The organism is Dactylosporangium sp. NPDC000521 (assembly GCF_042898305.1).
Taxonomy (GTDB): Bacteria; Actinomycetota; Actinomycetes; order Mycobacteriales; family Micromonosporaceae; genus Dactylosporangium.
Genome location: NZ_JBIAYW010000018.1, coordinates 131,029 through 187,635, shown reverse-complemented (window position 1 = coordinate 187,635; position 56,607 = coordinate 131,029). Strand labels below are relative to the sequence as shown.

Here is a 56,607-nt window from a genome sequence, read left to right as displayed (position 1 = left end):
CCGAGGGGCGCGCCGCGATCCAGGACGCGGCGGCGCGGTTCGCGCCGCCTGCGGAGGCGGCGGAGATCGGTGAGCCGGTGCCCTTGCTGGCGGGTGCCCTGGAACCAGTGACGGTGATGGCGTCTACCCAGAGGAGGAGTTCGTGCTGCACAGCGTCTCTCGTCGGAATGTCTTCAAGGCCGGGTTAGCCGCGGGCGCCGGCGCGGTGACAGGACTGACTCAATCGGCACCTGCGGGTGCGGCGCGACGAAGCGTGATCGCGTTCGTCGGGGTCACCGTGATCGACACCGCCGGTGGGCCGTCAAGGCCAGACCAAACCGTGGTCGTCGAACGGGATCGGATCACCGGGCTGGGTGGACGGCGCGATGTCCGCGTCCCGCACGGTGCGACGGTCGTCGACGGCACGGGAAGGTTCCTGATCCCGGGTCTGTGTGACATGCACGTCCACAGTGACGTACATGAGGCGATCATCCCACCGCTGTACATCGCGAACGGGATCACAACGGTGCGGGAGATGTCGGGAGCCGACCATCTCCACCGGTGGCGGGATCGGGTCGAGGCCGGGAGCCTGCTCGGCCCACGCTCGATCATTGCGAGCCCTTTGATCGACGGCGCTCCGGGTCTCTGGGCGGACCTGAACGCGGTCTCGTACATCGAGGTGACCAACGAAGCGGAGGCGCGAGCGGCGGTCCGCCGGGTCGTGCGGGACGGTGCGGACTTCGTCAAGGTCTACTCACGACTGTCTCCCGAGGCATACTTCGCCGTCGTTGACGAGGCTCGACGCCAACACATCCCGTTCGCCGGACACTGCCCCGACAACGTGCCGATCACCGAGGCCAGTCGCGCCGGGCAGCGAAGCCTCGAGCACATGTGGGGGACCTGGTACTCGACCTCCAGCCGGGAAGCGGCGATACGCCGGGCGATCGCCGCTATCCGGATCGGGCCTGGTGACTACAACAGCTGGTTCAACCAGGTACATCCGTTGAACTGGCTGGCCGCGCACAGCTACCATCCCGGCAAGGCGGCCGCGGTCTTCGCCGGATTCGTTGCCAACCAGTCCAGGCAGGTCCCGACCCTCATCGCGATGCGGGCGATCGCCATGCCCGACGAGGTGTCGCGAACCGATGAGCGGCTGAAATTTCTGCCCGCCTCCACGGCCGAGGAATGGTGGTGGGCGTTGGACGAGTTGTTCGCGGCCGGCCGCGGTCCGACCGAGGTTGCCCAGCACCGGGAGCTCTTCGACCGCCAGCTCCGGCTGGTTGACGAGATGCGCCGGGCCGGGGTGCCGATGCTGGCGGGCACCGACAGCGCGACGCCGGGGTGCTTTCCCGGGTTCGCCTTGCATGATGAGCTGGAGCTGCTCGTGCGGGCGGGTCTGACTCCCATGCAGGCGCTCCAGGCGGCGACCCTCGAGCCGGCCCGGTTCCTCGGCCGGCAGGACCACGAGGGGACGATCCGCCGCGGCAACCTGGCCAACCTGGTGCTGCTGGACGCCGACCCGCTCGACGACATCCGCAACACCCAGCGGATCCGGGCGGTGGTGGTGCGGGGCCGATTTGTCTCCGCCGAGGAGCGGGAGCGCATGCTCGCCGAGGTCGAGGCCGCAGCGAGGGAGGTCCCCGCCGATGCCCGCGCCACGGTGGGCTGTCCCTGCACGGGCCGATCAAGCTGATCACTGCCCCGCGGTACCTGCGTATCGCGGGGCCGTGGGGAGTCCTGGCCCGAACATGGTGGGGTTAGGCCCACCTCGTGGACGCGGTCTGGGCCCATCGACCGGGTGAGGAGGGTTCCATACCGTCGGAGGTGACCTTTGTCGTCCGAGCTCAGGAACACCTGATGACCCGTCTACCGCCACCACCACCGTCGCCGTCTGCGGCGCCGACCACGAACGCGCTTGAGGTGCGGGCGTTGAGCCGCACCTACGGCGAGGGCGCCGGTGCGGTGGCCACGCCGACGGGCGGCCCGCGGCGCGATGCGCCGAGTCGCCCGGCCGAGCTGGCGCGGGCCGCGTGAGGCCGGCAACCGGCCGTTCGGTGCGCCTGCTCGCGCCGATCGCGAGCGTCCGGCCGGGGCCGGTCGACACGCACGCGGTGGTCGACAGACTCCGGCTGACGCTCGTGTCGGCCGGGTACGCGCTGGCCGCTGCCCCGGCACTGGCCCTGGCGATCGTGCTCGTCCTGTCCGTGCCGCTCGGGCTGATCAGCGTCGGCTTCCCCCTCGCCCTGGCCGCCGTGCCGGCAGCCGCCGCACTCGCCGGTGTGCACCGGCGGGTCAGCGGTGCCCTGCTCGACGCCGAGATCCCGACAACCTACGCCGACACGTCCGGCCGCGGCCTGCTCGGCCGGCCCGTGCGCTGGCTACGCGACGGCGCCCGCTGGCGCGATGTCGCCTTCGTGTGGTTCTCCGGTACCGCCGGGTTCGCCATGTCGCTCCTGCCGCCGGTGCTGCTGGCCGCCCCCGTCCCGCATCTCGTCGGGCTGGTCGTCGACCCCAGCCGGCTGGGGGCCCTGCTGCTCGGCGCCACCGGGCTCGGCCTGCTCGTGTGGTGGATCGTCACCCCGCCGCTGGTACACGCCCGAGCGGTCACCGAGCGGGCGATCCTCGGCGGGTCGCGCCTGACCGAGCTCGAGCGCCGGGTCGAGCAGGTCACCGAGTCGCGCAGCGAGACGCTCGACCTGTCGGCCGCCGAGATCCGCCGCATCGAACGCGACCTCCACGACGGCGCGCAAGCCCGCATGGCGGCGGTCGGGATGACCATCGGCCTCGCCGGCAAGCTCGTCAGGAGCAACCCCGACGCCGCCATGGCCCTGCTGGACGAAGCCCGCCAGACCACCCTCGACGCGCTCGGCGACCTGCGCTCGGTCATACGCGGCATCCACCCACCCGTGCTCGCCGACCGCGGCCTCGCCGGCGCGATCGAGGCGCTCGCCCTGCCGATCCCGCTCCCGGTCACCGTGTCGGTGACCGTCACCGAGCGGCTCCCCGACCCCGTCGAGTCGGCTGCCTACTTCGCCGTCGCCGAATGCCTCGCCAACACCGTCAAGCACTCCAGAGCCACCCGGGCCTACGTGCGCGGAGCCTACGACGGCACCCGCCTGCGGCTCGCCGTCGGCGACGACGGCCGCGGCGGCGCCGACCCGACCGGCTCCGGACTGACCGGCATCGCCCGGCGACTGGCCGCCTTCGACGGCACGCTCACCGTCGACAGCCCACCCGGCGGCCCCACCGTCGTGACTCTGGAGATCCCATGCCCGGCATAGCCGAATCCGGGATCACGCTCCGGGCGATCGTGGCCGAGGACCAGGCACTGCTGCGGGTCGGCCTGACCCGCATCCTCGAGGCCAGCGGCATCGTCGTCGTCGAAGCCGTCGAGGATGCGGCCGCCCTGGCGACCGCGCTCACCCGCGACGACCTCGACGTGGCGATCGTGGACGTACGCCTTCCTCCCACGCACGCCACCGAAGGCCTCGCCGCGGCGATCGCTGCCCGCGCCGCCCGCCCCGGGCTCCCCGTGCTCGTGCTCAGCCAATGGGTCGAACCGCTCTACGCCCGCGACCTGTTCGCCTCCGGAGTGGGCGCCGTCGGCTACCTGCTCAAGGACCGCGTCGCCGACATCGACGCATTCATCGCCGCCGTCCGCCAGGTCGCCGGCGGCGGCACCGTCCTCGATCCCGAAGTCGTCGCCGGGCTCGTCAGCCGCCGCGTCCGTCCGCTCGACCGGCTCACGCCACGCGAACGTGACGTGCTCACGCTGATGGCCGAGGGCCGCTCCAACGCCGCCATCGCCGACCGCCTCACAATCACCGAGAAGGCCGTCGGCAAGCACATCAACAACATCTTCACCAAACTCGACCTTGCACCCGCCCCGGTCGACAACCGCCGCGTCCTCGCCGTCCTCGCCTGGCTCAACGCCGGCTGACCCGCACTGCTCACCGACGGCCCGGCGAGCGGGAAGCACTCCTACGAGCAGTGACCGGATGACGGCCGGGGTGAGGGCCGGGGGTCCCGCCGGGACGGGACCACCGGCCCTGCCACGGGACCCGGGCGTGGGCGAGAGTCGACGTGAGCCCACTGACAGGGAGGCCGCCATGACCCCGCTGCTGCGCGCCGAGATCGACCAGGTCGCCGAGGCCTCGATCGCGGCGCTGCGCGCTCCGTCGATCCTCAACACGCAGCCGTGGCGGTGGCGGCTCGCCGGCAACCAGGCCGAGCTGTGGGCCGACCGGTCCCGCCGCCTGGACGGCATCGACCCCGACGGCCGGCTCCTGCTGCTCAGCTGCGGCACCGCGCTGCACCACGCGACCGTGGCGCTGCTCGCCGCCGGCTTCGACGCCGGCGTCGTCCGGCTGCCCGACCCGGACCGGCCGGACCTGGTCGCCAGGATCCGTCAGGGACGGCGGCGCGGCGCCGACGACCTCCTGTACCGGGCGATCTACCAGCGCCGCACGGACCGCCGGCCGTTCGGCGACACCCGCCCCGGCGAGGCCGTGCTCGACGAGCTGCGCGCCGCGGCCGAGCGGCACGGCACCCACCTGCACGTGGTGCGCGCCGACCAGGTGACGGCCTTCGCCGCCGCGGTCGCGCACGCGGGGGAGGTGGAGCACGACGACGCGCGCGTCCGTGAGGACCTGCTCGCCTGGACGACCCGCGCCCGGGAGGACCGCGACGGCGTCTCGCCCCGCGGCACCGTGCCGGACATCCACCGGACCATCGCACCCCGGGACTTCAACCTGGCCCGCCCGGCGGCACTCGAACCGGGCACCGGGTCGGACCGCGGCACCGCGTACATCATCCTCACCGTCGAGGAGGAGGAGCCCTCCAACTGGGTCGCCGCGGGCGAGGCACTCTCCGACGTCTGGCTCACCCTCACCGCGCGCGGGCTGGCCGCCTCGCCGATCAGCGAGGTCGTCGAGGTGCCGGCGGTCCGGGTGGCGCTGCGGCGGCTGCTCGGCGGGGTGGGCCACCCGGCGATCGCGATGCGGGTCGGCGTGCCCGTCGACGACCTGGAACCGGTCCCGCCGTCCGCCCGCCGCTCGGGCACCGACACCATCGACCTGCCCGGCCGACCGTGATCTTCTCGCGCGTCCCGCCTACACGGTCGCGGCGGCTCGCGTAGCCTCGGCCTCATATGCCGGGACGGATTGTTGATGTCGCAAACACCCTGAACACGCATATTGGAGAAAGGACGTCCGGTGACCACTGTCGCGGACCGAACCACAGCCCTCAGCCAGCCTACTGACGACGAGATCGCCCAGCTGGACGCGTGGTGGCGAGCGAACAACTACCTCACCATCGGCCAGATCTACCTGCAGGGCAACCCGCTGCTGCGGCGCCCCCTCGCCCCCGAGGACATCAAACCCCGCCTGCTCGGCCACTGGGGCACCAGCCCCGGCCTGTCGCTGATCTACGCGCACGTGTCGCGGCTCATCCGCCTCACCGGCCAGGAGGCGATCTACCTCGCCGGCCCCGGCCACGGCGGCCCCGCGCTCGTCGCCGCCGGCTACCTCGAAGGCACCTACAGCGAGATCTACCCGAAGGTGTCGCAGGACGAGGAGGGCGTGCTGCGGCTGTTCCGGCAGTTCTCCAGCCCCGGCGGCATCCCCAGCCACGTCTCCGTCACCACGCCCGGCTCCATCCACGAGGGCGGCGAGCTCGGCTACGTCCTCGTCCACGCGTTCGGCTCCGTCATGGACAACCCCGACCTGCTGACGGTCGCGGTCGTCGGCGACGGCGAGGCGGAGACCGGCCCCCTCGAAGGGTCGTGGAAGGGCGTCTCGTTCATCAACCCGGCCCGCGACGGCGCCGTCCTGCCGATCCTGCACCTCAACGACGCGAAGATCGCCGGCCCGACCGTGCTCGGCCGCAAGGACCCCGCCGAGGTGCGCTCGCTGCTGGAGGGCCACGGCTACGAGGTCCTCGAGGTCAGCGGCTCCGACCTGCCCGGCATGCACCACCGCTTCGCCGCCACGCTCGCCGAGGCGTGGGGCAGGATCCGCGCCATCCAGACCGCCGCCCGCAGCACCGACTGGGACGGCAGCCGCCCCCGCTGGCCGATGATCATCCTCCGGTCGCCGAAGGGCTGGACCGGGCCCGAGGAGGTCGACGGCATCAAGGTCACCGGCACGTGGCGGTCACACCAGGTGCCGCTGGCCGGGGTCAAGGACAACCCGGAGCACCTGGCGATCCTGGAGCGCTGGCTGCGTTCGTACCGGCCGGAGGAGCTCTTCGACGAGGCCGGGGCACCCGTGGAGCTGGTCCGCGGCCTCGCCCCCGACGGCGACCTGCGGATGAGCGCCAGCCCGCACGCCAACGGCGGCCTGCTCACCCGCGACCTCGACATCCCCGATTTCCGCAAGTACGCCGTCGACGTCGACGAGCCCGGCGGCTCGCGCGCGGAGTCGACCCGGCGCCTCGGCGAGCTGCTGCGCGACGTGTACCGCGGCAACCCCGACCGGTTCCGCCTCTTCTGCCCCGACGAGACCAACAGCAACCGGCTCGGCGCCGTCTTCGAGGTCTCCGACCGCGCCTTCATGGAGCGGGTCACCGACGCCGACGTCGCCATCGGCCGCGACGGACGGGTCATGGAGGTGCTCTCCGAGCACAACTGCCACGGCTGGCTGGAGGGCTACACCCTCACCGGGCGGCACGGCATGTTCGCCACGTACGAGGCGTTCGCGATGGTCTCGGCGTCGCAGACCGTGCAGCACGGCAAGTGGCTGCAGGAGGCGAAGCGGCTCCCCTGGCGGGCCAAGGTGCCCTCGCTGAACGTGCTGCTCACCTCGACCGCGTGGCGCAACGACCACAACGGCTTCTCGCACCAGGGCCCCGGGCTCATCCAGGTCGTGCTCACCCAGCGGGGTGACGTCGCCCGCGTGTACCTGCCGCCGGACGCCAACACGCTGCTGTCCGTCGCGGACCACTGCCTGCGCTCCCGCTCGTACATCAACCTCATCGTCATCGACAAGCAGCCGCAGCTGCAGTGGCTGAGCATGGACGAGGCCATCGAGCACGCCGCGGCGGGCGCGGGCAGCTGGGAATGGGCCGGCACCGACGACGGCACGACCGACCCCGACATCGTGCTGGCCTGCGCGGGTGACGTCGTCACGATGGAGACCGTCGCCGCCGCGCAGATCCTCCGGGAGCGGCTGCCGAAGCTCAAGGTCCGGGTCGTCAACGTCGTGGACCTCATGACGCTGCCCCGCCCGAAGGACCACCCGCACGGGATGAGCCCGACCCGGTTCACGGAACTGTTCACCGACACCGTAGACGTCGTCTTCGCCTTCCACGGCTACCCCGGCGCCATCCACCAGCTGGTCCACGGCCGCCCCGACGCCGACCGGTTCCGGGTGCGCGGCTTCATCGAGGAGGGCACCACCACGACCCCGTTCGACATGACCGTCCGCAACCGCGCCTCCCGCTACCACCTCGTCATCGACGCCATCAACAACGCGAAGCGGCTGCCGAGCGGCGCCGCCGAGCTGAAGGCCTGGTGCGAGCAGAAGCTCGCCGAGCACGAGACCTACGTCGTGGAGCACCTCGAGGACATGCCCGAGGTCCGCGACTGGACCCTCGGCGACTGGGCGGCCAAGGGATGAGCGCGGCGACCGAAGCGCTGGCACGGGCGGCGGACACCGCCCGGCTGGCGCCCTCTGTGCACAACACCCAGCCGTGGCGGTGGGTCGTGCAGGGCTCGTCGTTGTCGCTGTACGCGGTGCCCGGCCGCCAGTTGCGCGAGCAGGACCCGGCGGGGCGTCTCATGCTGGTCAGCTGCGGCGCGGCGCTGCACCACGCGCGGATCGCCCTGGAGGCCTCGGGCTGGACGTACGACGTCACGCGAACCGCCGGCGGCGCGCTCACGGAGGTCGACGCCACGGCGCCGCTCGCGGTCGTGCACGCCGCGCCGGGCGGGCCCGCCGATCCCGGCGCGATGCGGCGCCTGCAGCTGCTGCAGGTCCGGCGCACCGACCGGCGGGTGGTCAGCGACGAGCCGGTGCCCGCGGCCGTGCGCGAGGCGCTCGTCGCCGCGGCCGGCAAGGAGGGCTCCCGCCTGCACCTGCTCACCCGCGACCAGGTCCTCCAGCTCGCCGTCGTCGTCGAGCACGCCGGCGACGCGGAGCGGCACGACGAGCGGATGCGCGCCGAGACGGCCGAGTGGGTCGGCGGCGACCGCCCGGCGGGCACCGGCCTGCCCGACACCGTGATCCCCGCCGAGCTGCCGCTCACCACGGTCGCCGAACGCGACTTCGGGGTCAGCGGCAACCTGCCGGCCGGGTCCGGCCACGACGAGGCCGCCGCCTATGCCGTCCTGTACGGCGACGGCGACGAACCCTCGGACTGGCTCCGCGCCGGTGAGGCCCTCGGCGAGCTCTGGCTCGCCGCGACCGAGCACGGCGCCGCGGTCCTGCCGCTGAGCAGCCCCGTCGAGCTCGACTTCACCCGCCAGGCGCTGCGGCGCATGCTGGGCGAGGTCGGGTACCCGTACCTGGTCCTGCGGCTGGGCACCACCGACCCCGACCACGCCGGCCCGGAGCACACGCCGCGCCTGCCCGTCGAGCAGGTCATCGAGATCATCGACTGACGTCATCGGCCCGCCGTCCGCTCGTCTCAGCGGACGGCGGGCCGGCCCGGGCTCGCCGCCCGCCTGTCTCCGCCGCCGGCCTTCTCGTCTCAGCGGCTGGCCTTCTCGTCTCAGCGACGACGACCTTTCGGCACCCACCGGACCCGTCCATGCGCGGGTCTGCGAGCGTGTGTGCCGGTAGGGAGGTGTCGTGGAGGCTGAGGAGTCGTTCCGCGCGTACGTGTCGGGCCGTCTGGCGGCCCTGTCCCGCATGGCGTACCTGCTGTGCGGTGACCGGCACGCCGCGGAGGACCTCGTGCAGGTGACGCTGGTCCGGGTCGCCCGGCACTGGGAGCGGGTGGCGGCCGGCGGGGACCCGGACCCGTACGTGCGGCGGGTGATGGTCAGCCAGCACGTGTCGCTGTGGCGGCGGCGCTGGCGGCAGGTGCACGTGAGCGACCAGCTGCCGGACCGCGCGGTGCCGGACCGGGCGGACGCCGTCACGACCGCGCTCGCCGTCCAGGCCGCGCTGGCGAAGCTGGCGCCCCGGCAGCGGGCCGTGCTGGTCCTGCGGTACTTCGAGGACCTGACCGAAGCGGCGACCGCCGAGGTGCTGCGCTGCTCGGTCTCGACCGTGAAGAGCCAGACCCGGGACGCCCTCGCCGCCCTCCGCGTCAAGGCGCCCGAACTGGCCGAGGTGATGTCATGACCGTGCCGTTGCGTGACACGCTGCGTGAGCTGGGGGAGCGGATGCCGCCCGCCCGGCTGCCCGAGGACCCGTGGCGGCGCGGCCGGCGGCAACGACGCAGGAACAGGGTCGTCGCCGCCGTCGTTGTGGCGCTGCTGTGCGCGGCCGTGGCCGTCCTGCCCGGCGTACATCTGGAGCCCCAGCCCGCCCAGGGCGACCCGGCCGTCCCCGCCGGTGTCGAGCTGCCGTACTTCTTCCAGGCGACGGTCGACATGGCGCCGCCGGGCCCGGCGACGGTCCTGTTCGGCGGCTACAGCGTGGGGCTGTCCGCCGACCCCTACCCCTTCGAGGAGGAGGGCGGCAAGCTCGCCGTTGTCGGCCGCGACGGGGACTACCGCGTGCTGCGCTATCCGGACGAGGCATTCCGTGCCGGGCAGGACGTGCGGCTGTCGCCGGACGGTAACCTCGTCGCGCAGAGCATGCTGACCGGCGGCCCGGCCGGGTGGCTGGTGGTCACCGACCTGCGCACCGGCCGCAGCCGCGGCTACGGCGACGGGCCGCCGGCGTGCTGCTTCGAGGTCGCGGCGTGGCGGCCGGACAGCGGCGCCGTCCTGGTAGTGCACGTCGACAACAACGACATCGATCCGGCAACCGACCGCCGACCGGCCCAGTACATCCTGGTCGACCTGGCCAGCGGCGCGCTGGTCCCGGTCGACGACGTGTTCGCGCGTGACCCCGTCGCCTCGGCGTGGGAGGCGGCGTTCGCGCCGGACGGCCGCGGGTTCGTCACGACCCGGCCCGCCGCGGGCGGCGGCACGGAGCTGCGCGGCCACGACGCCACCGGCCGGCGGCTGTGGACCCGTCACCTCGGCGACCGGCAGCGGCTGGCGGGCGCGGGCGCCTACACGCCGGACGGGTCGGCGGTGGCCCTGCTGAACATCGACGGCTGCACCGCGTCGTGCGACCACGACGAGCTGGTCGCCAGGCGGTGGCACGTCTCGTACGTGGACGCCGCCACCGGCGCGGACCGCGAAGGCCCGGCGCTACCGGCGGTGACCGGCCCGGCGGTCCGGGCGCTCGGCTGGCACGGCGACACGCTCATCGCCGTGCAGTACGAGCTCGAGGACGACATCCGGCCCGGCGAGGACGAGACGGGCTGGTTCGCGACCCGGCACGTCCGGGTGCTGGCCCTGCGCCCGGACGGCACCACCGGCGTCGTGCTGGACCCACCCGCGGACGTCAGCTCCGTCGACATCGCCCAGGACCTGATCCGCTCCGGACGGTTCGGCGGCCCGGTGCCGTCCCCGGCGGTGCTGCCCGTCCGCTGGGCGCCGGTGGCCGAGGCGGCGGCGCTCGCGCTGTGCGTGCTGTGCGTGCTGTCCCCGCTGCTGCTGATCGCCGGCGCCGCCGTGCGGCTGGTCCGTCGCCGCCGCCGCGCGGCCCGGTCGTAGCGCCGGCTCCGGCGCAGGGGCCGGTGTGGCGGTCGCCATCCGGGGGCGCGGCGGGGCATGCTGCTGTGGAGGAAGGCCTGAGCCAACCGTGTGGAGGTGTGCGATGTCCCGTGTCCAGCTCGCGCTCCGGGTCCCGGACCTGGAAGCGTCAGTGGCGTTCTACTCGAAGCTGTTCGGCACCGAGCCGGCCAAGCGCCGCCCCGGCTATGCGAACTTCGCGATCGCCGAACCGCCGTTGAAGCTCGTCCTGCTCGAAGGCGACCCCGACCGGCCGACCGCACTCGATCACCTCGGCGTCGAGGTCGGGACCACCGAGGCCGTCGACGCCGCGACCAGCCGGCTGACCGAGTCGGGACTCATCACCCTGACCGAGGGCGACACCGAGTGCTGCTACGCACTGCAGGACAAGGTCTGGGTGCGAGGCCCCGGCGACGAGCCATGGGAGGTGTACGTGGTCAAGGGAGACTCCGACGTGGGGGACAAACCCATCGTGGTGGAGACCTGCTGCACCGGCTCCCAGCCGGCCGACAGCGCGCCCGAAGCCGTGCCGACCCCCGCCGTGGCGCCTGCCGGACCCGCGTAGCAGGCGGCTTCTCGGGTCGTGAGCGGCCGTGGCGGGGAGCGGCCGCGGCTCAGCGATCCTCCGGCATGGGCAGCTCCCGTCCGAGACGCCCGAGCGGGGACAGGATCATCACCAGCGGTGACACCATCGTGCCGGCGGCCGCGACGAGGATGGCGGTGCGCAGCCCCAGCTCGCCCGCGAGGAAGCCGCCGAGCAGCGAGCCCAGCGGGGTCAGGCCCATGCCGGCGAACGTGATCGTCGCGGCGGCGCGGCCCTGCATCCTGTCCGGGGTCACGGCCTGCCGGACGGCCATGACGGTGACGTTGACCAGCTGCCCGAAGGTCCCGGACACGAGGTTGATCGCGACGAGCGCCGGCAACGTCACCGCGGGGGTGCCCCGCACCACCGGTACGAGCAGCATCGCGCCGTTGCCGATGGCCGCCGCGGACACCAGCACCACGCCGTAGCCGAACCTGCCCGGCAGGTGGGCGGCGAGCAGCGAACCGGCGAGCGCCCCGGGGCCGACCGCCGCGACCACCAGCCCGACTGCGCCGCCTGACAGGTGCAGGTCCCCGGTGAGGAAGATCAGATAGGCGGTCATCACGGCGGCGAAGCAGAACTGGAACGCGGCAGAGGCCAGGCACACGGCCCGCAACGAGGTGTCACCGGCGACGAAGCGGATGCCTTCCCTGATCTGCCGCCACACGTGGGAGGCCCGGCCGGCGTGTTCCGGGGCCGGCTCCCGGTGCCGGATCCGCGAGACCGACACCAACGACAGCGCGAACAGCAGCCCGTTGGACACGGCCGCGATCGATGCCGACGGCAGCGACACCAACGCCCCGCCGAGAGCCGGACCGCCGATCTGTGCCGCGGACCGGCTGCCCTCGAGCGCGCTGTTGCCGCGCAGCAACCGGTCCCGCCGCAGCATCCGTACGAGCAACGCCTGATACGCCACGTCGAAGAACACCGACGCAGTCCCCAGCACGAACGCCGCCACCAGCAGGGCCGGCAGGTCGAGTCCGCCGGCGAGGGCGGCCGCGGCGACCCCGGTCAGCACCAATGCCCGGCCGAGGTCGGCCAGCATCATCACGTTCCGGGCGCGCCACCGGTCCACCCAGGCGCCGATGACCAACGACAGCAGCAGCAACGGCGCCTGCCCGACGGCTCGAAGCGCGCCGACCTGGCCGACGTCGAGGTGCAGCGTCAGGACGGCGATCAGCGGCAGGACCACCAGGCTCGCGTGCTCGCCGAGCTGGGAGGCGGTCTGACCCACCCAGAGCCTGCGGAAATCGGCGTCGCGCGACAGGGCGGACGAAGCGGCCTGCGCGGAACTGGGTACAGCGGAAGACGGCACAGAGGACCCCTTGGGTTGCCGAGAACAACGGCCCGCCGCCCGTCCCGCGGACGCGTGGACGGGTTCAGGCGGGAAGTGCTCGCTGTGCCGCGCTGTCGAAGGCAGCACGCGATGACGGGCCGTTCACGGCCCAGACGTCAACGCGTGCTCGGGCGACCGGGCATGTCAACTCCCTGGGGGTCAGCAGGTAGGCCGACGGTAGCCATCGACGGCTCGGCGCGCAACGCGATACGGCGCCTCCGCGCTGCCGTCGGCCGGATGTCATCCTTGCGGCACACCGGTCAGCGACGGGTCCGTGCCCCTCGCAGGAAGATCGCGAGGCCCGGGACGGCGGCGAAGGCGGCGCAGCCCAGCGCCAGGGACAGAGTCAGCGGTTCGGTGCCCAGCAGCGACTGGAGGGCGGGCAGCCAGACGGCGGCGAGCTGCAGGACGAGGGACAGGCCGACGGCGGCGTCCAGGCTCCAGTTGCGCTGCCCGGTGCCACGGGCCCGCAGGGCTAGGGCGACGCCGAGCTGGGTGAGGCCGAGCACCAGGAACAGCACGCTCTGCCACGGCCCGCCGGCGTGCCGGGTCCACAGCGCGGCGGCCAGGACCGTGGCGGTGATCAGCGCGCCCGTGCCGGCGATCGGCGCGGCCAGCCCGCCCAGGATCGCCTGGTCCGGGCGGCGTGGCGGCCGGCGCATCAGGCCCGGGTCGGCGGGCTCGCCGCCGAGCGCGACGCCCGGCAGCCCGTGCGTGATCATGTTGATCCACAGGATCTGCGCCGGCAGCAGCGGCACGGGCAGGCCCAGCCACGGGCCGGCGAGCATGACGAGCACCTCGGCGGCGCCGCCGGACAGCGCGTACACGAGGAAGCGCCGGATGTTGGCGTAGATGCGCCGGCCCTCGCGCACCGCGGTGGCGACGGTGGCGAGGTTGTCGTCGGCGAGGACGAGGTCCGCGGCCTGGCGCGCGGCCTCGGTGCCGCCCCGGCCCATCGCGACCCCGATGTCGGCGCGGCGCAGGGCCGGCGCGTCGTTCACGCCGTCACCGGTCATGGCCACGACGGCGCCGCCACGCTGAAGGGCCTCGATGATGATCAGCTTCTGCTCGGGACTGGTCCGCGCATACACGACTGGCGCCGCGCCGTCCGGGCCGTGATGAGGCGCGGCGCCGTCCGGGCCGTGGGATGGAGCCGCGCCGTCCGGGCCGTGGGAAGGCGCCGTGCCGTACGGGCCGTGCGAAGGTGCGGCGCCGTCCGGGCCGTCATCGAGCGCCGGGGCGGAGGCGGCCGCGTCGTCGCCGAGTGCCACCCTTGCGCCGGGGGTGGCGAGGCCGACCCGCTCGGCGATCGCCGCCGCCGTCGCCGGGTGGTCGCCGGTGATGAGGATGACCTCGATGCCCGCGTCCCGCAGCGCGGCCACGGCCGGCGGTGCCGCCTCCCGCACCGGGTCGATGAGGGCGACCAGCCCGAGCGGCCGCAGGTCCCGTTCGAGGTTTTCCGGCGTCGGTACGGCGTCGCGATGCGCACCCGCGACGGCGAGCACCCGGTACCCTGGGCGGCGAGCGCCGGCGGTGCGTCGTCGAGCAGCACGTCGGGCGCGCCCTTGGACACGACCAGGTACCCGCCGGACGGGTCGGCGTGGACGGTGGTCATGCGGCGTCGCACGGCGTCGAACGGCACCTCGGCCACGCGGGGGTACTCCTGCCGGACCGTCAGGTCGACACCGCACCGTCCGGCGGCGGCGAGCAGCGCGGCCTCCATCGGGTCGCCGACCGGCGCCCACCCGGGTCGGGTGTGGTCGAGATCCGCGTCGTTGCACAGCACGAGCGCGCGGGCCAGCTCGAGCCCGGCGGCGCCCGGCTCGGGCGTCGCGGTCCCGGTGGGGGCGTAGCCGGTGCCCGCCAGGGTGATCTCGCCGCCGCCGGGCAGCAGGATCCGCTCGACGCTCATCAGCCCTTCGGTGAGCGTGCCGGTCTTGTCGGTGGCCAGGACGGTGACCGAGCCGAGGGTCTCCACGGCGGGCAGCCGGCGCACGATCGCCGAACGCCGCGCCATCCGGTGCGCGCCGAGGGCGAGGGCCAGGGTCACGACCGCCGGCAGCGACTCGGGCACGGCGGCGACGGTGAGGCTCACCGCGGCCAGCAGCATCTCGGTGACCGGCTGGCCGCGCAGCACGCCGACCAGGAACACCACCCCGGACAGCACGACCGCGGCCAGGGCGAGGACCTTGCCGAGCCCGACGATCCGGCGCTGGAGCGGCGTCTGCCGCCGTGGCTGCCCGGCGACCAGGGCGGCGATGCGGCCCAGCGCGCTGTGCTGGCCGGTGCGCACGACGACACCGGTGGCGCGCCCGGCGGCGGTCACGGTGCCCGCGGACAGCTCGTCGCCGGCGGACCGGGCCACGGTCATCGACTCGCCGGTGAGCGCCGACTCGTCCAGGGCCAGCCGGACCGCGTCGACGACCCGCAGATCGGCCGGGACGACGTCGCCGGCCTCGACCCGCACGACATCGCCGGGCACCAGGTCGGCGGCGGGGACGGAGACGTCGGCGCCGGCGCGGCGGACCCTGGCGGACGGGGCGGCCATGCGGCGCAGCGCCGCCACCGCCCGGTCGGCGCGCAGCTCCTGCACGACGCCGACGGTGGTGTTGAGGACGATCACCAGCGCGATGACGACCAGGTCGCTGACGTCCCGCAGGACCGCGGTCACGACCATGGCGACCAGCAGCACGACGATCAGCGGGTCACGCAGCTGCACGCCGATCCGCGCGGCGATCGACGGTGGCGGCGCGGCCGGAAGCTCGTTGCGCCCGTGCCGCTCCCGCAGCGCGGTGACCTCCCTGGCGCTGAGCCCGGCCGGGTCCGTCAACGTCGTGGTCATGCCCCGACCATCCCACCGTCCACCCCCGCCACCCAGTGGCGAAGGTCCCGCCACGGGCGGGACCTTCGATGCAGGACCTTCACCAGGCGGGCGGGCTCAGGTGGCCGGCGATGCGTGCGCGATCAGCACCGGGCACTCGGCGTGCTGCGTCAGCTGCTGCCCGACCGAGCCCAGCAGCAGCCCGGCGAACCCGCCGTGCCCGCGGCTGCCGACCACCACCAGCTGCGCCGTGTGCGACACGCCGATGAGCACCTTGGCGGCCCGCCCGGCGGTCACCAGCGCCTCGACCTTCACGCCGGGGTACCGCTCGCGCCAGCCGGACAGCGACGACTCCAGCGCGGCCCGCTCGGCCGCCTCGGCCGCGTCGCGCGGGACCAGCACCGGTGACGGCGGCACGAACGCGCGGACCGCGACGAGGTCGGTGCCGCGCGCGGCGGCCGCCTCGAACGCCAGCCGCACGGCCGCCTCCGCCGACGGCGAACCGTCGGCGCCGACCACGACCGGGCCGGTGACCGCGTCGGAGTGCCCGCGCACGACCGCGACGGGCGTGCGGGCGTGCGTGGCGACCTGCTGGCTCACCGAGCCCAGCAGCAGGTTGCTGACCCCGCCGGCGCCGCGGCTGCCGACGACCAGCAGGCCCGCGGCCTCGCTCAGGTCGAGCAGCGTCGCCGCGCCCGGCGCGTGGACGGCGACGCCGACGACGTCGAGCCCGTCGTGACGGTCGCGGACACGGGCGACGGCCTCGGCGACGAGCTGCTCGCCGGCCCGCTCCTCCGCCTCGATGAGCTCGGCCGTGACGTCGTAGTACACGCCGGGCCACACGACCTGGTAGCCGTGCACGATCTGCAGCTGGGCGCGCGCCCGTGCGGCCTCGGCGGCGGCCCAGTCGACCGCCTTGCGGGCCTCGTCGGACCCGTCGTACCCGACGACGACTCGTTGGATGTTCATGTCAGCTCCTTACCGTGAGTCCGAACCGGCCGCGGCGACCGGGCGGCGGCCCGCTCCCAGCCGGGCGACCGGCACCCGGAAGGGCGTGCGGGAGACGTGTCCGAGCTCCGCGTCGCGGAGGAGGCCGATGGTGACGGTGCCCCGGACGCAGCCCAGGTCGTCGACGACGTACGCGATGTCCGCCCCGGCGGTGGTGAGCGTGTGCGCCGCCCGCGCCGGCGACCACGTCTCGCCGACCACGACGGCGTCGGCCAGCTGCTGCAAGTGGGCGAGCTCGCCGATGGTCGGCACGGTCACGGTGCACCTCCAGGGGTTCCAGCTCGACGCTAGGCCGGTGTTTCCGGCCGCGGACAGGGCCGTTGGACCCGGTGTCACGGGCCGGTCGAACGGCACGCGCAGAGGTGCCGTTGTGCCCTGCCGCGGGGTGCCGGCGAGCCATACGGTCGGCTCAGCAGACAGCGACGGGATGAGCAGGAGGCAGGCCATGGGACGCTGGAACGTCGCCGACGTGATGACGATCGGCGCGATTTCCGTACAGGAGGACACGCCGTTCAAGGAGATCGTCGACCTCCTGGAGGCGCACGGGATCAACGCGGTGCCCGTCGTCGACGCGCACGACCGGGTCGTCGGCGTCGTGTCGTCGGCCGATCTGGTGCCGAAGATCGAGTTCGCCGGTGACGACGACCACCCGCGGCTGTTCGAGGACCGGCACACCCGCCAGGCGCGCGGCAAGGCCCACGCGACCGCCGCGGGCGAGCTGATGAACGCCCCGGCCGTCACCGTGCTGAGCACCACGTCCGTGGTCGCCGCCGCCCGCATCATGGAGACCGACGAGCTGAAGCGCCTGCCGGTCGTCGACGACCTGGGCCGCCTGATCGGCATGGTCACCCGCCGCGACCTGCTGAGGGTGTTCCTGCGTACCGACGACGACATCCGCCGCGAGATCCTCGCCGAGGCCGTCACCGACCTCGTCGGCATCGACCAGTCGCAGCTGCGGGTCGAGGTCGACGACGGCGTCGTCACCCTGCTCGGCGAGGTCGACCGCGGCTCGCTCGTCCCGCCGCTCATCCGCCAGATCGAGCGCGTCGACGGTGTCGTCGACGTGGTCAGCCACCTGTCGTTCGACCGGGACGACACCGCCGACCGGCCGAGGCCGTTCCGCGCCCCGGTGATGTTCTGACCAGCCACGCGAAGACGCCCGGGCACGATGTGCCCGGGCGTCGCCGCGTCAATTCACTCCCAGCGTGCGGTCGACCAGTCCTCGCTGGACCAGTAGTGGCCGCTCCAGGTGCCGCTGGACCAGTAGTGCCCGGACCAGTAGTGGCCCGACCAGCCCGGGTCCGTCCAGGTGCCGGCGGCGCCCCACGGCGTGCCGGACCAGGCGGAGGAGGCCCACGTCTTCGACGCCCAGGACGTGCCGGTCCAGCCGGTACCGGTCACCTGGTGGCCCATCCACTGCCCGCCCGACCACGAGCTCTGTGCTGCGCTGCGCGACGCCCACGTGCCGGTGTGGAGGGTGCCCCAGATGGTGGCCTCACCGGTGAGCGCGACGTTGTCGCGGACGACGTGGCTGCCGCCGCGGGCGTCCTCGAGCGAGCCCGACCCGTTGGACCAGGTGTAGTTCTGCTTCACGTTCGGCGTCGGGGCGGCCAGGGCCTTGCCGAGGTTCAGCTCGCGGTATCCGAGCCCGGCCGCGTTGCCGCTGGTCAGGACGTCGCCGTTGTTCATCAGCAGGTACTTGACCTGGTCGGGAGTGAGCGACGGGCGGGCCTGCAGCAGCAGCGCGACGGCGGAGCTGGTGACCGCGGTCGCCTGGGAGGTGCCGCTGCCGCGGAACAGGCTCGACCCGACCCGGGCGGAGGTGTAGGACACGTCGATGTTGGAGCCGGGGTCGGCGAGCGACAGGATCGACTGGCCGGGCGCCAGCAGGTCGGTGCGGCGGTTGGCCGGGCCGTTGTACGTGAGGCTGGTGAACGTCGAGATGGTGTCGTCCGATGTGGACAGTGTGCCGCGGGTGTCGGCCGAGCCGACGTTGAGGATGAACTGGTCGGTGGCCGGGTCGGTCATCTGCTTGCCGTCGTTGCCGACGGCGGCGACCACGACGATGCCGGCCTTCCAGGCCTGCTCCGCGGCGAACGCCACCGGGTCGGTCCAGTAGTTCGGGGTGCCGCCGGTGCCGTAGGACAGGTTGATGACCCGGATCGGGTTGGCGGGGTCGTCGTTGCGGTGCGCCACCACCCAGTCGATCGCCGCGATCATCTGCGACGCGTCCACGGCGCCGTTGGACGTGCCGACCTTGACGGAGGTGAGCTTGACCTTCGGGGCCAGGCCGACGGTGCCGGTCGTGCTGTCGTTGGCGACGATGATGCCGGCCATGTGGGTGCCGTGCCCGTACGTGTCGAGGTAGCGCAGGTTCGGCGACTGCGACTCGAACGACAGGTCCGGCCCGTTGACGATCTGTGCGGCGGGCATCCCGGGCACCGGCGCGATGCCGGTGTCGATCAGCGCGACGCCGATCCCGGCACCGGTGAGACCGGCGGCCGTGCCGGTGCTCGCGCCGATGGTCTTCCGCACGTCGGCCAGCGAGAGGCCGGCGCTCGTTGCGGCCGAGCCCATCCAGATGTTCGACGCCCAGGCGCTCGACGCCGGGTGCCCCGCCGACGCGATCGACTGGGCACCGCCCGCCGTGCCGCCGATGACGACCGGCAGCAGCGCCGCCGCCGCGGTCGCTGCCCGCAGCAGGCTCCGCCTGCCCCGCCTGCGTGTGTTGCGCACCCTGGGACTCCTTCCGGATGCCCGTGATCGACGGGCACGTCCCATCATTCGGGCCGCAGCCGCCGAGCGTCAGAGCCCGGACCCGGAGCGCCACCGAACCGCACCCGGCGCCTGTCAACCGCCCGGCGGACGCATCAACCGGCCGGCCGTATCGGCGACCGATGACCCGACAACGACACCCGATCGCCTGTCACGTTCCTGCCCTGCCGCCGGTCAAAGCGATTGACCGGCGACCTCGAGCCGGTGCGGCAGTCCAGGCCCAGCGGCCTGGCCAACCTCCGGAGGGACGACCATGGCAAAACGCCTCACGACGGGTCTGTACTGGTTGCTGGCCGTCGAGTTCGCACTGGGCGCCGTCACCAAGTACTGGCCGGGCGACACCGTGTTCAGCGCGGCGTACTCCACGAAGTTCGTCGACTGGGGCTACCCGTCGTGGATGCGCTTCGTGGTCGGCGCCCTGGAAGGTGCCGCTGCCGTGCTGCTCGTGGTGCCCAGCCGGCGGACCCGCTTCCTCGCTGCCACGACGCTCGTGTTCGTGCTCACCGGCGCGGTCACCACGCACATCGTCAACCACGACCCGGCGGCGGAGAGCTGGGCCGCGCCGACCCACCTCGTCATCATGGGGATCATCGCGCTGGCGAACTGGCCCGCCGACTGGCGCGACGTCCTGCGCGCGCCGACCCGGTCAGCACGCGGCGTCGAAGGCCCGCCGCTCACCCACGGGAGGCGGGCACGCTGATGCGGTCGACCACCGAGACCACACCGTCCCGCCGCCGCGCGGCGGTGGTGCGCTCATCATCGCGCCGCGGTGCCTGCCAGCCCGCCGCCGGCGTCCGGGCGCAGCGGGGGCAGCAGGTCCGCCTCGGTGATTCCCCCGATCACCCGGTCGTCGCCGCGGACGACCGGCACCCCGCTCACCCCGAACTCGGCGATGACGTCGGCGACGTGCCGGGCGCTGCACTCGGCCGTCACGACCACCACCGACGGGTTCATCACGTCACGGACACATACGTCTTTCATGGCCCTACCCCCTCATGATCCACGGTGCTCCGGGGGCGCCGCGGGCGCACAGGCCGAAGGTCACCTGGTGGCCGGGCCGTCGTGGGGCGGTCCGGGGACGGTGAGCGGGTGGGCGACGTCGTCCAGCGCGGCGAGGAGGGCCATGGTCCGCCGGTACCCGGCCCGGTCGAGGCCGCCCGTGACGCGGCGCCGGGCGGCCTCGGACTCCATCCGGGCCAGTCGCGGGGCCCTCACGTCGGCCGCGCGGTAGACCGTCAGGACGGTGACGGCGGCGGCGCCGTACACGAGCAGGACGACGACGGTGACGATCAGCGTGTGTGCCATGGGTCAGCTCCGTCCTCGGTTACGCGACCAGTGCGCTGCCGTACTTCACGACGACCAGCAGCGCGAGGACGAGCAGCCAGATCGTGACGGCGACGGCGTCGAGGTCGGCGTCGATCGCGGCGCGCAGGGCCGGTCCGGCGCGGCGGGGGAGCGGCAGGTGGCCGTCGCGGATGTTCACGTGCGTCAGGGTGGCGAAGACCAGCGTGGTGGACACCGTGACCAGCAGGCACCACGGGCACAGCGCGCCGATGACGAACGACGACTGGTAGAACAGCCAGTAGGCGAACCCGACGCCGAGGGTGTAGACGACCTGCGCCGCCAGCATGAACCAGCGCGGGAAGCGCACGCCGCCGAGGCTCGCGACGGCGACGGTGACGACGACGGGCTCGGCGACCAGGCCGAAGAACGCGTTCGGGAAGCCGAACAGCTGCGCCTGCCAGGACCGCCCGACGGTGCCGCAGGACAGCACCGCGTTGATGTTGCAGGTCAGGTCGGCGGCCGGGTCGGCGGCGAGGCGGATCGCGTCGACCGACAGCACGAACGACGCGACGAGGCTCAGCGCGGCCGACACGAGCATCGTGCCGTAGATCCAGCCGTTGCTGTGCCGCAGCCGCCGGACCCGCTCCAGGGCGGTCATGCGGCGGCCGCGACTGCCGCGGCCAGCGGACCGGCCGTGTACAGGTCGCCCTCGAACACCTTGCCGTTGACCAGGACCGTCGGCGTGCCGGTGACACCGCCGTGCTGGAACGCCCACTCGGTGGAGGTGGCGACCCAGCGTTCGAAGCGGCGTTCGGTGAACGCGGCCGCGACGTCGGCGGGGACGCCCGCGCCGGTGGCGACCGCCGCGATCTGCTGGTCGGTCAGGCCGGGGCCGCCCTCCGCGGGCTGCTGCGCGAACAGGGCGGCGTTGAACGCGAGCACGTTCGCCGGGGCACGGTCGGCGACGGTGGCGACGGCGTTGGCGGTGCGGGTGGAGTACCGGGTGCCCTGCGACGCCCTGTCCAGGAACGCGAGCGGGTGCAGCTCCAGGCGGACCGTACCGGCGGCGACCAGACGCTCCAGGTCGCCGCTGTTCGCCCGCTCGAACCGCCCGCAGTACGGGCAGAGGTAGTCCAGGTAGATCGTCACCGTGACCGGACCCGTCCCGGTCACGATCGCACCGGTGGCCGTCGCGCCGGCCGGGGCAGCCGTCGACCGCGCGGCGGGCGGCGCGGGCGTGTCGTCGCCACCGGCCGCGTCGGCGAGGACGTACGCGATCGCGGCCAGCAGCGCGACGATGACGACCCCGCCGGCGACACCCAGATTCCGGTGCCGCCGCCGGGTGCGCCGCTGCGCCTCCGCCCGTGCCTGCCGTGCCTCCCGGGCCTGCCGCGCCGGCGTGCGTGCCTGTGTCCCCATGTCGGAGGTCCCCCTGTCGGATGCGTGGACGCGCTGTCAGCCTCCGCCCGCACCGCGGGACGGCGGATGAGGCGGAAGGCCCGTCTTGGCCGGGACCCTCGGCCCGGGACCTTCGGCCCGCGACACAGGCCCTCGTGCTCTGTGGACAAGCATCGATACGCGCGAGCCTGAACGTGTCAGCGAACAGGGCCACGAAGTCCGGAAAGGATGCGAGGAACCCGATGACCACCATCAGCGCCCCCAACGAAACCGCCGCCTGGCGCGGCTTCCATGGCGGATCGTGGCGGGACCAGGTCGACGTGGCAGGGTTCGTGCGGGACAACGTCCGGCCGTACGAGGGCGACGAGACGTTCCTCGCCGGCCCGACGCCGCGGACCACGCACGTGTGGGGCCTGCTGACCGCGATGTTCCCGCAGGAGCGCGAGCGCGGCATCCACGACGTCGACCCGCGCACGCCCGCGTCGATCACCGCCTTCGCGCCCGGCTACATCGACCGCGAACACGAGCTGATCGTGGGCCTGCAGACCGACGCGCCGCTGCGCAGGGCCATCATGCCCTTCGGCGGGCTGCGGATGGTGGAGAACGGGCTCAAGGCGTACGGGTACGAGCTCGACCCCCTCGTGAAGGAGATCTTCACCCGGTTCCGCAAGACGCACAACGCCGCCGTGTTCGACGCCTACACGCCGCAGATCCTCGCCGCGCGCAAGGCCGGCGTCATCACCGGGCTGCCCGACGCGTACGGGCGCGGCCGCATCATCGGCGACTACCGCCGGGTCCCGCTGTACGGCGTCGACTTCCTCATCGCCGAGAAGCGCCGCGACAAGGCGTCCCTGGACGACCGGCCGTCGACCGCCGACGTCGTCCGCGACCGCGAGGAGCTGGCCGAGCAGCTGCGCGCCCTCGACGAGCTCAAGACGATGGCCGCGAGCTACGGCCACGACATCGCCGGCCCCGCCCGCACCGGGCGGGAGGCCGTGCAGTGGCTGTACTTCGCCTACCTCGCCGCCGCGAAGGAGCAGAACGGCGCCGCGATGTCGCTCGGCCGCACCTCGACGTTCCTGGACATCTACCTCGAACGCGACCTCGACGAGGGCGTCCTCACCGAGTCCGGCGCACAGGAGCTCGTCGACGACTTCGTCATGAAGCTGCGCATCATCCGCTTCCTGCGCACCCCCGAGTACGACCAGCTGTTCTCGGGCGACCCGACCTGGGTCACCGAGTCGATCGGCGGGATGGGCGCCGACGGCCGGACCCTCGTCACCCGCACGTCGCTGCGGTACCTGCAGACGCTGTACAACCTGGGACCGGCACCCGAGCCGAACCTGACCGTCCTGTGGTCGCCGGCGCTGCCCGAGCCGTTCAAACGCTTCTGCGCGAAGGTGTCGATGGACACCAGCGCCATCCAGTACGAGAACGACGACCTGCTGCGGCAGCACAGCGACGACGACACCGCGATCGCCTGCTGCGTATCGGCGATGTGCGTCGGCAAGGACATGCAGTTCTTCGGCGCGCGCGTCAACGTCGCCAAGGCCCTGCTGTACGCCATCAACGGCGGCCGCGACGAGCTGAGCGGCGTGCAGGTCGCGCCCGCGACCGCACCCATCGGCGGCGACGTCCTGGACTACGACGAGGTGCTCGCGGCGTTCGACCGCACCCTCGACTGGCTCGCCCGCACCTACGTCGACGCGCTCAACGTCATCCACTGCATGCACGACAAGTACGCCTACGAGCGCATCGAGATGGCGCTGCACGACTACCCGGTGCGCCGGTTCCTCGCCTGCGGCATCGCCGGGCTCTCCGTCGCCGCCGACAGCCTCGCCGCGATCCGGTACGCCCGCGTCACACCGGTCCGCGACACCACGGGTCTCGTCGTCGACTACACAGTGGACGGTGCCTACCCCGCCTACGGCAACGGCGACGACCGCGCCGACAGCATCGCCGTCTGGCTGGTCGAGACGTTCATGGACAAGGTCCGCGCCAACCCCAGCTACCGCGACGCGATCCACACCCAGTCGGTGCTCACCATCACCTCCAACGTCGTGTACGGCAGGCACACCGGCAACACACCGGACGGCCGCCGCGCCGGCGAGCCGTTCGCGCCCGGCGCCAACCCGATGAACGGCCGCGACACCCACGGCATGGTCGCCTCGGCCCTGTCGGTGGCGAAGCTGCCCTACGCGGCGGCCCGCGACGGCATCTCCCTCACCAGCACCGTCACCCCCGACGGCCTCGGCCGCGCCGACGCCGAACGGGTCACGAACCTGGCCCGCATCCTCGACGCCTACACCGGCGCCGGCGGGTTCCACCTCAACGTCAACGTGCTCGACCGGGCCACACTGCTGGACGCGATGGAGCACCCGTCGCGGTACCCGCAGCTGACCGTGCGCGTCTCGGGCTACGCCGTCAACTTCGTGCGGCTCACCCCGGAACAGCAGCGCGACGTCGTCAACCGCACCTTCCACGGCTCGGCATGACCCCCGACTTTCCTCCCAGACCCGGCCGGACGCCACCACCCTTCCCCCCGAATGGTGGCGTCCGGTCCCGGGCCGCCTGCACTCGTGGGACGTCTCCACCGGCGTCGACGGCCCCGGCACCCGCTTCGTGGCGTTCCTCGCCGGGTGCCCGCTGCGCTGCCTGTACTGCCAGAACCCGGACACCTGGCACATGCGCGACGGCACCGGGACCACCGCCGGCGACGTCCTCGACCAGGTCCGCACCTTCGCGGACTTCGTGCGGACCACCGGCGGCGGCCTGACCGTCAGCGGCGGCGAGCCGCTGCTGCAGCCCGCCTTCACCCACGCCCTCTTCACCGGCGCCCGCCGGCTCGGCCTGCACACCGCCCTCGACACGTCCGGCGCGCTCGGCACCCGCGCCGGCGACGACCTCCTCGCCGTCACCGACGTCGTCCTGCTCGACATCAAGTCGTGGGACCCGGCCCGCTACCACCGGCTCACGGGCCGTTCCATCGCCCCGACCCTGGACTTCGCCCGCCGCCTCGCCGGCCGCGGCACGCCCGTCTGGGTGCGGTACGTCCTCGTCCCCGGCGTCACGGACGACCTCGCGGACGTGGAGGGCGTCGCCGGGTTCGCCGCCGGCCTCGGCAACGTGGAACGCGTCGACGTCCTGCCCTTCCACCGGCTCGGCGCCGCCAAGTACGACCGGCTCGGCATCCCGTTCGCGCTGCGGGACACCCCACCCCCCGACGCCGCACTCCTGACCCGCGTCCGCGACACCTTCACCGCCGCCGGCCTCACCACGTACTGACGCCGCGAGTGCCTGCGCGAGCGTGTGTCCGGTTCGCGATTGCCCGAACGTGACGCGTTGTGTCACCGTGCATGGCTACGGGTGACGCTGCGGCCCTTGCGGTGAACGCGGCACTGGGACGGATTCGTTTCGTCGACCGCGGAAGCTGAGGCAAGGGGGGCGTCAGGCCTGGTGAACGATGCGCTCGATCGAGGCCAGCCTGGAGTCAACTTTGCCCGGGCAGTGGAGGTGCATCGGTTGGCGGTGGCTGGTGGGGAGTCGGTCATCGCCCGAGATGTCGGGGATCAGGTGGCTCGGCTGTGGCTGCAGACGTCCCGGTTTGCTGATGTCGCGGTGCTGGCCAGCGCCACCCTGACCCTGGGCCCGGACGCCGGCGCATTCTTCGACCGCGGTGGGGCCCGAAGGGCCACCGGACAGCCCCGGCTGGCGCTGGCGGACTACGAGCAGGCCCTGGCCATGTACCGCGAGATCGCCGACCGCGTCAACGAAGCCGCCACCCTCAACGACATCGGCGCCGTGTATAACAACCTCGGGGACCGGCAGCAGGCCCTGACCTTCTACCAGCAGGCCCTGTCCATCCAGCGGGATGTCGGGGACCGCGGCAACGAAGCCGCCACCCTCAATAATATCGGCCACGTGTTCGACCGCCTCGGGGACTGGCAGCAGGCCCTGACCTTCTACCAGCAGGCCCTGCCCATGACGCGGGATGTTGGCGACCGCGCTGGCGAAGCCGCCACCCTCAACAACATCGGCGCCGTGTACAACAACCTCGGGGACCGGCAGCAGGCCCTGACCTTCTACCAGCAGGCCCTGTCCATCAAGCGGGAGGTCGGCGACCGCGCTGGCGAAGCCGTCACCCTCAACAATATTGGCCACATGTTCGACGGGCTCGGGGACCGGCAGCAGGCTTTGGGCTACTACCAGCAGGCCCTGTCTATCCAACGGGAGGTCGGCGACCGCACCGGCGAAGCCGCCACCCTCAATAATATCGGCCACGTGTTCGACAGCCTCGGGGACCGGCAGCAGGCTCTGGCCTTCTACCAGCAAGCCCTGTCCATACGGCGGGATGTTGGCGACCGCGCTGGCGAAGCCGTCACCCTCAACAGCTTCGGCGCCGTGTACAACGACCTCGGGGACCGGCAGCAGGCCCTGACCTACTTCCGGCAGGCCCTGCCGATCCGGCGGGAGGTTGGCGATCGCGCTGGCGAAGCCGCCACCCTCAACAATATTGGCCACGTGTTCGACGGGCTCGGGGACCGGCAGCAGGCTTTGGCCTACTACCAGCAGGCCCTGTCGATCCAACGGGAGGTCGGCGACCGCGCCGGCGAAGCCTCCACCCTCAACAACATCGGGGGCATCAGGTATCAGCAAGGTGATCTGATCGGGGCGGTGGATGCGCTGCATGAGGTTCTTGACCTCGTGCGCGCTGTAGGCGACCGCAGTGTAGAGGCGACGGTGAGCTACAACATGGCGACGCTGTTCGCGCAAATGGCACGCATTGATGACGCCGTCAAGATCCAGCGCCGGGCGATCGCCCTGGCCGAAGCGACAGAAACACCCTTCGCTGCAAGCGATGCGAACGTTCCTCGTGCAACTTCAAGAGCAGAAGGACTAGGCAATGGGCGCTGCCACAGTCAGCCAGGAACAGCTGGGGAGCGTGTTCCAGCGGACCGAGCAGCAGCACTGACCGACCGGAGAGGATCCGTGACCCAGTTGGACATGTTCGAGCTGGAGATCTTCGAGCAGACCTCCAGCTATTGCGAGGTGCGCCTTTCTGAGGATGGGGCCGCGCCGCGGACCCGGGGGCTGGATCGGGCGGTGGTCGAGCAGCTGATCGATCTGGTGGAGCGGGACTACAGCCAGGACTCGGTCGCGCAGCGCGTGGACGGCTCGCCGCGGCTGCGTGAGCTCGGCGCGAAGCTGGCCGCGTTCGTCGACGGTGATCAGCGTTGGCTGCACCCGATGCTGGGCCGGCCGCCCGGAGCCACCCTGCGCATCACCGCGGAGGAGCGGCTGCGGCATCTGCCGTGGGAGCTGTTGTGCCAGGACGGTTCGTTCCTGACCGTCGCCGGGCCCGCGCCGCTGCTGCCGGTCCGGGCCGTCGGCACCAGCGCGGCGCTGCAGACGCCCTTCACGCCGGGGAACCGGCCGCTGCGGGTGCTGTTCATGGCGACCTCCCCGGAGGGTGTCGAGCCGGTCCTCAACTACGAGGCGGAGGAGGCGGCCATCCTCGCGGCGACGTCCCGTACCGGCACCGACCTGGTTGTCGAGGAGAGCGGCACGCTTGAAGGATTGCGGTTCCTCACCCGCGACTACGGCCAGGGCTACTTCGACGTCCTGCACCTGAGCGGGCACGCCACCACGGCCACCGGACAGCCGACGTTCGTGGTGGAGAACGAGCTCGGGGGGCACGCCACCGCCACAGCCGACCAGATCGCTCAGGCGATGGCCGGGCACTGGCCCCGGCTGGTGTTCGTCTCCGGCTGCCTCACCGGCAACGCCCCCGACCGGGGCGCGTTCCCCTCGATGAGCGAAAGCCTCGTCCGTGCCGGGGCGCCTGCGGTACTGGGGTGGGCGTTGCCGGTCGGCGATGACTCCGCGACCGAGTTCGCCGCGGAACTGTACCGGGCCCTCGCCGGCGGGCAGGCGCTCGACCAGGCCGTCATCGAGGCCCGTCAGCATCTGTTCACGAACAAGCGCGGCAGCTGGCACCTGCTGCGCGTGTACGCCGACCGGTCCCCGCTCGCGCCGCTGGTCACGCCGCTCAACACCAGAGGGCGGACACGGATCCAGGCCCGGGCCGCCGATCAGGAGTTCCTGGACCCGCAGACGCAGCTGTCCCGGGTCGCTGCCCGTGCCGCGTTCGTCGGCCGGCGCCGCGTCATCCAACGCTGCCTGCGTACCCTCAAACAGCCCCTGCACGAGCCCGGCGGGGCCGAGGCCCTTGTCCTGCACGGCATGGGCGGGCTGGGCAAGAGCAGCCTCGCCTCCCGGATCCTCGAGCGCATGCCCACCCACCAGCGCGCCGTCTGGTACGGCCGCGTCGACCTCACCAAGTTCCGCGAGCTGACCACGAAGGTCCGATTCCCGGCACTGGAGCAACAGGCCGAGGCGGACAAACAGCTCAGCAACGACCAGGTCCCCCTGGCCAGCAGACTCCGGTACCTGCTGGACGTGGACGGACCGCTCGGACAGACCCCCTGCCTGTTCGTGTTCGACGACTTCGAGGACGGCAACCTCGACGAACGCGACGGCAGCCACGTCCTCTCGGCCGCGATGGCCGACATCCTTCCGGCCCTGCTCACCGCCATCCGCCAGACGAACAGCCCGAGCCGGGTCATCATCACCAGCCGCTACCTGTTCCCCACACCCGCCGGCACCCGCATCGCCACCGAGGCACTGGAAACCCTCATCCCCGTCGAGCAGGACAAGAAGATCGCCAACCTGCCGAACCTGCGCCACGGCTCACCCATCGACCCCAACATCCGGACCCGCGCGATCCAGGCCGCAGCCGGCAACCCCCGCCTTCTCGACTGGCTCGACCTGATCGTCGCCGACCCCACCCTCGACGTCGACGGCCTGATCGCCGCCATCGAGAACGAAGCCGAACGATTCCGCGAAAGCATCCTCGCCGCCAAGCTTCTCGGCTCCCAGGACCCCGACCTGCAGAAGATGCTCGCCAAGCTCAACGTCGTCGAACTGCCCGTGCCGGGCGAGACCGTCCACGCCGTCCACGACCACCCCGACGCCACCCACCACATCGAACGCGCCACCCGACTCGGCCTCCTCGAAGCCGGCACCGACCCCGAAACCCAACAGCCCCGCTACTACGTCTCCAACATCCTGCGCCCCCTCGTCCGCCCCCTGCTCACCGACGACGAATACGTCCAAGCCTGCGCCGCCGCCGCACGATCACTGCACACCATCTGGTTCACCAACCCCACCGCACCCGGACCGCCGTCATGACAACCCTCGCCCAGGCAGTGGAGGTGCATCGATTGGCGGTGGCTGGCCGGGAGTCGGCCATTGCCCGGGAGATCGGGGATCGGGTGGCTCGGGTGTGGCTGCGGACGTCCCGGTTCGCTGATGTCGCGGCGCTGGCCGGCGCCACCCTGACCTTGGGCCCGGATGCCGGTGCGTTCTACGACCGCGGTTGGGCCCGACGGGCCACCGGACAGCCCCGGCTTGCGCTGGCCGACTACGAGCAGGCCCTGGCCCTGTACCGCGAGGCCGACAACCGGGGCGACGAAGCCGCCACCCTCAGCAACATCGGCCTCGTATACGCCGGGGTCGGGGACCGGCAGCAGGCCCTGACCTACTACCAGCAGGCCCTGCCCATCCAGCGGGACATCGGCGATCGCGCCGGCGAAGCCGTCACCCTCAACAACATCGGCCACGCGTACGACGGCCTCGGGGACCGGCAGCAGGCGCTGGCCTATTTTCAGCAGGCCCTGCCCATCCGGCGGGAGGTCGGCGACCGCGCCGGTGAAGGCACCATCCTCAACAACATCGGCGCCGTACACGACAACCTCGGGGACCGGCAGCAGGCGCTGGCCTATTATCAGCAGGCCCTGCCCATCCTGCGGGAGATCGGCAACCGCGCAGGCGAAGCCGTCACCCTCAGCAACATCGGCCTCGTATACGCCAGGCTCGGGGACCGGCAGCAGGCCCTGACCTACTACCAGCAGGCCCTGCCCATCCAGTGGGACATCGGCGATCGCGTCGGCGAAGCCGTCACCCGGTACAACATCGCGACGATTCACCGAGCGGAGGGCGACCTCGACCAAGCGATCAGTGAACTCGAACGCGTCGTCGACCTCGACCAGCAGGTCGGTCACGCTGACCTCGAATCTGACACCGCATTTCTTGAGCGCGTACGCCGAGAACGAGCTGCAAGATGAGAGCAGGCCTGTCGGGAGGATGTGGTGTCTACTCCTTCCTGTGGGTGGAACAGCGCTGAGCATTCTGAGTCCCTGGACCGCGGAGCGGGTCGAGCCGGTGGTGGTGGAGGAGATGACCGCCGCGGGTCTGACGCGGTACAGACCGGACCCGAGCTACTGGTACTCCGCGGACGGCCTGCCCTACGGTTACGACCTTCAGGCGCCGGACACCGAGGCTGAGCCGGAGGAGCTGCGCAGCGTCGAGCGGGCCGCCGGGGCGGTGATCCGCTGCGACATCGTGGTGCACATCTTGGTCAGCGACCCCGCCGGCCGGCCGGCCCTCGCCCGGATCGCCGCGGCGGTGGCGGGAAGGGTCGACGGCTGGGTGTTCGTGGAGTTCTCCTCGCCGCCGTCAGCGGACCTGCTCCGGCACCTGAGCGACGCCGGCCGGTGTGTGCGGGCCGACCAAGCTGTCTACCTCGACGCCCCGGCGATGCGCGCCTGGCGAGGGCACCCGGACTTCCATGTCGTGAAGTGAGCGGTCCGCCAAAGGTGGTCAGGTGGTCGCGAGGGCGGCGAGCTGCGGGGCGAGCCACGGGGCGACGATGCCGCGGACGCCCTCGGGGGTGAGGTGGAGGCCGTCGCTGCGGACGCGGACGCCGGCCACCTGCCAGGTGAACTTGCCGTCGGGGCACACGACGCGGTTGAGGTCGAGCACGACCGGGTGGCTCGGATGGTCGGCGGCCGTGGCGCGCAGCAGGCGGTTCCACGCGTCGACGCGCTCCGGGGTGTCCTCGGGCCAGAGGCCGCCGTCCGGTCGTTCCTGGCGTCGCGTGTACGGGGCGGTCAGCAGCGCGACCCGGGCGCCGCGGCCGGCGACGAGGTCGATCGCGGTCCGGAGCTGACCGGTGAGGTACGCGTCGTAGTCCGGCTCGCCGACGTGGGTCCACTGGCCGTCGAGCCGGCGGTCCATCAGCTCCCACCGGTCCAGCAGCACGACCACGACGTCGGGTTCGGACTTCGTCACGGAGCTGCTCCACCGGTACTGCCAGGTCACGCAGTACGGGAGGTTGGTGTGCAGGTCGCCGGCGTAGCGGAGGTCCGGCAGGACCGCGATCCCGCAGCCCTGGACGCCCTGGTTGTCGAGCTCGAAGCGGGGGTCGCCGGGCCAGTACGCGCCGAGGGTCCACGACACGGAGTCGCCGATGACCATCACCCGCGGGGGACCGGGGCGCCGGCCGGGACGAGCCGTCACAGCACCGCCGCCGCCCGGACTCTGCGGGGCGGCGACCGTCGCCAGTGGAGGTGCGGCGGCCGCGTCCCGGGGCGGCGGAGCGGCGGGCGGACCCGCCAGCAGGGCGAGCACCGTCGCCGCGGCTGCGGTCGCCGTGGCGCCCAGCGGCAGCAGCCACCGCCGCCCGGCAGTGCCCGCGCCCGCGCGGCGGATCGGCTGCTCCACCAGGACGAAGCTGGCCGCGGCCACGAGCACGGTCGCGGCCACCCTGACCGTGAAGAGCCGGACGCCCGTGAGCCCGGTGCGGTCGGCGTCGAGGATCGCGAACAGCGGCCAGTGCCACAGGTACGCGCCGTACGAGATCTGCCCGAGCCACCCGACGGCACGGGCGCTCAGCAGGCGAGCGGCCGGGGAGGACGGCGCCGCGGCGAGCTCGCCGATGACCGCGGCGGCCGCGATCGCGAACAGTGCCAGCCCGCCATGGAACAGCCATGGGGAGTCGCCGCGTGCGACAGCCAGGCCGGCGCAGCACACCAGTACACCGGCGGCCGCGGCAACACGACGGAGGGTGGCGTGACGGGTCAGCACCGGCAGGCCCGCCGCGAGCGCGCAGCCGATGAGCGGCGCGCACGCCCTGCTGTCGGTGCCGAAGTAGAGCCGGTCCGTGCCGTCCGCGGCCGGCAGCGACGCGGCGGTGACCACCGAGGCGGCCGCGCCGAGCAGCGCGCCGGCCCCGATGACGAGCCGCCGCCGCGGCAGGCGCAGCGCCAGGAGCAGCAGCGGCGGCCACAGCAGGTAGAACTGCTCCTCGATGGCGAGGGACCAGGTGTGCTGCAACGGTGACGCGGCGGCGGTCTCGGTGAAGTAGTCGCCGCCCCGGAACGCCATCCGCCAGTTCGCCCAGTAGGTGAGCGCCGCGGCGGCGTCGGTCCGCAGCGGCGCCGGGTCCTGCGCGGGCAGCAGCCACCGGGCGGCGAGCACCACGAACGCGATCATCAGCACCAGGGCGGGCATCAGCCGCCGCGCCCGGCGCAGCCAGAACCCGCCCAGCGAGATCCGGCCCGTCTCCTCGGCCTCGCGCAGCAGCAGCGACGTGATGAGGAAGCCGGACAGGACGAAGAACAGGTCCACGCCGAGGAACCCGCCCGGCAACAGCCGCGGAAGGCCGTGGACGAGCAGGACCGCGCACAGCGCGACGGCCCGGACGCCGTCGAGCGCTGGCAGGTGACGCGCCCGCGCCGGAGCCGTCGAGGGCGCAGCCGGGGACACGCCGGGCCGCTGCCCGCGTGCCGGCGCCCCAAACGTATCCGTGGCCCGGCGCGGCGAACCACCCGCGGCGGGTCACCGGGCCTCCGCGACGACCGACCCCCGCTGGGCCGCGGGCCGTGCTCACCCGCACGGTGCGACGGGCCGCCTCGGGCTGGACGCCGGCGTGATGTTTGACCCGTGCAGATCTGGCGATGAGGAACCGTGCCCGACGTCACGGTGGTGATCGCGACCCGCAACCGCAGCGGGCTGCTCGGTCGCACGCTGGAGCGGCTGGCCGCGCTGCCGGACCGGCCGGCGGGCGTCGTCGTGGTCGACAACGCCTCCGTGGACGGCACCCCGGCGATGGTCGCGGACCGGTTCCCGGGCGTCACGGTCCTGCCGTTGCGGCGCAACGAGGGCGCCGTCGCCCGCAACCACGGGGTGCGGGCCGCGCGGACGCCGTACGTGGCGTTCGCCGACGACGACTCGTGGTGGGCGCCGGGCGCGCTGGCCCGGTGCGCGGCGCTGTTCGACGCCTGCCCGCGCCTCGCGCTCATCGCCGCGCGGACGCTGGTCGGGCCGCAGGAGCACGTGGACCCCATGGCCGACGTCCTGGCCGCCGCGCCGCTCGGCGTGCCGGAGGACCTGCCCGGCCCGGCGGTGCTGGGGTTCCTGGCCTGTTCGGCGGTCGTGCGCCGGGACGCGTTCCTGGCCTGCGGCGGCTTCGACCCGGTGGTGTTCTTCATAGGTGAGGAGCAGCGGATGGCGTGGGACCTGTACAGCGCCGGCTGGGGCCTGGCGTACTGCGCCGACGTCGTCGCGCACCATCACCCGGCGCCGTCGACCGTGCGGCAGCGCCACCACAAGGAGATGCTCGCCGCCCGCAACCGCGCGCTGACGGCGTGGATGCGCCGTCCGGTCCGGGTCGCGGCGGGGATGAGCGCCGGTCTGCTGCGCGCGGCCGGCGCGGACCCGGTCGCCCGGCGGGCCGTGCTGCAGCTGCTCGCGCGGCTGCCGGCGGGGCTCGCCCGGCGTACGGCGCCCCGGCCTTCGCTGGAGGCGGTGCTGGAGCGCCTCGACGCGCCACCGCCGGGCACGGACGACGCGCCGCGAGCGCACCGGACGCCGGCCGCTGAACCGTGCCGCACACGCGGGTGAACGTGACGGGGTCAGCTGGTCCCGAACGGTCCGGCGGCAGCGCTGTGAATCGTCACGGCCGGGCTCACGGCCACGGGCGTCGGGGACCGGCACCGTGCCGGTTCTGTCACGGCCGCGGTGCCAGGGGCGCCGACCGCCGATCTGAGCAGCGGCGCCACGCCCCGGCGGCCCCGGTCAGTGGACCGGTGCGTCGCCGCGCAGGACGCGGTCCCAGTCGACGGTGCGGGCCCAGTCCGCGTAGCTGTGCCAGCGCACCTCCGGGTAGGCGGCGTGCAGGCCGGCGATGTCGAGGAAGTCGGTGGTGTCCTCGAACCGCTGGAACATGTCGGCGATCTCGTCGCCGGCCCACCGGCGGACCTGTTCGAGCGGCAGCCGGCGATACGGGATCTCGCGGCCGAGGACCGTACCGAGGATGCGGGCCGCCTCCTCGCCGGTGACGCGGTCGGAGGCGACGTCGATCCGGTGGCCGGCGAACCGGTCCGGGTGCTCGATCGCGTGGACGGCGAGGCCGGCGATGTCCAGGACGGTGACCTGGTCCAGGGGCTTGCCGGGGGAGAGCGGGTTGGCCAGGACGCCGTCGGTGAGGCGGCTGATGCCGACGTTCAGCGCGTTCTCATGAAGTACACCGGCCCGAGGACCGTGGCGCGCAGGTCGTCCCGCGCCCGCAGGTACGCCTCGACGGACTGCTTGCTGTCGGCGTGGCCGATGTCCGTGGCGACGGCCCGGTCGGCGCCGCGGACCGAGGAGTACACCAGGTGCGCGCCGGCCTTCGCGGCCGTGTCGACGAGCACCCGGCCCTGGGCGACCTCCTCGGCGACCCCGCCGGCGCCGAACGGCACCGACAGGCCGAAGACCGCGTCGGCACCCCGGGCGGCGGCGGCCGGGGACGACGGTGCGCGCACGAAGGCGGTGACGGCGTGGCCGTGGTCGAGCAGCAGCCGGGCGACGGCGCCGCCCTGTTTCCCGGTGGCGCCGACGACGAGAACGGTGGTCACGGACGGGCTCCCTTGGTCGCGACGGTTGGCGCCGTCCAGCGTCTGGCCTCGACCGCGGTTGAGGTCAAGCGGGCACGGCCGGCTCCACCTGAGCGGCGCGTGCGGCCGGGCGCGCGCCCCGTGCCAGCAGGTCGGTGACCGCGCCCCGCAGCTCGGGATGGGCGAACCGGAAGCCCGCCGCCAGCAGCCGCGCCGGGACGCACCGCCGGCCGGTCAGCGCGAGCGCCGGGTCGGTCCGCAGCACCCGCGCTCCGAGCCGGACCAGCGTGGCCGGGGTGGGCGGTGCCGGCGGGCGGTGCAGCGCCTGCCGGAGGGTCGCCATGAGTTCCGCGTTGCGCACCGGCTGCGGCGATGTCGCGTGTACGACCCCGCTCAGCGCCGGGCCGTCGTGCAGGCAGCGGCGCATGACGGCGAGCAGGTCGGTGACGTGCAGCCAGCTGATCCACTGCCGCCCGTCGCCGACCCGGCCGCCGAGCCCCCAGCGCACGAGCCCCGTCAGGCGCCGCATCGCGGGCGTGCCGGGCTCCAGCACGATGCCGGTGCGCAGCACGATCCGGTGCAGCGCCGGCACGTCCGCCGCCGCCTCCTCCCATGCCCTGGCGACGCCGGCCATCTGCGCCGGGCCGTCGGCGGCGGGCGCGGTCTCGTCGAGCACGGCCTCGCCGGCGTCGCCGTAGATCGCGAGGGTGCTCATCTGCACCCACACCGGCATCCCAGCGTCGACCTCCGCGGCGGCGCGGGCGAGCGCCAGGGTCGGCTCGACGCGGGACCGGGTCAGCAGCGCGACGTTCGCCGCGGTCGGCGGCCGGTCGACCAGCGCGCCGCACAGGTTGACGACGGCGGCGCCGCGCAGCTCGCCGGCCCACGCCCCCGCGGTCGCGCCGTCCCAGCGCACCCACCGCCCGGAGCCGGGCGCGGCCGGTGACCGGCTCAGCACGACGACCTCGTGCCCGCGGGCGGTCAGGTCCCGCGAAACCGCCCGCCCGAGCCCACCGGACCCGCCCGCGACGACGACCTTCATGACTGCTCCTCCCCTTGAGCGATCGCTCAAACCGGAGTCTGGCACGGTTTGAGCGACCGCTCAAGTGCGGGCTTGCTCACGCAGATCGCCCGCCGGAGCTGATGAGTACCCGTACTCAGGCGCTGCTGGCCGGGACCGCGGTGGCGGGCGGCCTGGCCGCCGCCCGCGTCCGGTCGGCCGTGCTCGCCGGCGTGGCCGGGGTGTTCACCGGCTGGCTGCTCGCGGTCGCCTGCCTCGCGTCATGACGCGCGGGCCTCGCCGGTCGGCCGTGCTCGCCGGCGTGGCCGTGCTCGCCGGCGTGGCCGGGGCGTTCGCCGGCTGGCTGCTCGCGGTCGCCTATCTCGCGTCATGACGCGCGGGCCTCGATCGCGTCGAGGTCGCGCACGGCGTAGCGGTGGTGCTCCCACTCCTCCTCCAGGATCACGTGCAGGCACGAGCGCACGGTCTCCTCGTGCTGGGGCGAGTGCGGGTTGCGGCGGATCGCGGCCAGCTCGTCGGCCGTGACACCGGCGAGGAAGTCGCGGACCATCGCGACGCGGCCCGCCCGGACCTCCAGCACCTCCGCGTACGGCGGCGTCCCGGCCGTGAAGACCGACATGTCGTGACCGTCCTGCCCCGCGTCGGTGTACAGCAGGCCGATGGGGTGGAACGGCTGCTCGGCCCGCAGGATCGCCTTGCCCAGCCAGATGTCGGTGGCGGCCACCAGGTGCCGCAGGGTCTGCGCGAACGACCACTCGCCGTCCACCGACTCGTCGACCGTGCCGTCCGGCATCGCCGCCGCCCGCGCCAGGGTCGCCGCCCACGCGCCCTCGACCGCCGCCCACGCCGCCCGCAGCCCGTCGGGGTCTCCTGCCTGCCGGTAGGCCCGCCCCGGGAACCGCCGGTTCAGCTCCGCCTCGACGAACGGCAGCACGTCGACCCCGTTGACCAGCAGGACGTTCCCGCCCTCGAACAGCCACGGCGAGTCGAGCTCCACGCCTCGCAGCTCGACGCCCCGCATCACGGCCCCGGACAGGTCCGCCCCGACGAACCGGGCCCCGTGCAGATCCGCATCCGTGAACCGCGCTCCCCGCAGCTCGTCGCCACGCCCGAATGTCGCCATCGCTGTGTCCCCCGCATCGACTGCCACTCATTGACGGAAACGTCCCCCGCCCGACCCTACGCCCGTGCCGTCGGCGATCGTGCCGCTCAGCGCCGAGACGGACGGCGACCTGAAGCGATGGCTGGCCGGCTTCCCCAGCCTCGTCGTCCCCGACGCGGTCCTGCTGGTGCCGATGTACCTGCTGCTCGCCGCCGCAGCGTTCGCCGTCAGCGCCGGCATCGGCCGGCCGTAGCGCTGGACGCCACGGGCGAGGTGGTCCGCTTCGGGCGCGACTGCTGCTCCTGGTCAGTTGGTCGCGGCGAGAATGGTGTGGCAGTCGTGGAGCAGGGCGAGGTCGTCGGCGACCTGTCTGGTGGACCAGCCGTTGAGCGCGGCGCTGTGCCGGAACCGCTCCTGCGGCTCAGCGGCGACGAGATCGCGCATCGGCCGGGCCGCCGGCCCGATCGTGGCGAGGTGGGCGGCGATCTCCGCGCGGCGTCTCGGTTTGGCGGTCCAGAGCCGGGCGAGGGCGGGGAGCGGGGTCTCGGCGTCGCCCGTGACCCGCCACAGGGCCTGGGCCGCGGCGACGTGGATGTGGTCGTCGTCGGCGTCGACGAGGGCGCGCAGCGGTGCCTCGAGGGCGGCACCGGCCGGGCCGAGCCGGCCCGCTGCTTCGGCGGCGGAGGTCGTGGCGTCCCACGGATCGTCCAGTTCGCGGGCGAGCGACTCGACCGCCGGCCCTGCCTCGCCCGTGATCTGCCACAGCGCGGCGGCCGCGAGGTACCCGCCGTCGCGGTCGAGCATGGCCCGCAGCGCCGGGACGGCCGCCGCCGCGTCCGGGCCGATGCGGCCGAGGGCGTTGGCGGTCATCAGGTCGACCGGTCCGGCGAGCAGCTCGGGCACGGCCTCGGCGGCCGCCGGGCCGAGCGCCGCGGCGACCACGGTCAGGGCCCGACGGTGTCCGGCTGTGGCACTGTCCGCCGATTCGGCGCAGCGGCGGCGGACGGTGGGCAGGAGGTCGGGCGCCGTCGCGGCGTACCGGGCCGCCAGCGGGGCGGCGTTGCTCGGCAGGACGTCGCGGTCGAGGATCGCCCGCACGGCGGGCAGCGCCCGTTCGTCGTTGAGCGCGGCCAGCGCCCGCACGGTCGGGCCGACGTTCGGTTCCCACGCCCGCCAGGTGACGACCCAGGGCGGGGGCCCGTCCCCGTACGGGGATTCCGGCGCGGCCGACGTGACGGCGGCGGCCAGCGCGTCGGCGGCGGGCGCGGCCAGCGCGTCGAGATGCTCCAAGACGAGCGCGGCCCGGCCGGCCAGGCGGGCGTCCGCGAGCTGGGCGCCGAGGAGTGCGATGAGGTCGGTGTAGTCGCCGCGCCAGTACCCGATGAGGCCCAGGGCCGGGCGCAGCGCGGCGGATCGCGCCGCCGGCGCGCCGGCCGACAGCAGCCCCGTGAGCAGCGCGACGCGGTCCTCGATCCGCTCCTCCATGGCCAGGCTGAGGTCTTCGACGAGCTCGTCCCGGCTTCCGGCCGTCGACTGCGGCTCGATGAGGCGCGCGGGCGACACCACCCCGACCAGGTCCTGCGGGCGGGACACGTTCACGGCCGGCAGCGCCTCCGGAGGTACCGCCTGCAGATCCGCCCGGAGCAGTCCGGCCACGGCCGGGACCAGGTCACCGGCGAGTGCTTCCGGGGCCGTGTCGACGAGGCCGGCGACCGCGGCGAGCCTGCACCGCACGTCTGCGCTGGCCGGGCCGGGCACGTCTGCGCTGGCCGGGCCGGGCACGTCTGCGCTGGCCGGGCCGGGCACGTCTGCGCTGGCCGGGCCGGGCACGTCTGCGCCGGCCGGAGCGGGCGCGGCGAACCAGCCGGCGAACCACGCGCCGACCTCGGCCGGGTCGACGCCGGAGACCAGACCCGCGGCGGCGAGCCGGCCCAGGCCCGCGACCGCCGCGGCGAGCGCGCCCCGGACGTCGGGGTCCGGCTCGACGGTGAGCCGGGCGCGCAGCGCCGCCAGGATCACGCCCGCGTCACCGCGCTGGACGAGCAGCGTGGCCGGCACGGCGTGGCGCACGGCCGGGTCGGCGTCGTCGAGCAGCCGCAGCAACAGCGGCGCGGCGTCGGCGACCGCCGCCCGGGCGGCGACGAAGTCCGGGTCCTGGTCCTCGCGCCGGGTCGCGCCCCCGATGCCGGCCAGCAGCCGCAGCACGCCGGCCCGGTCCGGCACCCGGGGGTCGCTCGCGAGGCCGAGCAGGAACGGGATCGCGGCCACGGTGCCGTCGAACACGTCACCGTGGAGGTACACGGCCCCGCGCAGCCCACTCAGCGCGTCCGCACGGTCCCGCGGCTCCGGCCCGGCCAGCCGGCGAAGCAGGTCCGGCACGTCGTCAGCGGCGCCCCAGGCGTGGCCGAGCGCTCCCCAGCCAACCCCGTCCAGATCGTCCAGCTCCTTGATCACGGCGGCAGTGTGCCAGACCGGCGCAACGCCACAGCGCCGCTATACCTGTAGGAATGGATCTCGCTCAGCTTTTGTCGGCGGCGGCCGGTGGGCGGTTCCCGCCCGCGGACGGCGGCGTGACGGTCGTGCCGCAGCCATCCGCCCGCGACGCGGGGGTGGTCGCCTTCACCGCCCACTCGGTGGTGTTCACCGACGAGGACCCGGGCTGGGTCCGGGCGACCCTCGCGGCCTTGGACTGCGACCCGCTCGCCGCCGCCATGCACCCGCGCTTCCTGGCCGCGCTCCTCGAGCGCACGGGCCGCACCATGGACACGATCGACCTGCTGACCGTGGCCGCTCCGTTGTCCGGGGATCCGCCGGTACGGCTCAGCGAGCTCACCGATCCGGAGCACCCTCGCGTCCGGCGGGCCCTGCGCCACCGCGACGAGGTGCGGGTGTGGACCGCCGGTGGCGGGATCGTCATCGTCGGCCGCGGGGTCGCGGGCCGCTGGGAGACGGCGATCGAGGTCGACGAGGACGCCCGCCACCGGGGGCTGGGCCGCGCGCTCGCCACCGCCGCCAGGCACCTCGTCCCGGCGGGGGAGCCGGTCTGGTCGCAGCAGGCGGCCGGCAACGCCCGCAGCATCCGGGCCTTCCAGGCCGCGGGCTTCCGCCCCGTCGCCTCCGAGGCACTCATGGACCTCGGTTCCTAGCATCCTAGGAAAGCCTACGCGCCGTGTCGGTCGTCTCCATGCGGACCCGCCCGTAGTTTCCAGACCAAATACGGCAGCAGAACGGGTTGACCAGCGCGATCAAGGAGCACGGGGCCTGCGCCGCACCGTCTGCTGGTCGACGGAGTACGCCGGTCTCGGCGTGGCCGCCCTGCGCCGGGCTCTACGGGAAGAGGTACAACTCGGGGCGAAAGCGTCAACTGACAGCCTGGTTCGCGGAGAACCCCGGCGCCCGGTCGCGGCAGTCGTCCCGTACCGCCGCCGGCTCCACAACATGCTCGGCGAATTGGACCAGAAGCTCTTTTCTGGCGGCAACCTTTCGATGCGGTCACAGCGTAGGTAGTTGCTATGACGAGGTTGGCGAGGGTGGTGAGGAAGCATGGACAGCCAGGACGACGACGGGGTGACAGCCTTCGTCAGGGCTAGCTACGGTCGCTTGCTTCGTGAGGCCTTTCTGCTCTGTGGGGATGCCGGCCGAGCCGAAGACCTGGTGCAGACCACGTTGGCGAAGACGGTCGTGGTGTGGTCGCGTCTGCAGCGGTCCGAGGGAATCGACAACTATGTGCAACGGACGCTGATCAATACCTACCTCAGCGCGCGGCGCCGCCGGGCCTGGTGGGAGCAGCCCTTCAACCGGCTGGTGGAACGTCAGGCCCGGGACGAGTACGTGGGGGTGGAACAGCGGGACTGGCTGCGTCGGGCGCTGGATGCTCTGCCGGCACGACAGCGTGCGGCGGTCGTCCTGCGCTTCTATGCAGACCTGTCCGAGCAGGACGCGGCGCTGGCGTTGGGCTGTTCGGTGGGCACGGTCAAGAGTCTTTCGTCAAGGGGTCTGCGGGCGCTGCGCCAGCGTTGGGTCGAGGTCGACGCCACAGCTGAACACGGGGTGCGATATGCATAGCCAGACAGAGTTGCGTGACCGCCTCGCTGCCCTGGCCGAGCCGGTGAAACCTGTCGAGGGCTACGTTGACAAGGTCATGCGGCGGTCACGTCGGCTTCGCCGGCGGCGGCGTGTGACCGCCGGTGCGGCGGCCGCCGTGTGCGTGGCAGTACTGGTGACCATGTACAGGGTGGTCGGATTCGGCTCGGCGCCACAGCTTGCCGCGCCACCCCCGGATGGCCCGTTCCTGGGCTGGTCTGCTGTCGGTGACGTTGATGCCGGTCTGGTCCGCGAGGCCACGGACGTCTGGGATTCCACAGGGACCGGAGGGCCGCACACCGCTGTCCGGGCTCTCGTCGCCATGCGGAATGAACAGCAACTGCACTCGATCGCCGTCTTGCAGGGTTACGACAAGCAGGGTGCCGCGCGGTTGGCGTTCTTCACCAGTGATGTGAGTGCGGCCAACGCGTTGCGGCTCCGGGCGGATCGGCCCGCACCCGACCCCGTCACGACCAAGGTGATCAGCCTGGTCAGTCCCCGGCTGACCGGACCGGTCGGCGCAGTCAGTACGGATGATTTTGGTACCCAAGCAATCGTTGTTGCCATGCCAGGTGTCACTACGGTGCGAGTCTCAAATACGATCTTTGACGATGAGATGATCGGCGATCCCGAGGCGCCGACCAGCCGCCTTGTCGTCGTAAGGTTCCCGCTGCCCGGGACAGCGCAGTCAACGACCATCTTTGGCTTTGTCAAGCCGAATCGGCCGCTGGCCAAGATGACGAAGGTGTTCGAGGTACACGGCGACGGCGGCGCCGACGAAGACCCGCGAGCAGTGCCGGGCAGGGTGTTGTCTGCAACCGGCCAGCAGATCGTTGTGGCTGTCCAGCAAATTCAGGCGGTGCGGCGAGGCCAACTCGCTGTGGTGACAGAGGGTTTGGTCGGACGCGTGACCGCGGTTGACGTCACGCGTGGCGAAGCGACCATTGACCTGGTGACCAGTACCGGATTCGCTGGCCCGGCGTACGCCTACATCAGCGATGTGCCGGGCTCGGTGCGTGGCACCGGTACGGGTCTCGTCATGGAGCACATACCGACAGGTGACAAGCGGTATTACGTGAGTGAGGGAAATCGTGTGGTGGTGCCGGATCCGTGCCAGCCGAATGACCAGGTCGGCGCCGTCACGGTTGGACGAGCCTCCTCGCAAAAGGCACCGGAGGCCACCAGTGTGGAACTGACACCGGCGGTTGACCTCACCCACGTGCGCGAGGTGTCAATCATGACGTCGTCCACTGGCGGCGATTGCTGACGCATACAAGCGTGCGGGAGGCGACTCGCCTCTCGCACGCTGTACTCCGCAAGGCGGAACACTATGTCAGTTGCGCGGAATAACCGATATAGGACACGTCCTCGGCAGCGCCCGCGGCCTGCTCGCCGGCCTGGTCGTCATCCTCGCCGCCACCGTCCTGTCAGTCGTCGCCCGGCAGGCAGGCGTTGCTGTTCCCGCCCTGCTGCTCGGCCTCGCGGGAGTGGGCGTGGTGTGCGGGTTGCTGCTCATGCGCTCGTACCGGCAGCACCTGCCCTCCCGCTGAGCCGAAGCGTCCGTCAGGCGGGACCGGCGCCGAGCGCGGCGGCGGCGGCCTGGCGGAGGGTGGTGGGCGGGCGGCCGAGGAGGTGCTCGAGGTCGGGGGTCTGGCGTTCGAGCAGGCCGGCCTTGGCGAGGTGCATGAGGAAGCCGATCGGGCCGGGCACGTCGTCGGCGGGGACGGCGTCGACCTGGCGGCCGGTCAGGTTCGTCAGGGTCGCCGCGAGCTGCTGGAACGTCCACAGTGGACCGGTGAGGTCGTAGGCCTTGCCGAGGTGCGCGTCGTCCACCAGTACGGACGCCGCCGCCGCTGCGAGGTCGGACCGGGGTGCGGTGTTGAGGGCGCGGCCGCCGGTGCCGTCGGCCAGGGTGACCGTGTCGCGGAGGGCCGGGTTGACGAACGCCTCCGTGTAGAAGGGGTTGCGCAGGATGGTGGACCGCAGGCCGCTGTCGGCGATCGCGCGTTCGGTGGCGTGGTGGGCGGCGTTGAGGCCGTCGCCGGAGCGGTCGGCGCCGAGGAAGCTGGTGTACGCGACGGCCCGCACGCCGCTCGCGACGGCCGCGTCAAGCGCGTTGAGGTGCTGGCGGGTCCGCCGGTCGGAGTCGAGCTCGGGGGAGGAGATGAGCAGCAGCCGGTCCGCGCCCTGGAACGCGGCGCGCAGCGAGCTGGGGTCGTCGTAGTCACCGTGGCGGACGTCGACGCCGCGGGCGGCGAGGTCGGCACAGCGCGCGGGGTCGCGGACCGCGGCGGCGACCGGCAGCGCGGGATGGTCGGTGAGCAGGTGGTCGATGACGAGCCGGCCGAGCGCGCCGTTCGCGGCGCTGATGATGATCACGCGGCTAGGCAACACCGGCGCCCGCCCCGGCGCCAGCGAATTTCCAGGCCCGGGTGCCCCGGCGGCTCCCACCGCACGCCGGGGCACGTCTGGCCGGGGTGCGGCTACAGGCCGAGTCGGCCTGCGCCGGTGCCCGCGGTGACGATGGACTTCACCGAGTTCGCGGTGTCCTGGGTGTACGGGTAGGGGATGGCCGGTCGCGGGTGATGTTCCAGGACGCGGTGATCTAGTCGGACGCGAGGCGGATGTCGACGAGGCCGTCGTAGGCGTCGGACAGCGTGTTGTGGTCGATCCAGATGTGGTGGGAGCCGTCCTGGACGTTGATGGCGTCGTCGCTGGACCCGGTGAGGTTCAGGTTCCGGATGATGACGTTGCTGACGCCGGACATGGTGATGCCGCCGCCGCGCAGCCCGGAGCCGGTCGCCAGCGCGGCCCCGCGGCGCGCTGCCCTGCGGCGGAGGGATCTGAAGGTAGCCACGCCTCGTAGATGTCATCGAGGCCGCTCGAATAACACGTTTCGGTGACTCGGAAGTTTCACGACCGGGGATGTTTGCGCTCACCTGATCTGTCGAAGCTGGTCTAGGTGTGAAGATCGATGTACTTGACATCATTGATGTGAGCGATAACATCGCCTGGCGCTGACCGTCCGCCGCGTGTCAGCGACCACTGACGGAAGGGGTCATGATGACTCTACGACCGACCCGGCGGCGCCTGCGCCGCGCCGCCCTCGCCGGAGCGTTCGCCGGGGCCCTGCTCGCCGGCGTCCTCGTCGCCGGCGCCGGCACCTCCCAGGCGGCGACCACCGGACCATGCGACATCTACGCCTCCGGCGGCACCCCGTGCGTCGCGGCGCACAGCACCACCCGGGCGCTCTACGGCACGTACAGCGGCCCGCTGTACCAGGTCCGCCGCGCCTCCGACAACACCACCAGAGACATCGCGCCGGTCAGTGCCGGCAGCTACGCCAACGCCGCCACGCAGGACAGCTTCTGCGCCGGCACGTCGTGCCTGATCACGATCATCTACGACCAGACGGGTCGCAACAACCGCCTCACGCAGGCGCCGCCCGGTGGCTTCAACGGCCCCGCGGCGGGCGGCTACGACAACCTCGCCAACGCCACGGCCGCGCCGGTCACCGTCGGCGGGCACAAGGTGTACGGCGTCTTCGTCGCGCCCGGCACCGGGTACCGCAACAACGCCACCAACGGCGTGGCCAAGGGCGACCAGCCGGAGGGCATGTACGCCATCTTCGACGGCACCCACTACAACGGCGGCTGCTGCTTCGACTACGGCAACGCCGAGACCAACAGCCGCGACAACGGCAACGGCACCATGGAGGCCATCTACTTCGGCAGCAACAAGGTCTGGGGCTACGGCGCCGGCAACGGCCCGTGGATCATGGCAGACCTGGAGAACGGCCTGTTCTCCGGCGTGAACCAGCGCTACAACGCCGGCGACCCCAGCATCAGCCACCGGTTCCTCACCGCGATCGTCAAGGGCGAGCCCAACCACTGGGCCATCCGCGGCGGCAACGCGCAGTCCGGCAGCCTCGGCACCTTCTACAACGGTGCCCGGCCGAACGTCGCCGGCTACAACCCGATGAAGAAGGAGGGCGCCATCATCCTCGGCATCGGCGGCGACAACAGCGTCGGCGCCGCCGGCACCTTCTACGAGGGCGTCATGACGTCCGGCTACCCGTCGGACGCGACGGAGAACGCGGTGCAGGCCAACATCGTCGCCGCCGGCTACGGCACGTCCGGCTCGACCGGCGGCCCGGCGGTCGGCTCGAACGTGTCGCTGCGCGCCACCACCGCGTGCTGCACCACCCGGTACATCAGCCACTCCGGCGCGACCGTCTCCACCCAGGTCGTCAGCGCCTCCAGCTCCGCCACCGACAAGAGCAACGCGTCGTTCACGGTCCGCGCCGGCCTCGCCAACAGCGCCTGCGTCTCCTTCGAGGCGCGCAACGCCGCCGGCAGCTATCTGCGGCACCAGAACTACCAGTTGTACCTGCACGCCAACGACGGCTCGGCGCTGTTCGCCTCCGACGCCACGTTCTGCCCGCAGACGGGCCGCAACGGGCAGGGCAACTCGTTCGCGTCGGCGAACTTCCCGGACCGGTTCATCCGGCACTACAGCAACAACGTGTACATCGCCAGCAACGGCGGCTCGAACGCCTGGGACGCGACCGGGCTGTGGGCCGACGACGTCAGCTGGATCCCCGACCCGGCGTGGGCGTGATGGGGAAGCGACTGGTCACGCTCGCGGCGGTCGTGTCGCTGATGGGGGTGGTGTACGCGCTGCCGCCGGCGTCGGCCGCGACGGTCGGGTCCGCCCCGGGTGCCGCCGCGCCCTCGTATCCGATGCCGGCACGGCCGCCAGCTCCACGACCGGCAATGTGTACCTGCTCGACTTCCCGGGAACCCGAGACGACCGGACATGCATCCGCGAGCCTCACCCATGGAACACCGCCAGTCGGCGCGCTGAGATGAGTGCATGACAACGTTTGTTCTCGGCGGCACCGGCAAGACGGGACGCCGCGTCGCGCAACGCCTGCGCGACGCCGGCGTCCCGGTCCGGATCGGCTCCCGCTCCGCCCGGCGGCCCTTCGACTGGACCGACCCGCAGACGTGGGCGCCGGCCCTGGAGGGGGTCAGCAGCGTGTACGTGTCGTTCCAGCCGGACCTCGCGGTGCCCGGCGCGCCGCAGGCCATCCAGGCGTTCACCGACCTCGCCGTCGCCTCCGGCGTCACCCGCCTCGTGCTGCTGTCCGGCCGCGGCGAGGACGAGGCGGCGGTGTCCGAGGAGATCGTGCGGTCCGCCGGCGTCGAGTCGACGGTCCTGCGCTCCAGCTGGTTCAACCAGAACTTCAGCGAGGACTACCTCCTGGAGCCGGTCCTCGCCGGCGAGGTCGCACTACCCGTCGGCGACGTCCCAGAGCCGTTCGTCGACGCCGACGACATCGCCGACGTCGCGGTCGCGGCGCTCACCGAAGAGGGCCACGACGGCCAGGTGTACGAGCTGACCGGCCCGCGCCTGCTCACCTTCGCCGACGCGGTCGCCGAGATCGCCGCCGCGACCGGCCGCGACATCACGTTCGTCCAGGTGCCGGCCGCCGACTACGCGGCGCAGCTGCCGCCGGAGCTCGCCGACCTGCTGATGTACCTGTTCGCGACCGTGCTCGACGGCCGCAACGCCCACCTGACCGAGGACGTGCGGCTCATCCTCGGCCGGGAGCCCCGGGACTTCGCCGACTACGCGAAGGAGACCGCCCACACGTGGACCGCGTGAGCGGCCGTCGATGGTTTCCGGGCCTGCGTAGGACGGGTCAGGACGCGCCGGCGGCGCAGCCGGTGTTGCTCCAGTACGCCTCGTCGTCGAGGAGCGCCGCGGGCACGCCGTCGAGCTCGAAGACGTGGCCGGTGCCGTCGAAGGCGGTGTTCCGGACCTGGTAGCCCAGCATGCTCAGCCGGTGGGCGAGGTCGGCGCCGGCGACGGCGTCGCACTCGCGCTGGACGTCCTCGTCGGCGAGGGCCGGCTCGTGCGGCGCGATCAGCGACCCGTCGCCGTCCTGCACCGCGAACAGGCAGCCATGGACGTGCAGGACCGGCGGGACGGCGCCGCCGGCGGAGGACCGGGTGCCGACCGCGTGCAGCACCAGCGCGGCGACGAACGACCGGGGCATCTGTGCACCGCCGGCCAGCGGCGCGATCCGCGTCAGGTGCGTCAGCAGGGTGTGGCCGCTTGCCTGCACGGCCTGCTCGATGCCGGCCCGCCCGTCTTCGCCGAGCAACGACCAGGCGACCGACACCGAACGCGGCGCCATGAACACCAGGTCGTAGAAGACCGGCTTGCGCAGCACCCGTGCCGACGTGGTGGCATGCCGCCCCTCGAGGACCGCGACCAGATCCCGCACGCGGACCTCGACGCCGGGACCGAGCCCCAGCTGCCGCAGCGCGTCACCCGCCCCGACCCACGTGCTCGCCGGCGGGCCGTCGCCGAACGCCCGGGGCGACAGCCCGTCGTCCAGGAGCCGCCCGGCGAAGGCGTCAGCGGTGACCTGATCTTCGATCAAGGTGTGCCCCTTCCGTCGATGCGATCACCGACAGGACTACCACATGACGGCGAGCGACGCCGCAGCGGAGCGGGCGGCCCGCCGCAACGCGAAGACGTCCGCGCCGACCGCCGCTGGTGTGGGCAGGTCCGGGGTCGGCAGTGCGATCACCTGCCGCAGCACCGGCGAGCGCGACACCCGGGTCCCGGACCGGGAACTTCTTACAGTTCCCACGAAGGCCGCGGCGCGGTGCGGATGGTTCAAGATGGGGTGGTGATGGCGGCTGGGGTGTCGACGGGGATGGCGTACCGGACGGGTGAGCACACGTTCGTCGTCGACCCCGCCGACCCGCTGGTGCCCGGGTTCGTGCTGCGGTGACCGGCCCGCTGATCCTCGACGCCGACGCCGTGCGGGACGCGTGCGGGCCGGCCGAGGCCGTCGCCGCGGTCACCGCCGCGCTGCGGGCCGGGCTCGACCCGGCCGCCGACCCACCGCGGCACGCCGTCACCGTGCGGGCGGGCCAGGTCCTGCTCATGCCGTCGGAGGCGACCGGCACGCACGCGGGCATCAAGGTGGCGACCGTCGCGCCCGGCAACCCGGCCCGCGGGCTGCCCCGCGTCCAGGCGTCCTACCTGCTGTTCGACGCCGAGTCGCTGAGCCTAGTCGCGGTGCTGGACGGCACGGCGCTGACGACGCTGCGCACGCCGGCGGTGTCCGTCGCCGCCGTCCTGCCGCGGCTGCGGGCGATGCCGGATCCGTTGCGGGTGGCCGTGTTCGGGGGCGGGCCGCAGGCGCGCGGGCACGCCGAAACGCTCGCCGCGGTGCTCCCTCTCGCGACCGTCACGCACCTCGTCCGCAGCCGGGCAGGCGACCGGCCGGCCGATGACGTGCTGCGCGAGGCGGACGTCGTCGTCTGCGCCACGACCGCGCGGACGCCGCTCTTCGACGCCGGCCTGATCCGTGACACGGCGACCGTCATCGCCGTCGGCTCGCACGAGCCCGACGCCCGCGAGGTGCCGTCCGAGCTGTGCGCCCGCGCGACGGTCGTCGTCGAGGACGCCGCCACCGCCCTGCGCGAGGCCGGCGACGTCGGCATGGCCGTACACGAGCGGAAACTGCGACCCGAGGACCTGATCCCGATGCGTGACGTCGTCACCGGCCGCGCCCACCCGCCGGCCGACCGGCCGCTGCTGTTCAAGAGCGTCGGCATGGCCTGGCAGGACCTCGTCACCGCCGAGGCCGTCCTGGCCGCCGTCAATGCGCGTTCGCGGCGCGGCCCTCGGTGACGAGCAGGACGACGGTGCTGTCCGGCGCGACCCGCAGTGACCGCAGCGCGGCGAGGGCCGCGGCGCCGCAGGGGCCGGCGTCGACGCCGTGGGCGGACAGGTCGCGCATCGCATCGGCGGCCTGGGCGTCGGTGACGGTGGTGCACGCGTCGAGGCCGTTGCGGATGTACGGCCATGCGAGGCTCGACACGGTGCCGCAGTTGAGCCCGGCCATGCTGGTCGTGCCGGTCGCGACGGTCACCGGGTGGCCGGCGGCGACGCTCGCCAGGACGCACGCGGCGGAGTCCGGCTCGACGCTCACCACCGCCGTGCCGGGTGGGGCGGTGCGGCCGCGGTAGTGGGTGAGCGCGGCCTGCAGCAGGGAGCCGACGCCGGCGGGGACGACGACCAGGTCCGGACGGACGGGCAGCTCCGCGAACAGGGTGGAGTACCCGTCGACGATCCACCCCGGCACGTCCTCGTAGCCGTCCCACGCCATGTCCTGGACGAGCAGCCGGTCCTCGCCGTTCTGGACGAACGGCCGATTCTCGCCGTCCTGGGCGAGCGGCCGGTCCTCGCTGTCCTGGACGAGCAGCCGGTCCTCGCCGTTCTTGACGAACGGTCCGTCCTTGCCGGTGGAGGCGGCGGCGGCCGCGACGGCGGTGTCGTAGTCGCCGGGGACGTGGGCGACGTCGGCGCCCTCGTCGCGGATCGCCCGCACCGCCGCCGGGTGCACGCCGTCGGGCACGTAGACGGCGGCGCGGTGGCCGAACTGGCGGGCGAACCGGGCGACGGCGCGGCCGTGGTTGCCGTCCGTCGCGGTGACGATCGTGGCCTGCCCCGCACCGCCCCATGATCGCAGCGCCCGGTGGATGGCCCAGGACGCGCCGAGCGCCTTGAACGCGGGCAGCCCTAGCCGCGTCGACTCGTCCTTGGCGTAGAGCCTGGCGACGCCGAGCACGGCGGCCAGCTCGGGCAGCTCGGTCAGCGGGGTCGGGGCGTACCCGGGAAGCCGCCGGTGAAATTCCAGCACCTCGGCGGGGGCGGGGTCGCAGCGCCAGCCCGGGTCGCGGAGCGGGTTCGCGGTCGTCATGTGGTGGCGCCGGGCAGCGCGGTGCGGACCAGGTTGACGTAGTACGCGACGCCGGTGCTCAGGACGTCGTCGTTGAAGTCGTAGTCGGCGCTGTGCAGCGACGGGCCGTCGGCGCCGTTGCCGAGCAGCGCGAAGCAGCCCGGCACCTGGTTGCTGAACGCGCCGAAGTCCTCGCTGGCGGTCCACGGCGGGGTGTCGCCGTCGACGCGGTCCGCGCCCACGGTGAGCCGGGCCGCGGTCAGCGCGGTCGCCACGGCGGCGGGGTCGTTGACGGTCGGCTCGAACTCGTGCGTGTACGTGACCTCGGCCGTCGCGCCGTGCGCGGCGCAGATCCCGTCGGCGAGCTGCCGGATGCGCTGCTCCAGCGTCGCCTGTACGGGCGGCGTGAAGCTGCGCGTGTCGCCCCGGATGACCGCCTGGGAGGGGATCGCGTTGCGGGCCCCGTCGGTGGTGATCTCCGTGCACGACACGACGGCCGGGTCGGTCGGGTCGACGTTGCGCGCCACGATCGTCTGCAGCGCCAGGACGAGCTGGGCCGCGACCACGATCGGGTCGACCACCATCTGCGGCCGGGCCGCGTGCCCGCCCCGCCCGGCGATGCGGATCTCGAAGTTGTCCTCGCTGGCCATCAGCCCGCCGACCCGGGTGGCGAGGCCGCCGGCGGGGTGCCCCGGCATGTTGTGCAGGCCGAAGATCGCGTCGACGGGGAACCGCTCGAACAGCCCGTCGGCGATCATCGCCTTCGCGCCGCGGCCGTGCTCCTCGTCGGGCTGGAACACGAAGTGCACGGCCCCTTCCAGCTCGGCCTCCGCCAGCGACCGGGCGGCGCCGAGGAGCATCGCCATGTGCCCGTCGTGCCCGCAGGCGTGCATGACGCCGTCGTGCCGGGAGCGGTACGGGCGCTCGCCGCGTTCGTGCAGCGGAATACCGTCCATGTCGGCCCGCAGCGCGATCGCGCCGCCGCCCGTGCCGCGTCGCAGCGTGGCGACCAGCCCGGTGCCGCCGACGCCGCGGGTGACCTCGAGGCCCATCGCGTCCAGCGCGGCCGCCAGGTAGTCGCCGGTGCGGTGCTCCTGGAAGCCGAGCTCCGGAATGCCGTGCAGGTCGTGCCGCCACTGCCGCAGTTGCGCGTTGAACTCCACTCGTTCAGCATCGGCGTCGCGTGACACGTCCGTCCAGCGGATGGTTCCGAGGAGTATCGTTCGGTTTTGTCGACGGTTGGGGGGCGGGGTGCTCGATCTGCGCCGGCTCAGGCTGCTCCGCGAGCTCGCCCACCGCGGCACGCTCGCCGCGGTCGCCTCCGCCTTGTCCTACAGCCCGTCGACGGTGTCGCAGCAGCTGTCACAGCTGGAGGCCGAGACCGGCGCGGTGCTGCTGGAGCACGTCGGGCGCAGGGTCAGGCTCACGCCGCAGGCGGAGATCCTGGTCGCCTGCACCGACCGGATCCTCGCGGAGCTGGAGCGCGCTCAGGCCGACATCGCCGCGTCCGCCGCCGTGGCCGCCGGCGCCATCCGTGTCGCCGCGTTCCAGACGGCCGCGCTCGCCCTCCTCCCACCGGCGATCACTGCGCTCGGCCGCAGCCACCCGCAGCTGCGCGTACACCTGACGCAGGCCGAGCCCGAAGCGGCCATCCCGGCGCTGCTCGCCCGCGACTTCGACCTGGTCATCGTGGAGGAGTACCCGGACAGCCCACAGCCACCGGCCGCCGGCATCGACGTCGCGCCGCTGTGCGCCGACCCGATCAGGCTGGCGCACCCGCGGGCCGTCCGCACGCCGCAGAACCAGGCGGCGCTCGCCGCCCTCGCCGGTCACCCGTGGGTGATGGAGCCCGCGGGGACGGCGGCGAGGACGTGGGCGGTCGCCGTCTGCCGCAAGGCCGGCTTCGAGCCCGACGTGCGCTACGAGAGCAGCGACCTGCTGCTGCACGTCCGCCTCGTCGAGGCCGGCCACGCCGCCGCGTTCCTGCCCGACCTCACCTGGCGGGGCCGCCGCCCCACCGTCCCGACCCGCCCCCTGCCGAAACCCCAGTCCCACCGCCAACTCTCCACCGCCGTCCGCCAGGGCCACGCCGACCACCCCGCCATCCGCTCCCTCCGCGAGGCTCTCACCACTGCGCTACCCACCTGAGCCCGATCCGCTGCCGCCACCACGTCCACAGCACAGGCTGAAGGTCGAGTCAGCCGACCAGGAACAAGACCGTGTCGTCGCGTGCCCGGGTCGTGCGCACGCCAGGAGGCGCCTACGCGCCGGTGAGGGTGGTGAGCAGGTGGCGGGCGGCGCGGCGGCCGCGGATCAGGGCGTTGCGGCGGTGGGCGAGGACCGGGCTGGGCGCGGTCGGGTGGTGGTGGGAGGCCATGCGGGCGGTGGCGAGCATCAGGTTGACGGTGAAGGGCTCCAGGATGTCGGTGTCGGTGACGCGGTCGCGGAGTTCGCGGCGGGCTTCGGGGTCGTGGGCGGTGGTGAGGTAGAGCGTGGCGAGGTCGAGGCCGGTGAGGTACATGCCGCCGGCGCCGAAGTCGAGCAGGCCGAGCCGGCCGGAGGGCAGCTGCAGGATGTTGTGGGGCACGAGGTTGCCGTGGGCGAAGGTGCGGACGTCGTCGCAGCGTCGCAGGAGGGCGAGGGTGCGGCGGGCGTCGTCGTCGGTGAGGTGCCCGGCGTGGTGGTGTGCGGTGATGCTGCGCTCGTAGTCGACGTGCCAGCGCTGCACGGCGTCGCCGGGTGGCCGCCAGGTGGACAGCAGGGCGGCGGTGTGGATGATCCGGCGGACCTGCTCGATGCCGAGATCGCTGACGGTGTCCGGGCCGGCGCGGAGCGGGTCGCCGATGGCGCGGGTGAGGATGAGGACGCGGTCGTCGTCGCTCCAGCGGTATGCGCCTACGACGACGGGCGGCCGGTGGCGGTCGAACGCCCGGGCCACGTCGATGTGGCGGTGCAGGCTGCGGCGTGCCGCGCTGGTGTCGACGAGACGGACACCGACGGCGACGGGTTCGCCGTGCAGCCGCGCGGAGCTGACCAGGAACGTCGCCGTGGTGCGCAGCGGCGGCCGGCCGTCGAACACCAGGCCGCTGGGCAGTCCTGCGGTCGACCACAGCCCGCCGCTGCCGGGCGCGCGTGCCGGGACGTCCTGACCGGTGTCGCTGTCGCCGCCGGGGAGGTCGGAACGCTCGTCCGGCAGCGGCGGGCGGTGCGTCGCCGTGGCGTGGGAGAGCGCGTGCAGGGCCGCGCTGCAGTCGGTCGCCAGGGCGTCGAGGTCGGCGAGCTCCTCTGAGGTCCACTCCCTGGGCTGGTTGTCGATGGCGCACAGGACGCCGACGACCTGCCCGTCGCGGGAGGTGAGCGGGGTGCCCGCGTAGGCCACGACGCCGAGGTCGCGGATCGCGTCGTTGGTGTGCAGCAGCGGATGACGGCGGGCGTCGCGCACGACGAGATGGTCGTTGGTGCCGACGACGTACTGGCAGAACGAGTGCGTCAGCGCTGTCTGGCGGCTGTGTTGCCACAGCTCGGGGAGCCCGGCCGCGCCCGGGAAGATCTGGCGGTCCACCTCGATGAGCACCACCAGCGCGACCGGCGTGTGGAGCTTGGCACGGACCTGCTCGGCGATCGTGTCGAACCGGCGGTGCGGCGCGTCGCTCAGCCCCGTCGCCGCGACGGCCCGAAGCCGGGCGCGGTCCCGGATCATCGCGGCGGACCGGACCGGGTCGATCGTCGGCGGAAGGAACCACTGATCAGTCATTGCGGGTCCTTCCTGCACACCGTTCGACCCTTCGATCATCGGAGCGCGGGGGCGTGCCCGCACGTCCGGGAAGTGCGACGCGGTGGGCGGTCACCGGATGGCGCGATGATCCTGGGTGGTCCACACTGAACTACTTACACTCTGCGACTGGAATGGACACCCGCGGCAACGTCGGGCATCGTCGATGCACTGATGTCGTCGCGGCCGTGTGGTCAACCGTGGGGGTGGATACCGAAATGTCGATGCGAGCGTGGCCGGCACTCACAGGTGTCCTGCCACGCGGTGCCGGGTTGATCGGCCCGAAGTGCCCGGTTGGCTCGCGGTGCTGGCGCGGCTGACGGCCGGCGACGCGGGTCCGCTCCCGCCGCCAGGACTGCTGCCGCGGGTGCGGCTGCACAGGATCCTCACCAGGTTCACCACCGGCAGTCAGCCAATCGGCACAGTGTACGCCCCTGCGGGGTCCGGAAAGACCACCGTGCTGCTGGACTGGATCGCGGCGTCCGCCGCGGGGCGTGGCATCGTGTACATCGACCTCGCCCGCTGCGACCAGCAACGATGGTGGCGCGCGAACCAGCGGCCCGCACCGTGGTGGCCCGCTGATGCGGCCACCGCCGGCGAACTCCGCTCAGCACTGCGCGCCGTTTGCGACCCTGCCGACGCATCGCCGGCGATCGTGGTGCTGGACGGCACCGAGACCGTCACCGGCGCCACCTTCAGCCGGCAGCTCCACGGCCTCGCCGCAGGGCCCGGACCGCTGCGGATCATCCTCGTCGGCCGGTGCGCCCCCGCCGGCGAGGGGCCCGGCACGCCCGCGCCCCACCCGATCCTCAGCGATGCCCACCTGATGTTCACCGATCGTGAGACCGCCGAACTGTGCGCCCGCCGTGGCCTGCCCGTCTCGGCCGCTGTCCGCCGGCGGCTGTATGCGATCACCGGCGGCTGGCCCGTCGGTCTCGCGATCGCGGCCGACGAGCTCGCTGCCCGCCCGCACGATCCCGAACCGGTGATCGAGCATCTGCTGCACACCGGCGAGGGCCTCGAGGAGTACCTGCACAGCGAGGTCCTGAGCGGCTTCCCGGCGCGATGGCGGGACGCGGTCCGTGACACCAGCGTCGTCGAGTCGGTCAACTCGGCCCTGTTCGAGGCGCTGACCGGCCACGACGACGCCGGCGAGGTCCTCGCCGGCCTCGCCCGCGAGGCGATGTTCGCCGTCCCGATGCACCCCGGCTCGGATTGGTTCCGGTACCGCCGCCTGTGGCGCAGCAGCCTCTACACCACGCTGACCCGCGACGATCCGACCCGGGCACGACACCTGCACCGGACCGCCGCCGCCTGGTACTGCACCCACGACCAGCCGGCCGAGGCCCTGCGGCACGCGCTGGCCGGCCGGGACCGTGACCTCGCCATCGCGATGGCCCGGACGCACCAGGCCGGGATCCGGGCCGCGCAAGGACGGGCCATCGTCACCGCGGCACTGCCACAGCCCTGGTCCGCACTGCGCCACGACGCCGATCTCGCCGCCGCCTTCGACCTGCACGCCGGCCGATCCGGCAGCCGGGTCGCCACCGCGCCGCCGCGGCGACCCGCCGGCACCACTGACCCCGGCACCGACCCCGACAGGCACCTCGACCAGCTCCACCAGGCGCTGGGACGCGGCGAACCCGCGGCCGCCCGAGCGTCGCTGACGCACTACCTCACCGCCGCCGGTGCCGACCCTGGCGGTGGCGTCGCGCTGCGCCACCACGCCGTCATCGACCACCTCGACGGCCGGCTCCACCAGGCCGCCGGCCACGCGGCCACCGCCCGTGCCCACATCCGGCAGCACGGCATCACCGGCTCGCACGACGAAGGCTGGGCGCTGGTGGTCCTCGCCGCGACCGCGGTCCAGCAAGGTCACCTCGACGTCGCCACCCGCCACCTCGACACCCTCGCCATCGAGCTGTGGCAGTCCGACCCGGCGCTGCTCGCCGCCGAGCGACTGCACCACGCCCTCATGCTGCATCAGCGGCACCAGCACACCGCCGCCCTCGCCGGCGTCGAACAGCTCATCGCCGACGACGCCGACACCCTGCTCATACCCCGGTACGCCGCCCGCACCTCGCGCATCGACCTGCTGCTCGCGATCGGGCGCACCGCCGAGGCCGAGCGGCGCTGGGCCGGCGACGCCGATCCTGTCGCTGCGCTCAACCCGGCCGTCGCCGCCATCACCACAGCGAAACTGCTGGTGGCCCGCCCTGCCCCGGACCGCGTCGAGGACCTGCTGCGCCCGGTGCTGCAGGCTCCCGACGTGCCGCTGCACCTCCAGGTCGAGGCGCTGCTCGTGCTCGCCGACCACGCGGCACGCACCGGCGCGCACACCACCGCCGGCCACCTGACCAGGCAGGCGATCACCCTCGCCACACCCGAACGCCTCCAGCACCCGTTCCTGATCACCCGCCGCCGGCACCTGGCCGCCGCGGCCGCCTCACCCACCGCGCAGTCACCCGCACCACCGGCGGACGCGGCGACCCGGCAGCAGGCCACACCGGCGACCTTGACGCACGCGGAACTCGCTGTCCTGCGACTGCTCCCCGGGTTCATGACGGTCACCGAGATCGCCGGCGCACTCCACCTGTCCGTCAACACCGTGAAGTCCCACCTCGCGGCGATCTACCGCAAGCTCGACGTCCACCGCCGCCGCGACGCCATCCGCCGAGGCCACGAACGCGGACTGCTGTGACGGTTTGTAGCTCCTCCGGCCGGGAACTACGCCCTGCAGCGCAACCCCGGAGTCTGGAGGCATCAGATGACTATCGGCGGCATCATCTCCGCGCTCATCATCGGCCTGATCATCGGCGCACTCGGGCGCCTGGTCGTGCCCGGCAGACAGCACATCCCGATCTGGCTGACCATCGTCATCGGCATCGTCGCCGCCCTGATCGGCACCGCCATCGCCGGTGCGATCGGCGTGGCCAACACAGGGGGCGTCGACTGGATCGAGCTCCTCATCCAGGTCGTGCTGGCCGCGGCCGGTGTGTGGCTGGTCGCGGGCCTCTACGGCCGCCGTCAGCTCCATTGACCCGGCGCGGGACTCGACGAGGAACTTCACGAACCGGGCGGGGGGGGGGGGGGCGCGCGGCCGCGGGCCGCCCCGCCCCCCCGCCCCCCCCCCCCGCGGGGGGCCCCCCCGCCGCCCCGGC

General features: G+C 73.1%; 51 protein-coding genes and 3 pseudogenes. 29 read left to right on the top strand and 25 right to left on the bottom strand.

Going from position 1 to position 56,607, the window contains the following annotated elements:
• Positions 1 to 142: 142 nt before the first annotated feature.
• From ACFY3L_RS41280 to ACFY3L_RS41240, 9 genes are all read left to right on the top strand, one after another.
• Complete coding sequence (locus ACFY3L_RS41280) at positions 143 to 1,672, top strand: amidohydrolase family protein (protein WP_389337548.1); 1,530 nt, start codon at positions 143 to 145, stop codon at positions 1,670 to 1,672.
• 418 nt (positions 1,673 to 2,090) lie between these two features.
• Entirely contained in the window at positions 2,091 to 3,260 is a 1,170-nt protein-coding gene (locus ACFY3L_RS41275) for a sensor histidine kinase (RefSeq protein ID WP_389337544.1), read from the top strand.
• The gene (locus ACFY3L_RS41270) at positions 3,248 to 3,919 is read left to right on the top strand and encodes a LuxR C-terminal-related transcriptional regulator (protein WP_389337541.1); all 672 of its coding nucleotides are present in this window, start codon (positions 3,248 to 3,250) and stop codon (positions 3,917 to 3,919) included. Before ACFY3L_RS41275 ends, ACFY3L_RS41270 begins: the two co-directional genes overlap by 13 nt.
• A 169-nt stretch (positions 3,920 to 4,088) precedes the next feature.
• Positions 4,089 to 5,072 carry an Acg family FMN-binding oxidoreductase gene (locus ACFY3L_RS41265; protein WP_389337538.1) on the top strand — a complete coding sequence of 328 codons (984 nt, stop codon included), beginning with the start codon at positions 4,089 to 4,091 and terminating at the stop codon, positions 5,070 to 5,072.
• 120 nt (positions 5,073 to 5,192) lie between these two features.
• Entirely contained in the window at positions 5,193 to 7,595 is a 2,403-nt protein-coding gene (locus tag ACFY3L_RS41260) for a phosphoketolase (RefSeq protein WP_389337535.1), read from the top strand.
• Entirely contained in the window at positions 7,592 to 8,578 is a 987-nt protein-coding gene (locus ACFY3L_RS41255; protein ID WP_389337532.1) for an Acg family FMN-binding oxidoreductase, read from the top strand. Before ACFY3L_RS41260 ends, ACFY3L_RS41255 begins: the two co-directional genes overlap by 4 nt.
• 190 nt (positions 8,579 to 8,768) lie before the next feature.
• A complete protein-coding gene (locus ACFY3L_RS41250; RefSeq protein ID WP_389337529.1) occupies positions 8,769 to 9,266 on the top strand; it encodes a SigE family RNA polymerase sigma factor in 498 nt (165 codons plus the stop codon).
• The gene (locus tag ACFY3L_RS41245) at positions 9,263 to 10,696 is read left to right on the top strand and encodes a hypothetical protein (protein ID WP_389337526.1); all 1,434 of its coding nucleotides are present in this window, start codon (positions 9,263 to 9,265) and stop codon (positions 10,694 to 10,696) included. The genes ACFY3L_RS41250 and ACFY3L_RS41245 overlap by 4 nt, the downstream gene beginning before the upstream one ends.
• Before the next feature lie 103 nt (positions 10,697 to 10,799).
• Positions 10,800 to 11,279 carry an ArsI/CadI family heavy metal resistance metalloenzyme gene (locus tag ACFY3L_RS41240; protein ID WP_389337523.1) on the top strand — a complete coding sequence of 160 codons (480 nt, stop codon included), beginning with the start codon at positions 10,800 to 10,802 and terminating at the stop codon, positions 11,277 to 11,279.
• Between the two features lie 49 nt (positions 11,280 to 11,328).
• On the opposite strand, the gene ACFY3L_RS41235 is transcribed toward ACFY3L_RS41240, so the two are convergent.
• The 6 genes and pseudogenes from ACFY3L_RS41235 to ACFY3L_RS41210 form a co-directional block, all read right to left on the bottom strand.
• Positions 11,329 to 12,612 carry an MFS transporter gene (locus ACFY3L_RS41235; RefSeq protein ID WP_389337520.1) on the bottom strand — a complete coding sequence of 428 codons (1,284 nt, stop codon included), beginning with the start codon at positions 12,610 to 12,612 and terminating at the stop codon, positions 11,329 to 11,331.
• A gap of 281 nt (positions 12,613 to 12,893) precedes the next feature.
• Positions 12,894 to 13,724 (bottom strand): HAD-IC family P-type ATPase, encoded by an 831-nt coding sequence (locus tag ACFY3L_RS41230; RefSeq protein ID WP_389337593.1) that lies wholly within the window; start codon positions 13,722 to 13,724, stop codon positions 12,894 to 12,896.
• A 255-nt stretch (positions 13,725 to 13,979) separates the two neighbouring features.
• Positions 13,980 to 14,039: pseudogene (locus ACFY3L_RS41225) on the bottom strand (hypothetical protein); the annotation flags it as partial.
• Positions 14,040 to 14,233: 194 nt separating this feature from the next.
• Positions 14,234 to 15,475 (bottom strand): annotated as a pseudogene (locus tag ACFY3L_RS41220) (cation-translocating P-type ATPase); the annotation flags it as partial.
• 96 nt (positions 15,476 to 15,571) lie between these two features.
• Entirely contained in the window at positions 15,572 to 16,423 is an 852-nt protein-coding gene (locus ACFY3L_RS41215; RefSeq protein WP_389337517.1) for a universal stress protein, read from the bottom strand.
• A 9-nt stretch (positions 16,424 to 16,432) separates the two neighbouring features.
• Positions 16,433 to 16,720: a hypothetical protein gene (locus ACFY3L_RS41210; RefSeq protein WP_389337596.1), complete on the bottom strand. Its 288-nt coding sequence runs from the start codon at positions 16,718 to 16,720 to the stop codon at positions 16,433 to 16,435.
• Between the two features lie 187 nt (positions 16,721 to 16,907).
• On the opposite strand from ACFY3L_RS41210, the gene ACFY3L_RS41205 reads away from it, so the two are divergent.
• Positions 16,908 to 17,603: a CBS domain-containing protein gene (locus ACFY3L_RS41205; protein WP_389337514.1), complete on the top strand. Its 696-nt coding sequence runs from the start codon at positions 16,908 to 16,910 to the stop codon at positions 17,601 to 17,603.
• A gap of 53 nt (positions 17,604 to 17,656) precedes the next feature.
• Here ACFY3L_RS41205 and ACFY3L_RS41200 read toward each other — a convergent pair whose 3' ends face one another.
• On the bottom strand, positions 17,657 to 19,198 hold the full coding sequence (locus tag ACFY3L_RS41200) for a S8 family serine peptidase (RefSeq protein WP_389337511.1): 1,542 nt from the start codon (positions 19,196 to 19,198) through the stop codon (positions 17,657 to 17,659).
• 292 nt (positions 19,199 to 19,490) lie between these two features.
• On the opposite strand from ACFY3L_RS41200, the gene ACFY3L_RS41195 reads away from it, so the two are divergent.
• Positions 19,491 to 19,937: a DoxX family protein gene (locus ACFY3L_RS41195; protein ID WP_389337508.1), complete on the top strand. Its 447-nt coding sequence runs from the start codon at positions 19,491 to 19,493 to the stop codon at positions 19,935 to 19,937.
• 56 nt (positions 19,938 to 19,993) lie between these two features.
• On the opposite strand, the gene ACFY3L_RS41190 is transcribed toward ACFY3L_RS41195, so the two are convergent.
• The 4 genes from ACFY3L_RS41190 to ACFY3L_RS41175 are packed head-to-tail and all read right to left on the bottom strand — an operon-like array spanning position 19,994 to position 21,940.
• Complete coding sequence (locus tag ACFY3L_RS41190) at positions 19,994 to 20,218, bottom strand: CBS domain-containing protein (protein ID WP_389337505.1); 225 nt, start codon at positions 20,216 to 20,218, stop codon at positions 19,994 to 19,996.
• 60 nt (positions 20,219 to 20,278) lie between these two features.
• Positions 20,279 to 20,542: a hypothetical protein gene (locus ACFY3L_RS41185; protein WP_389337502.1), complete on the bottom strand. Its 264-nt coding sequence runs from the start codon at positions 20,540 to 20,542 to the stop codon at positions 20,279 to 20,281.
• 19 nt (positions 20,543 to 20,561) lie between these two features.
• On the bottom strand, positions 20,562 to 21,179 hold the full coding sequence (locus tag ACFY3L_RS41180) for a vitamin K epoxide reductase family protein (protein WP_389337499.1): 618 nt from the start codon (positions 21,177 to 21,179) through the stop codon (positions 20,562 to 20,564).
• Positions 21,176 to 21,940 carry a DsbA family protein gene (locus ACFY3L_RS41175; protein ID WP_389337496.1) on the bottom strand — a complete coding sequence of 255 codons (765 nt, stop codon included), beginning with the start codon at positions 21,938 to 21,940 and terminating at the stop codon, positions 21,176 to 21,178. Before ACFY3L_RS41175 ends, ACFY3L_RS41180 begins: the two co-directional genes overlap by 4 nt.
• Positions 21,941 to 22,161: 221 nt before the next feature.
• Between ACFY3L_RS41175 and pflB the strand changes: the two genes are divergently transcribed.
• The 5 genes from pflB (at position 22,162) to ACFY3L_RS41150 (ending at position 30,622) form a co-directional block, all read left to right on the top strand.
• Positions 22,162 to 24,414, top strand: a complete 2,253-nt coding sequence (gene pflB / locus ACFY3L_RS41170) for a formate C-acetyltransferase (protein WP_389337493.1) — start codon at positions 22,162 to 22,164, stop codon at positions 24,412 to 24,414.
• Positions 24,415 to 24,490: 76 nt separating this feature from the next.
• Complete coding sequence (gene pflA, locus ACFY3L_RS41165; protein ID WP_389337590.1) at positions 24,491 to 25,204, top strand: pyruvate formate-lyase-activating protein; 714 nt, start codon at positions 24,491 to 24,493, stop codon at positions 25,202 to 25,204.
• Positions 25,205 to 25,375: 171 nt separating this feature from the next.
• Positions 25,376 to 29,170: a tetratricopeptide repeat protein gene (locus ACFY3L_RS41160; protein WP_389337490.1), complete on the top strand. Its 3,795-nt coding sequence runs from the start codon at positions 25,376 to 25,378 to the stop codon at positions 29,168 to 29,170.
• Entirely contained in the window at positions 29,167 to 30,105 is a 939-nt protein-coding gene (locus tag ACFY3L_RS41155) for a tetratricopeptide repeat protein (RefSeq protein WP_389337486.1), read from the top strand. The genes ACFY3L_RS41160 and ACFY3L_RS41155 overlap by 4 nt, the downstream gene beginning before the upstream one ends.
• Positions 30,106 to 30,145: 40 nt before the next feature.
• Positions 30,146 to 30,622 carry a hypothetical protein gene (locus tag ACFY3L_RS41150; protein ID WP_389337483.1) on the top strand — a complete coding sequence of 159 codons (477 nt, stop codon included), beginning with the start codon at positions 30,146 to 30,148 and terminating at the stop codon, positions 30,620 to 30,622.
• A gap of 18 nt (positions 30,623 to 30,640) precedes the next feature.
• Here the strand turns inward: ACFY3L_RS41150 and ACFY3L_RS41145 are convergent, their stop codons facing one another.
• Complete coding sequence (locus ACFY3L_RS41145; RefSeq protein ID WP_389337480.1) at positions 30,641 to 32,587, bottom strand: acyltransferase family protein; 1,947 nt, start codon at positions 32,585 to 32,587, stop codon at positions 30,641 to 30,643.
• 201 nt (positions 32,588 to 32,788) lie between these two features.
• Between ACFY3L_RS41145 and ACFY3L_RS41140 the strand changes: the two genes are divergently transcribed.
• Positions 32,789 to 33,724, top strand: a complete 936-nt coding sequence (locus tag ACFY3L_RS41140) for a glycosyltransferase family 2 protein (protein ID WP_389337477.1) — start codon at positions 32,789 to 32,791, stop codon at positions 33,722 to 33,724.
• Between the two features lie 174 nt (positions 33,725 to 33,898).
• Here ACFY3L_RS41140 and ACFY3L_RS41135 read toward each other — a convergent pair whose 3' ends face one another.
• From ACFY3L_RS41135 to ACFY3L_RS41120, 4 genes and pseudogenes are all read right to left on the bottom strand, one after another.
• Positions 33,899 to 34,048 (bottom strand): hypothetical protein, encoded by a 150-nt coding sequence (locus ACFY3L_RS41135; RefSeq protein ID WP_389337474.1) that lies wholly within the window; start codon positions 34,046 to 34,048, stop codon positions 33,899 to 33,901.
• Positions 34,049 to 34,159: 111 nt separating this feature from the next.
• A pseudogene (locus ACFY3L_RS41130) lies at positions 34,160 to 34,240 on the bottom strand (hypothetical protein); the annotation flags it as partial.
• Between the two features lie 86 nt (positions 34,241 to 34,326).
• Positions 34,327 to 34,719 carry an NmrA family NAD(P)-binding protein gene (locus ACFY3L_RS41125; RefSeq protein ID WP_389337471.1) on the bottom strand — a complete coding sequence of 131 codons (393 nt, stop codon included), beginning with the start codon at positions 34,717 to 34,719 and terminating at the stop codon, positions 34,327 to 34,329.
• 64 nt (positions 34,720 to 34,783) lie between these two features.
• Complete coding sequence (locus ACFY3L_RS41120; RefSeq protein ID WP_389337468.1) at positions 34,784 to 35,740, bottom strand: epimerase; 957 nt, start codon at positions 35,738 to 35,740, stop codon at positions 34,784 to 34,786.
• Between the two features lie 101 nt (positions 35,741 to 35,841).
• Here ACFY3L_RS41120 and ACFY3L_RS41115 point away from each other — a divergent pair, with 101 nt between their 5' ends.
• On the top strand, positions 35,842 to 35,985 hold the full coding sequence (locus tag ACFY3L_RS41115; RefSeq protein WP_389337465.1) for a hypothetical protein: 144 nt from the start codon (positions 35,842 to 35,844) through the stop codon (positions 35,983 to 35,985).
• A gap of 101 nt (positions 35,986 to 36,086) precedes the next feature.
• On the opposite strand, the gene ACFY3L_RS41110 is transcribed toward ACFY3L_RS41115, so the two are convergent.
• On the bottom strand, positions 36,087 to 36,842 hold the full coding sequence (locus tag ACFY3L_RS41110; RefSeq protein WP_389337462.1) for a DinB family protein: 756 nt from the start codon (positions 36,840 to 36,842) through the stop codon (positions 36,087 to 36,089).
• Between the two features lie 64 nt (positions 36,843 to 36,906).
• On the opposite strand from ACFY3L_RS41110, the gene ACFY3L_RS41105 reads away from it, so the two are divergent.
• Positions 36,907 to 37,074 carry a hypothetical protein gene (locus ACFY3L_RS41105; RefSeq protein WP_389337459.1) on the top strand — a complete coding sequence of 56 codons (168 nt, stop codon included), beginning with the start codon at positions 36,907 to 36,909 and terminating at the stop codon, positions 37,072 to 37,074.
• Between the two features lie 53 nt (positions 37,075 to 37,127).
• Here the strand turns inward: ACFY3L_RS41105 and ACFY3L_RS41100 are convergent, their stop codons facing one another.
• Complete coding sequence (locus ACFY3L_RS41100) at positions 37,128 to 39,275, bottom strand: hypothetical protein (RefSeq protein WP_389337456.1); 2,148 nt, start codon at positions 39,273 to 39,275, stop codon at positions 37,128 to 37,130.
• Positions 39,276 to 39,328: 53 nt separating this feature from the next.
• Here ACFY3L_RS41100 and ACFY3L_RS41095 point away from each other — a divergent pair, with 53 nt between their 5' ends.
• The 4 genes from ACFY3L_RS41095 (at position 39,329) to ACFY3L_RS41080 (ending at position 42,454) form a co-directional block, all read left to right on the top strand.
• Positions 39,329 to 39,967, top strand: a complete 639-nt coding sequence (locus tag ACFY3L_RS41095; protein ID WP_389337453.1) for a GNAT family N-acetyltransferase — start codon at positions 39,329 to 39,331, stop codon at positions 39,965 to 39,967.
• A gap of 397 nt (positions 39,968 to 40,364) precedes the next feature.
• A complete protein-coding gene (locus ACFY3L_RS41090; RefSeq protein WP_389337450.1) occupies positions 40,365 to 40,886 on the top strand; it encodes a SigE family RNA polymerase sigma factor in 522 nt (173 codons plus the stop codon).
• A 10-nt stretch (positions 40,887 to 40,896) separates the two neighbouring features.
• A complete protein-coding gene (locus ACFY3L_RS41085) occupies positions 40,897 to 42,171 on the top strand; it encodes a rod shape-determining protein MreC (RefSeq protein ID WP_389337447.1) in 1,275 nt (424 codons plus the stop codon).
• Positions 42,172 to 42,241: 70 nt separating this feature from the next.
• Positions 42,242 to 42,454, top strand: a complete 213-nt coding sequence (locus ACFY3L_RS41080) for a hypothetical protein (RefSeq protein ID WP_389337444.1) — start codon at positions 42,242 to 42,244, stop codon at positions 42,452 to 42,454.
• 13 nt (positions 42,455 to 42,467) lie between these two features.
• On the opposite strand, the gene ACFY3L_RS41075 is transcribed toward ACFY3L_RS41080, so the two are convergent.
• Together ACFY3L_RS41075 and ACFY3L_RS41070 are read right to left on the bottom strand one after the other, a co-directional pair.
• Positions 42,468 to 43,283: an NAD(P)H-binding protein gene (locus tag ACFY3L_RS41075; protein ID WP_389337441.1), complete on the bottom strand. Its 816-nt coding sequence runs from the start codon at positions 43,281 to 43,283 to the stop codon at positions 42,468 to 42,470.
• Between the two features lie 226 nt (positions 43,284 to 43,509).
• Entirely contained in the window at positions 43,510 to 43,761 is a 252-nt protein-coding gene (locus ACFY3L_RS41070) for a hypothetical protein (RefSeq protein ID WP_389337438.1), read from the bottom strand.
• Positions 43,762 to 43,967: 206 nt separating this feature from the next.
• Between ACFY3L_RS41070 and ACFY3L_RS41065 the strand changes: the two genes are divergently transcribed.
• Together ACFY3L_RS41065 and ACFY3L_RS41060 are read left to right on the top strand one after the other, a co-directional pair.
• On the top strand, positions 43,968 to 45,524 hold the full coding sequence (locus ACFY3L_RS41065; RefSeq protein WP_389337587.1) for an alpha-L-arabinofuranosidase B: 1,557 nt from the start codon (positions 43,968 to 43,970) through the stop codon (positions 45,522 to 45,524).
• Positions 45,525 to 45,779: 255 nt separating this feature from the next.
• The gene (locus tag ACFY3L_RS41060) at positions 45,780 to 46,574 is read left to right on the top strand and encodes an NAD(P)H-binding protein (RefSeq protein WP_389337435.1); all 795 of its coding nucleotides are present in this window, start codon (positions 45,780 to 45,782) and stop codon (positions 46,572 to 46,574) included.
• A 37-nt stretch (positions 46,575 to 46,611) separates the two neighbouring features.
• On the opposite strand, the gene ACFY3L_RS41055 is transcribed toward ACFY3L_RS41060, so the two are convergent.
• A complete protein-coding gene (locus tag ACFY3L_RS41055; RefSeq protein ID WP_389337432.1) occupies positions 46,612 to 47,358 on the bottom strand; it encodes a relaxase domain-containing protein in 747 nt (248 codons plus the stop codon).
• A gap of 36 nt (positions 47,359 to 47,394) precedes the next feature.
• Positions 47,395 to 47,601 (bottom strand): hypothetical protein, encoded by a 207-nt coding sequence (locus ACFY3L_RS41050; RefSeq protein WP_389337429.1) that lies wholly within the window; start codon positions 47,599 to 47,601, stop codon positions 47,395 to 47,397.
• 110 nt (positions 47,602 to 47,711) lie between these two features.
• Here ACFY3L_RS41050 and ACFY3L_RS41045 point away from each other — a divergent pair, with 110 nt between their 5' ends.
• Positions 47,712 to 48,623 (top strand): ornithine cyclodeaminase family protein, encoded by a 912-nt coding sequence (locus ACFY3L_RS41045; RefSeq protein WP_389337426.1) that lies wholly within the window; start codon positions 47,712 to 47,714, stop codon positions 48,621 to 48,623.
• Here the strand turns inward: ACFY3L_RS41045 and ACFY3L_RS41040 are convergent.
• Both ACFY3L_RS41040 and ACFY3L_RS41035 read right to left on the bottom strand, forming a co-directional pair.
• Complete coding sequence (locus tag ACFY3L_RS41040) at positions 48,592 to 49,695, bottom strand: pyridoxal-phosphate dependent enzyme (protein ID WP_389337423.1); 1,104 nt, start codon at positions 49,693 to 49,695, stop codon at positions 48,592 to 48,594. The two genes, ACFY3L_RS41045 and ACFY3L_RS41040, sit on opposite strands and share 32 nt — an antisense overlap.
• The gene (locus ACFY3L_RS41035; RefSeq protein ID WP_389337420.1) at positions 49,692 to 50,837 is read right to left on the bottom strand and encodes a M20 aminoacylase family protein; all 1,146 of its coding nucleotides are present in this window, start codon (positions 50,835 to 50,837) and stop codon (positions 49,692 to 49,694) included. Before ACFY3L_RS41035 ends, ACFY3L_RS41040 begins: the two co-directional genes overlap by 4 nt.
• Positions 50,838 to 50,925: 88 nt before the next feature.
• Between ACFY3L_RS41035 and ACFY3L_RS41030 the strand changes: the two genes are divergently transcribed.
• A complete protein-coding gene (locus ACFY3L_RS41030) occupies positions 50,926 to 51,822 on the top strand; it encodes a LysR substrate-binding domain-containing protein (protein ID WP_389337417.1) in 897 nt (298 codons plus the stop codon).
• A gap of 112 nt (positions 51,823 to 51,934) precedes the next feature.
• Here the strand turns inward: ACFY3L_RS41030 and ACFY3L_RS41025 are convergent, their stop codons facing one another.
• Positions 51,935 to 53,428: a GAF domain-containing protein gene (locus ACFY3L_RS41025; protein ID WP_389337414.1), complete on the bottom strand. Its 1,494-nt coding sequence runs from the start codon at positions 53,426 to 53,428 to the stop codon at positions 51,935 to 51,937.
• 304 nt (positions 53,429 to 53,732) lie between these two features.
• On the opposite strand from ACFY3L_RS41025, the gene ACFY3L_RS41020 reads away from it, so the two are divergent.
• Together ACFY3L_RS41020 and ACFY3L_RS41015 are read left to right on the top strand one after the other, a co-directional pair.
• On the top strand, positions 53,733 to 56,147 hold the full coding sequence (locus ACFY3L_RS41020; protein WP_389337411.1) for a LuxR C-terminal-related transcriptional regulator: 2,415 nt from the start codon (positions 53,733 to 53,735) through the stop codon (positions 56,145 to 56,147).
• A 66-nt stretch (positions 56,148 to 56,213) separates the two neighbouring features.
• Entirely contained in the window at positions 56,214 to 56,486 is a 273-nt protein-coding gene (locus tag ACFY3L_RS41015) for a GlsB/YeaQ/YmgE family stress response membrane protein (RefSeq protein WP_389337408.1), read from the top strand.
• The last annotated feature ends 121 nt before the right edge of the window (positions 56,487 to 56,607 follow it).

What these genes read in the sequence shown, in the direction of transcription:
- ACFY3L_RS41155 (WP_389337486.1), top strand. Translation starts at nt 29,167, where the DNA reads ATGACAACCCTCGCCCAGGCAGTGGAGGTGCATCGATTGGCGGTGGCT.
- ACFY3L_RS41270 (WP_389337541.1), top strand. Translation starts at nt 3,248, where the DNA reads ATGCCCGGCATAGCCGAATCCGGGATCACGCTCCGGGCGATCGTGGCC.
- ACFY3L_RS41185 (WP_389337502.1), bottom strand. Translation starts at nt 20,542, where the DNA reads ATGGCACACACGCTGATCGTCACCGTCGTCGTCCTGCTCGTGTACGGC.
- ACFY3L_RS41255 (WP_389337532.1), top strand. Translation starts at nt 7,592, where the DNA reads ATGAGCGCGGCGACCGAAGCGCTGGCACGGGCGGCGGACACCGCCCGG.
- ACFY3L_RS41040 (WP_389337423.1), bottom strand. Translation starts at nt 49,695, where the DNA reads ATGACGACCGCGAACCCGCTCCGCGACCCGGGCTGGCGCTGCGACCCC.
- ACFY3L_RS41175 (WP_389337496.1), bottom strand. Translation starts at nt 21,940, where the DNA reads ATGGGGACACAGGCACGCACGCCGGCGCGGCAGGCCCGGGAGGCACGG.
- ACFY3L_RS41190 (WP_389337505.1), bottom strand. Translation starts at nt 20,218, where the DNA reads ATGAAAGACGTATGTGTCCGTGACGTGATGAACCCGTCGGTGGTGGTC.
- ACFY3L_RS41115 (WP_389337465.1), top strand. Translation starts at nt 35,842, where the DNA reads ATGAGTACCCGTACTCAGGCGCTGCTGGCCGGGACCGCGGTGGCGGGC.
- ACFY3L_RS41205 (WP_389337514.1), top strand. Translation starts at nt 16,908, where the DNA reads ATGGGACGCTGGAACGTCGCCGACGTGATGACGATCGGCGCGATTTCC.
- ACFY3L_RS41265 (WP_389337538.1), top strand. Translation starts at nt 4,089, where the DNA reads ATGACCCCGCTGCTGCGCGCCGAGATCGACCAGGTCGCCGAGGCCTCG.
- ACFY3L_RS41120 (WP_389337468.1), bottom strand. Translation starts at nt 35,740, where the DNA reads ATGAAGGTCGTCGTCGCGGGCGGGTCCGGTGGGCTCGGGCGGGCGGTT.
- ACFY3L_RS41025 (WP_389337414.1), bottom strand. Translation starts at nt 53,428, where the DNA reads ATGACTGATCAGTGGTTCCTTCCGCCGACGATCGACCCGGTCCGGTCC.
- ACFY3L_RS41060 (WP_389337435.1), top strand. Translation starts at nt 45,780, where the DNA reads ATGACAACGTTTGTTCTCGGCGGCACCGGCAAGACGGGACGCCGCGTC.
- ACFY3L_RS41095 (WP_389337453.1), top strand. Translation starts at nt 39,329, where the DNA reads ATGGATCTCGCTCAGCTTTTGTCGGCGGCGGCCGGTGGGCGGTTCCCG.
- ACFY3L_RS41240 (WP_389337523.1), top strand. Translation starts at nt 10,800, where the DNA reads ATGTCCCGTGTCCAGCTCGCGCTCCGGGTCCCGGACCTGGAAGCGTCA.
- ACFY3L_RS41135 (WP_389337474.1), bottom strand. Translation starts at nt 34,048, where the DNA reads ATGTTCCAGCGGTTCGAGGACACCACCGACTTCCTCGACATCGCCGGC.
- ACFY3L_RS41110 (WP_389337462.1), bottom strand. Translation starts at nt 36,842, where the DNA reads ATGGCGACATTCGGGCGTGGCGACGAGCTGCGGGGAGCGCGGTTCACG.
- ACFY3L_RS41215 (WP_389337517.1), bottom strand. Translation starts at nt 16,423, where the DNA reads ATGAACATCCAACGAGTCGTCGTCGGGTACGACGGGTCCGACGAGGCC.
- ACFY3L_RS41065 (WP_389337587.1), top strand. Translation starts at nt 43,968, where the DNA reads ATGACTCTACGACCGACCCGGCGGCGCCTGCGCCGCGCCGCCCTCGCC.
- ACFY3L_RS41015 (WP_389337408.1), top strand. Translation starts at nt 56,214, where the DNA reads ATGACTATCGGCGGCATCATCTCCGCGCTCATCATCGGCCTGATCATC.
- ACFY3L_RS41090 (WP_389337450.1), top strand. Translation starts at nt 40,365, where the DNA reads ATGGACAGCCAGGACGACGACGGGGTGACAGCCTTCGTCAGGGCTAGC.
- pflB (WP_389337493.1), top strand. Translation starts at nt 22,162, where the DNA reads ATGACCACCATCAGCGCCCCCAACGAAACCGCCGCCTGGCGCGGCTTC.
- ACFY3L_RS41245 (WP_389337526.1), top strand. Translation starts at nt 9,263, where the DNA reads ATGACCGTGCCGTTGCGTGACACGCTGCGTGAGCTGGGGGAGCGGATG.
- ACFY3L_RS41195 (WP_389337508.1), top strand. Translation starts at nt 19,491, where the DNA reads ATGGCAAAACGCCTCACGACGGGTCTGTACTGGTTGCTGGCCGTCGAG.
- ACFY3L_RS41180 (WP_389337499.1), bottom strand. Translation starts at nt 21,179, where the DNA reads ATGACCGCCCTGGAGCGGGTCCGGCGGCTGCGGCACAGCAACGGCTGG.